This window comes from Delftia sp. S65 (assembly GCF_016516495.1).
In the GTDB taxonomy this organism is placed as follows: Bacteria; Pseudomonadota; Gammaproteobacteria; order Burkholderiales; family Burkholderiaceae_C; genus Comamonas; species Comamonas acidovorans.
On record NZ_JACVUR010000009.1, the window covers coordinates 56,256 to 113,015 of the forward strand.

The window sequence follows — 56,760 nt, forward strand, 5'->3', positions numbered from 1 at the left end:
TCGGCGGCTTCGCGCAGGGCTTCGTAGATGCCGGGGTAGCCACCGTCGTCCACGCCCTGGATGCAGTCGCCCACGGGCTGCACGAAGCAGTTGATCAGCGTGGCCTGCAGGTCGGTGCCGGCCGCGCTCATGATGCGCCCCGCGCCTATGGCGCCGGCCTGCAGGTTGGCCAGGAACAGGGCCTCGCATTCGGCGCGGCGCGCCTCGGGCTCGACCGAGGCCAGGGCGCGGGCCACGCGGGCGTAGAGCTCGCCCACGCCGGTCTCGCCGTTCTTGAGGTATTTTTCGCGCAGCACATCGAGGCTGATGGGCTGCAGATCCGCCGCGTCCTGCGCGCGGCCCAGGTTTTCGCGATGCATTGGCATGGCTCCCGTGTTGACTTGCCTGCCGCCGTCCCTGGCACTTGCTCGGGCCTCAGTCGACAAGCACTTGTCCATCATGCTCCACGTAGGGCGGGTACGGCCCGGTGCCGCTGTGCGGAGCTTGAGATGCCGCAACAAAGCGGCCGGTCTGGACATCGAAGACATGGACTTCGCCGTCTTCGATGACATAGTGCCATCCGTGCAGGCTGAGCTGCCCGGCCTCTACCCGCGATCGCACCATGGGATAGTCCATCAACCGTTCGAGCTGCAGCACGACGGCGCGCTGCTCGGTGCGGCGCAGCGCCTCGGGGCCGGCCTGCACGGGCAGCACGGCCTCGCGGCCCAGGTCCAGCCAGCGCTGCAGGTTGCGTGCCTCGGGCGAGACTTCTCCATACAGGGCCTTGATGGCTCCGCAGTGGCTGTGGCCGCAGACCACGATGCGGCTGACCTGCAGGTTGAGCACGGCGAATTCGATGGCCGCCGCCGTGCCGTGGTGGCCGTGCGATCCGTCGTACGGCGGCACGAAGGCGCCCACGTTGCGCACCAGGAACAGCTCGCCCGGCGGGGCCCCCGTGAGCAGGTAGGGCACGAGGCGCGAGTCCGAGCAGCCGATGAACAGCGTGGTCGGGTGCTGGCCCTCGTCGACCAGGGTGCGGAACTGCGCGCGGTACTGCGGGAAGGCGTGCTCGTGGAAGCGCCGCAGGCGCAGCAGCAGCTCGTCGTCGGGCATGGGCACTTCCCCGGCTATTGCACCAGCGGCGAGTCGGCCGCAGCGATGCGCACGCCCACCACTTCGGACTGGCCGGCCAACAGTTGCAGGTACTGGTGGAGCGCGCTCACCCAGGTCTGCTGGTGCAGGGCCTGGGCGACGGCCGGGCGCGCCTGCTGCCAGTCGGGCAGAACGCCCGCCTCGCGCGCGCAGACCTCGACCACGTGCAGGCCGAAGCGGCTGTGCACCAGGCGCGGCAGCACGCCGATTTCCTGGGAGGCAAAGACATCGCGCGCGAATTCGGGCGCGCAGTCGCTGCGGCCCAGCCAGCCCAGTTCGCCGCCGTGCTGGCCGCTGGGGCAGTTGGACCATTGGCGCGCGGCCTCGGCAAAGCGCAGGCCGGCGTCGTCGGCGCAGCGCAGCTCGATCAGCAGGGCCTCGGCCCGCTGGGTGAGGGCGCGCACGTCCACGCCGGGCGTGACGGCAAACAGCACGTGGCGCAGGCGCACGCGCTCGCCCTGGGCGAAGCGCGCGGGGTTGGCATCGAAGTGGCGGCGGCAGGCGTCCTCGCCGGGCTCGGGCAGGTGCAGCGATTGCTCCAGCAGCTGCTCTATGGCCTGGGAGGCGCGCTCGCTGATGACGCCGTCGTCGCCGGCCGCATCATCGGCGCCCAGCAGGCCTTCGCGCTGGGCCGCCTGGCGCAGCAGCTCGGTGCAGGCGCGCTGGCGCAGTTCGCGCTCGGGCGGGCGCTGTCCGGGTGCGTGCAGCGGCGTGTTGTTGATGCGGGCCACCTCGGCCCCGGCCGCGCCCACGGGCTGGAAGGCGGGCACTTCGGGAATCGCCGGGAGATCCCCCATCGGTGCAGAAGAAGTAGAAGAAGGGGTTGAAGACGCGCAGCCGCAGTGGCCGCCGCCCGATCCGTTGCATCCATGTTCCATGTCGATCTCCTCAATGGCCGGGCTTGGCATCACGGCGTGCCGACGATGCGGGCAGGCCCAGGCGGCGCGAGCGCACCAGCTGGTAGGGACGCAGCAGGTAGACCAGGGTGCCGAAGCCGCTCCAGACGTGGACCAGGCGCGTGAAGGGGAAGACCAGGAAGATGCTCATGCCCAGGAACATGTGGGCCTTGAACACCCAGCCGGCCTCGGCCAGCAGTTCGGCCGCGCCGCCACGGAAGGTGACGATGCGCTGCGCCCATTCGGCCAGGGCCATCATCATGGAGCCGTCCATGTGCTTTGCCGACAGCGGAATGGTGGCCAGGCCCAGCAGCAGCTGCAGCCACAGCAGCCAGAGGATGGCGATGTCGCTGAACCTGGAGTTGGCGCGGATGCGCACGTCCGACAGCCGGCGGTGCAGCAAGATGGTGAGGCCGATGAAGCCCAGCGTGCCCGCGATGCCGCCGCTGACCATGGCCAGCAGCTGCTTGGCGCCTGCGGCCATGAAGGGCTCGTAGACGAAGTGCGGCGTGAGCATGCCCACGGTGTGGCCGAAGAACAGAAACAGCACACCGATGTGGAACAGGTTGCTGCCCCAGCGCAGGCTGCCGCTGCGCAGCAGCTGCGATGAGTCGCTCTTCCAGGTGTACTGGTCGCGGTCGAAGCGCAGCCAGCTGCCGATGAAGAACACGGCCAGGCAGATGTAGGGGTAGAGGCCGAAGAGCAGGTGGTCTATCCAGGAGGGGGTCATGTCAGGCTCCTTTGGCGGGGTCCTTGGGCTTGGGGCGCCGCCGTGCGGCGCACGAAATACACGGGCTGCTCGGCGCCGGGGCGGGATTGGCCCTGGCTGCTGCAGCCGTCGAAGGCGGCGGGTTCGGCCCAGGCCTCGTCCATGGCGGGCTCGGGGCGGATTTCCACGCGCTCGGCCCTGTGGCCGGTGATCTCCAGCACGGCCGCGATCACGCTGGCGTAGGGGCTGTCGCGCCGCACCAGCGCCGTGAACAGGGCGTTGAGGATGTGGGCCATCTCGCCCAGGAATTCACGGGCGATGGTCGGCGGCTGGGTGGAGGCGAACTCCAGCACCACGGCCAGGTGGTCGGGCAGTTCGTCGGCCTCGAAGGCCAGGCCCGCGCGCTCGTAGGTCTGCTGCAGGTCGATCAGCGCCGGGCCCCGGTCGGCCGAGTCGCCGTGCACATGCTCGAACAGGTGCAGCGAGGTCTGGTGGCCCCGGTCGAAGGTGTCCACGTAGCGGGCCTCGGCCTCGAAGGGGTCCATGGCCTGCAGCTGCTCGGCCAGCTGCTGCAACTCGCGCAGCCGCGCGGGCGCCACGGATTGCTCCAGGCGCAGGGCGTCGATCAGGCCCGGCAGCAGGGCGCGCAGCTCGGCGCCGGGGTAGCCGATGAGGCAGGCCAGCGCGCGCAGCGTCAGGCGCACGGGGGAGGAGGTGTTGTGATTGAACATGGCGGCAGTCCTCACATTTGCGCGTGGATGGGGATGGTGCGCGGCTTCTTGCCGCCGAACAGGCTGGCGTCGGTGCTGCCGTCGGAGCAGCCGTTGCCGAACGAGAAGCCGCAGCCGCCGCGCAAATCGAACGCGCTTTCGGCGTATTCGCGGTGGGCCGAGGGGATGACGAAGCGGTCCTCGTAGTTGGCGATCGCCATGGTCTGGTACATGTCCTCGACCTCGTCCACCGTCAGTCCCGCGTACTGGAGCACGGCCAGGTTCTGTTCCTGGTCCACGTGCTTGCTGCGCTGGTACGCGCGCATGGCCAGCATGCGCTCCAGCGCGCGCACCACGGGCGTGGTGTCGCCGGCGGTGAGCAGGTTGGCCAGGTACTGCACGGGGATGCGCAGCTGCGAGACATCGGGCAGGTCGCCATTGATGGGGCTGCGGCCGACACTGTCGAGATGCCCGGCGTTCGCCGCCGAGGTGATGGGCGACAGCGGCGGCACATACCAGACCATGGGCAGGGTGCGGTACTCGGGGTGCAGCGGCAGGGCCACCTTCCAGTCCACGGCCATCTTGTAGACGGGGCTGGACTGGGCGGCCTCGATCCAGGCGTCGGGGATGCCGTCGATGCGGGCCTGGCGGATGACCTCGGGGTCATTGGGGTCCAGGAAGATGTCCAGCTGCGCCTGGTAGAGGTCGCGGTCGCGCTCCACGCTGGCCGCTTCCTCGATGCGGTCGGCGTCGTACAGCAGCACGCCCAGGTAGCGGATGCGGCCCACGCAGGTTTCGGAGCAGACGGTGGGCTGGCCGGCCTCGATGCGCGGGTAGCAGAAGATGCATTTTTCGGCCTTGCCGCTTTGCCAGTTGTAGTAGATCTTCTTGTAGGGGCAGCCGGAGACGCACATGCGCCAGCCGCGGCACTTGTCCTGGTCGATGAGGACGATGCCGTCCTCCTCGCGCTTGTAGATCGAGCCCGAGGGGCAGGACGCCACGCAGGCCGGGTTCAGGCAGTGCTCGCACAGGCGCGGCAGGTACATCATGAAGGTGTTCTCGAACTGGCCGTAGATGTCCTTCTGGATCTGCTCGAAGTTCACGTCATGGCTGCGCTTGCTGAATTCGCCGCCCAGGATTTCCTCCCAGTTCGGACCCCATTCGATCTTCTCCATGCGCTGGCCCGAGATCAGGCTGCGCGCGCGCGCCGTGGGCGCGGCCTTGCTTTCCCTGGCCGACTGCAGGTGCTCGTAGTCGTAGGTGAAGGGTTCGTAGTAGTCGTCGATCTGGGGCAGGTTGGGGTTGGCGAAGATGCGCATCAACAGGCTCCACTTGCCGCCCTGGCGGGGCGCGATGGAGCCGTCCGTGCGGCGCATCCAGCCGCCGTTCCACTTGGCCTGGTTTTCCCACTCGCGCGGGTAGCCGATGCCGGGCTTGGTCTCGACGTTGTTGAACCAGGCGTATTCGACGCCGGGGCGGCTGGTCCAGACGTTCTTGCAGGTGACGGAGCAGGTGTGGCAGCCGATGCACTTGTCCAGGTTCAGCACCATGCCGATCTGTGCGCGGATTTTCATCGTGTTTCTCCTTGTTGTTCAGGCATGGGCGGCTGCGCCGGCCGGAGCTTCGTCATCCAGCCAGTCGATGCGGCGCATCTTGCGCACCAGGACGAACTCGTCGCGGTTGGTGCCGATGGTTCCGTAGTAGTTGAAGCCGTAGCTGTACTGCGCGTAGCCGCCGATCATGTGGGTGGGCTTGAGCACGATGCGCGTGACCGAGTTGTGGATACCGCCGCGCGTGCCGGTGATCTCCGAGCCCGGCGTGTTGATGGTCTTCTCCTGCGCGTGGTACATCATCACCATGCCCGGCTTGACGCGCTGGCTGACCACGGCCCGCGCCGCGATGGCGCCGTTGGCGTTGTACAGCTCCACCCAGTCGTTGTCGGCGATGCCGGCGCTCTTGGCGTCGTCCTCGCTGAGCCAGACGATGGGGCCGCCACGCGCCAGCGTGAGCATCATCAGGTTGTCGCCATAGGTGGAGTGGATGCCCCACTTCTGGTGCGGCGTGATGAAGTTCAGCGCGATCTCGGGGTGGCCGTTGGGCTTTTGGCCCTGCACTTCCTGCAGCGCCTTCATGTGCACGGGCGGGCGGTAGCTGACGAAGCCTTCGCCGAAGTCGCGCATCCACGGGTGGTCCTGGTAGAACTGCTGGCGGCCGGTGAGGGTGCGCCATGGGATCAGCTCATGCACGTTGGTGTAGCAGGCGTTGTAGCTGACCTTCTCGCTTTCCAGGCCCGACCAGGTGGGCGAGCTGATGATCTTGCGCGGCTGGGCCTGGATGTCGCGAAAGCGGATCTTCTCGTCCTCGCGGTGCAGGGCCAGGTGGGCGTGCTCGCGCCCCGTCTGCTTCGACAGCGCCTCCCAGGCCTTGACGGCCACGTGGCCGTTGGTCTCGGGCGCCAGCATCATCACCACCTCGGTGGCGTCGATGTCGGTGACGATGCGCGGGCGGCCCTGGCTCACGCCTTCCTCGCGCACCAGGCCGTTGAGCTCGCCCAGTTGCTCCACCTCGGTCTCGGTGTTCCAGCCGATGCCCTTGCCGCCGTTGCCCAGCCTGTCCATCAGCGGGCCCAGGGCCGTGAAGCGCTTGTAGAGGTTGGGATAGTCGCGCTCGACCACCGCAATCTGCGGCGCGGTCTTGCCGGGGATCAGGGCGCACTCGCCCTTCTTCCAGTCGCGCACGCCATCGGGCTGGGCCAGCTCGGCGGGGGTGTCGTGCATCAGCGGCGTCAGCACCACGTCCTTTTCCACGCCCAGGTGGCCCACGCAGACCTCGCTGAAGGACTTGGCGAAGCCCTTGTAGATCTCCCAGTCGCTCCTGGCCTGCCAGGCCGGGTCCACGGCCGCCGACAGCGGATGGATGAAGGGGTGCATGTCGCTGGTGTTGAGGTCGTTCTTCTCATACCAGGTGGCCGTGGGCAGGACGATGTCCGAGTACAGGCAGGTGGTGCTCATGCGGAAGTCCAGCGTGACCAGCAGGTCCAGCTTGCCTTCGGGCGCCTTGTCGTGCCAGCGCACTTCCTGCGGCTTGGCTTCATCGTGGCCCAGGTCTTTTCCTTGCACGCCGTGCGTGGTGCCCAGCAGGTGCTTGAGGAAGTACTCATGGCCCTTGCCCGAGCTGCCCAGGATGTTGGAGCGCCACACGAACATGTTGCGCGGCCAGTTGGCCGGGTGGTCGGGGTCCTCGCAGCTCATGGACAGCGAGCCGTCCTGCAGGGACTGCACCACGTGGTCCTTCACGTCCAGGCCCTGGGCCTGGGCGTCGCGCACCAGCTGCAGCGGGTTGGCCTGCAGCTGCGGTGCGCTGGGCAGCCAGCCCATGCGCTCGGCGCGCACGTTGTAGTCGATCATGGCGCCGCCGTACTGGCTGCGGTCGGCCAGCGGGGACAGCACCTCTTCCACACCCAGCTTCTCGTAGCGCCACTGGTCGGTGTGGGCGTAGAAGAAGCTGGTGGAGTTCATCTGGCGCGGCGGGCGCAGCCAGTCCAGCGCAAAGGCCAGCGCGGTCCAGCCGGTCTGCGGGCGCAGCTTTTCCTGGCCCACGTAGTGCGCCCAGCCGCCGCCGCTCTGGCCTATGCAGCCGCACAGCATCAGCATGTTGATGATGCCGCGGTAGTTCATGTCGCAGTGGTACCAGTGGTTCATGGCCGCGCCGATGATGACCATGGACTTGCCGCGCGTCTTCTCGGCGTTGTCGGCGAACTGGCGCGCAATGGCGATCACCTGGTCACGCGGCACGCCGGTGATCTTTTCCTGCCAGGCCGGGGTGTAGGGCGCATCGGCGTCATAGCCACCATCAGCGCCCTCGCCTTCCAGACCGCGGTGGATGCCGTAGTTGCCCGCCAGCAGGTCGAACACGGTGGCCACGACGGCCTCCTCGCCGTCCAGCACCATGCGCGAGACGGGCACGCGGCGCAGCAGCACGTCCGTGCCCTGCTCGTTGGCGTCGAAGCCCGGCGACTGCAGGCCGCCGAAGTAGGGGAAGGCCACGTCGGCCACTTCACTGTCCACGCCCTGGCCGTCCAGCACCGAGAGCTTAAGCTGCACGTCATTGCCCGTGCGCGCCTCCTTGGATTCGAGGTTCCACAGGCCCTCGTCGGCGCGGCCGGCCTCGCCCCAGCGAAAGCCGATGGAGCCGTTGGGCAGGGCCACGCCGCCGTCCTCGCCGTAGGCCACGGTCTTCCACTCGGGATTGCTGTCCTGGCCCAGGTGGCCGTCGAAGTCGCTGGCGCGCACATAGCGCTCGGGCACCAGGGCCGTGCGGCCATCGGGCAGTTGCTGGCGCTTGAGGCGGATCAGCAGCGGCAGGTCGGTGTAGCGGCGCGCATAGTCCTCGAAATAGGCTGGGCGGCCGCGCTCGCCGAAGTAGAACTCCTTGAGGATGACGTGGCCCATGGCCATGGCCACAGCCGCGTCCGTACCCTGCTTGGGGTGCATCCACAGGTCGGCCAGCTTGGCGACCTCGGAGTAGTCGGGCGTGACGGCCACGACCTTGGCGCCCTTGTAGCGGACCTCGGTGAAGAAGTGGGCGTCGGGGGTGCGCGTCTGGGGCACGTTGGAGCCCCAGGCGATGATGAAGTTGGAGTTGTACCAGTCGGCGCTCTCTGGCACGTCGGTCTGCTCGCCCCAGGTCTGGGGGCTGGCCGGCGGCAGGTCGCAGTACCAGTCGTAGAAGCTCATGCACACGCCGCCGATCAGGCTCAGGTAGCGGCTGCCTGCGGCATACGAGATCATGGACATGGCCGGAATCGGCGAGAAGCCGATGATGCGGTCCGGCCCGTGCTTCTTGATGGTGTAGACGTTGGCCGCCGCGATCATGCGGTTGACCTCGTCCCAGCTGCTGCGCACGAAGCCGCCCAGGCCGCGCTGCTTTTGCCACTCGCTGCGCGCATCCGCGTTCTCGACGATGGCGGCCCAGGCATCGACCGGGCTCCTGGCCACGGCCAGGGCGGCACGCCAGTGCTTGAGCAGCCGGCCGCGCACCATGGGGTATTTGACGCGGTTGGCGCTGTACAGGTACCAGCTGTAGCTGGCGCCGCGCGCGCAGCCGCGCGGCTCGTGGTTGGGCAGGTCGGCGCGCGTGCGCGGGTAGTCTGTCTGCTGGGTCTCCCAGGTCACGATGCCGCCCTTGACGTAGATCTTCCACGAGCACGAGCCCGTGCAGTTCACGCCGTGCGTGGAGCGCACCACCTTGTCATGCGCCCAGCGGTCGCGGTAGGCGTCTTCCCAGGTGCGGTCCTCGCCCGTCACCTGGCCATGGCCGTTGGAGAATTCCTGCCGGGGCAGGGAGAAGTAGGAAAGCTTGTCCAGAAAATGGCTCATCGCGGGACTCCTTGTTGTTCGTTGCGGTGCGGTCTGCGGCCCGGGGCTCAGCAGGGCATCTCGGCGTTCCTGCGCGCGTAGTACCACCAGGTCACGCCCACGCACAGCACATAGAAGGCGGCAAACACCCACAGCGCCAGCTCGGGCCCGCCCGTGGCGGCGATGGAGCTGCCGTAGCTCTTGGGGATGAAGAAGCCGCCGTAGGCTCCCAGCGCGCCCGCAAAGCCCAGGGCGGCCGCGCCTTCGGTATTGCCCTCCTTGAGGGCATGGGCCTGCGCTTGCTCGCTGGGATGGGCGCCCAGTTCGCGCTGCTTGAGGGCCAGGAAAATCGCCGGGATCATGCTGAAGGTCGATCCGTTGCCGATGCCCGTGGTCAAGAACAGCACCAGGAACATCAGGAAGAAGCCCATGAAGCTGCCCTCGGCGGGGCCGAAGCCCAGCGCGTAGCCGCCACTGCCCTTGGGCAGGAAATACAGCACGCCCACCACGGCCACGGCCATGACGAGGAAGTTCCAGAACGTCACGCGCGCGCCGCCCGCCTTGTCGGCCAGCCAGCCGCCAAAGGGCCGCGACAGCGCGCCCAGCAGCGGGCCCAGCCAGGCATAGGCCAGCGGATTGACCGCCGGGAACTGGCTCTTGATCAGCAGCGGAAAGCCGGCGGCAAAGCCGATGAACGAGCCGAAGGTGCCCAGGTACAGCAGGCACATCACCCAGTTGTGCTTGCGCCGGAAGATGGCGGCCTGGGCCGCGAAGCTGGCCTTGGCGTCGGCGATGTCGTTCATGCCGAACCAGGCGGCCAGCGAGGCGATGGCGATCCACGGCACCCAGATGAAGGCCGCGTTCTGCGCCCAGACCCGGGTGGTCTCGCCGGCCTTGGTGATGGTCTGCGCATCGCCGCCGAAGACGCCGAAGATGCCGGCCGTGATCACCAGCGGGCTCAGGAACTGCACCACCGACACGCCCAGGTTGCCCAGGCCCGCGTTCACGCCCAGGGCCGAGCCCTTGCGCTCCTTGGGAAAGAAGAAGCTGATGTTGGCCATGCTGGAGCTGAAGTTGCCCCCGCCCAGGCCGCACAGCAGGGCCAGGATCAGCATGGTCGGATAGCCGGTGCTGGCGTCCTGCACCGCGTAGCCGATGCCGATGGCCGGGATCAGCAGCGAAGCCGTGGACAGCGCCGTCCAGCGGCGCCCGCCCATCAGCGGCACCATGAAGGAATAGAAGATGCGCAGCGTGGCGCCCGACAGCGCGGGCGCCGCCGCCAGCCAGAACAGCTGGTTGGTGGAGTAGGTGAAGCCCAGCGCGGGCAGGTTCACGGCCACCACGCTCCAGACCTGCCAGATGGCAAAGGCCAGGAACAGGGCGGGCACCGAGATCCAGAGATTGATCCTGGCGATGGCCTCGCCCTCGCGCTCCCAGAACTGTTTGTCCTCGGGGCGCCAGAGGGTCAGCACGCTGCCGGGGCGGCTGCGCGCGGATGCCTTTGCGGCGGTCTTGGTGTTCGCATGCATGTGCAACTCCTGCGGTTCAGCGCGCGGCCGGCTGCACATCGCTGTGGCCGCCGTGGCTGTTGAGCACGTCGGTGCGGCGCACCTCGGTGAAATACATCCAGATCAGCGACACCCAGACCACGCCGTACAGCAGCATGAAGGCGCTGGAGCGGATGCCCGTCCAGTCCAGCAGCACGCCGAACAGGATGGGCAGGATGAAGCCGCCCATGCCGCCGGCCAGGCCCACGATGCCGCTGATGGCGCCGATGTTTCCGGGGTAGTCGTCGCTGATGTACTTGAAGACGCTGGCCTTGCCGAAGGCCATGGCAATGCCCAGCACGAACATCAGCGCGGTGAAGGCATAGACGTTCAGGCCCAGGTGAAAGCGGGTGCTGCCCTCGGTGGTGAGCACCGTGAAATCGGTCTGCGGATAGGACAGCAGGAACAGGCAGACCCAGCACACCCACATCACCCACCAGGTCACGCTGTGTGCGCCGTACTTGTCCGACAGCCAGCCGCCGATGGCGCGCAGCACGCCGCCCGGCAGCGAAAAGCAGGCCGCCAGCAGGGCCGCCACGCGGATGTCCAGGCCGTACTCGCCCACGTAGTACTGCACCATCCACAGGCTCAGCGCCACATAGCCGCCGAAGACGATGCTGTAGTACTGGCAGTACTTGAGCACGCGCGGGTCCTTGAGCGCCTTCAACTGGTCGCTGAAGCGCACGTTGCTGGGCACCAGGTGGGCCGGGTCGCTGTGGCTGAACAGCCAGAACAGCACCAGCGCGCCCAGCATGATGGCCGCATAGGCATGCGGCACGGCGGCCCAGCCGAAGGCCACCAGGATCACCGGCGCCACGAACTTGTTGACCGCCGCGCCCGAGTTGCCCGCGCCATAGATGCCCATGGCCATGCCCTGACGCTCCTTGGGAAACCAGCGCGCCACATAGGGCGTGCCCACCGAGAACGAGCCGCCTGCCAGGCCCACGAACAGGCCGATGGTCAGGAAGTGCCAGTACTCGGTGGCATAGCCCATCACCCAGATCGCGGGCACGGTGACGGCCATCAGCACCGCCATCACGATGCGCCCGCCGAAGCGGTCGGTCCAGATGCCCAGCGGCACGCGCACCAGCGAGCCCGTGAGCACGGGCATGGCCGTGAGCAGGCCGAACTGCGTGGCGTTGAGGTCCAGCATCTTCTTGATGGGGATGCCGATGATGCCGAACATCATCCAGACCATGAAGCAGACCGTGAAGGCCAGGGTGCTGACGGCCAGGACCGACCAGGCCTGGCGGTCGTGGCGTGTGCCTGTGCTGGTGCTCTTGCGGGGGTCGCCCTGTGCGGTGGGCGCTGTGTTTGCCATTTTGTTTTCCTCGTGGGGGCTATGGCATCCATGGTCCCGCGCGAGGGCCGCGCCGCACATCCGCCAGCCGTACGCTCGGACAAGGCGGAAGAACTAGGAGCGCGCAGGCGGGCCTAGTTCCAAAGAACTATCGGGGACAAAAAGGCTTGACGCAGATCAGGAACGGCGGCCGAAGACCGATTTCGGGCTGCGCCCATAGAACCGCGTGAACGCGGCACTGAAGTTCGACGGATGGGCATAGCCCACCTGCCAGCCGGCCTGGGCGACCTGGCAGCCGGTCTCCAGCAGCGCCCAGGCGCGGCGCATGCGCAGCTCCAGCAGCAGGGCCTGGGGCGTGGTGCCGAAGACCGCGCGAAAGCCCTGCTTGAGCCGGTGCTCGCCCAGGCCCACGGCGGCGCTCAGGTAGGCCAGGGTCAGCGCGCGGTCCATCTGGGTGGACAGCAGTTCGCGCGCCTGCTCCAGCCGGGCCAGTTCGTCGGCCGACCAGCGCGGTGCCGCCTTGGCCGGCTGCGGCGCAGGAGCGAGATGCCGCAGCTCCAGCGCGGCCAGGCTCAGCATGGCGATGTGGCGGTCCAGCGCATCGGTGGGCTGATGCCCGGGTGGCTGGGCCAGGCGCCGCGCCAGCGCCAGGCTGGCCGGCAGGCTGGCACGGTGGTCCAAGGGCCGCACGCCGGCCGCGCCGTCCACCTGCGTCAGCCGCCGCGAAAGCTCGGCCCCCAGATAGCGGTCCAGCGCCGCGCCCGACAGCAGCAGGCGCAGCTGGCGCACGGTCTGCCCGGCCGCATAGCGGCGCTCGCCCTGGCTGCCGCGAAAGGCTGCCAGCGTGGTCTGCCCCGCGCCGAAGCGCAGTGCCGCACCCGTACGCGCCACAAAGCCCGATTCCCCGGCCAGCCCCAGCGTGATGACCAGGGTGCGGCCCTGGTCCGAGGCATCGGCCTGCACGCTGTCCTCCACCAGATCGCGCAGCGGGCAGTAGTGCGAGCGCGCCAGCACGATGCCGTCGCCCAGCGTGAAGCGCTCCGCATGGCAGTCGCCCAGCTCGGCGGGCAGGGCATGCCGCGTCCAGCCCGGCGCACAGGGCTGGGGCAAGGCAAGCGAGGAAGGGATGCGGGAGGTCATGTGAGAGGGATGGATGCGCGCTTCGCATAGGAAATGCTCCGGCGCGCATACGTTTTCAAATGATAGCGATTCTCATCTTCCCTAGCATCGGTCTCCAACGAGATTCCCTTTTGGAGAGGACGAGAAAACCATGGCATTCCCCCTTCGCTGGCCGGCCGCGCTGGCCCTGGCCCCCTTCACGGTGGCGGCCCAGGGCCAGGCGCCCGAAGCCACCCTGCCCGAGATCACGGTCACGGTGAACAAGCAGGCCGAGAGCCTGGACGCCGTGCCCGCCAGCGTCTCCGTCTTCGACGGCGCGGCGCTGGAGGCGGCCGGCGTGCGCGGGCTGGACGCGCTGTCCGCCCAGGTGCCGGGCTTTGTGTTCCAGGCCTTCGGCCAGTCGGGCGTGCAGCCGCCCGTGATGCGCGGGCTGACGGCCAACTTCGTGTCGTTCTCCTCGTCCACGCTGCTGCTGGTCGATGGCGTGCCCACGCTGATGGCCCAGGGCTTCGAGCACAACCTGCAGGGCGTGGACCGCGTGGAAGTGCTGCGCGGCCCGCAATCGACCTTGTACGGCCGCAATGCCGAAGCGGGCGTGGTCAGCATCGTCACGCGCCAGCCGGGCGACGCGCCCTATGCATCGATCAGCGCCGAGGCCGGCAACCACGGCCAGCGCGCAGGCAGCTTCGAGCTGGGCCGCGCCCTGGTGCCGGGCCAGCTCTACATCGGCCTGTCGGGCGAGTGGCGCGCGCAGGACGGCTTCATTCGCCAGCAGGCGACGGGAGCACGCGTGGACGACCGCGAGCGCGCCAGCGGCCGCCTGGCCCTGCGCTGGACGCCCACGGCCGAGACCGAGGCCACGCTGCGCTACGCCCAGCAGCGCTGGGACGACGGCGCCGCGCAATGGGGCAGCATTGCCGCGCCGCGCGCCACGGTGAACTCGGGCACGGACAGCTGGAACCGCTCGCGCGGGCAGACGCTGTCGCTCGATGTCTCGCACCGCTTTGCCTCGGGCCTGCGGCTGCGCTCCATCACCGCGCGCAATGTCTTCGACGACCGCGTGCTGCAGGACACGGACTTCCAGCGCGCCGACCTGCTCCACGTGCGGCGCGACTACCGCCTGGCCACGACCTCGCAGGAACTGCGCCTGGAGGGCGAGGCCGCAGGCCTGTGGAACGCGCGCTGGCTGGCCGGCCTGTACCTGGACCGCGACGACCATGACCTGCGCTACGAGCAAAAGCTGCCCGCCGCGCTGATGCGGCCCACGGCCGGACTCAAGGGCAGCACGGCGGCGCTGTTCACGCACTGGACCGTCCCGCTGTCCGAGCGCTGGACGCTGGCGGCCGGCGCGCGCGTGGAGCGCAACCGCGTAGAACTGGCCCCCGTGGGCGCGGCGGCGCGCAGCGACGACTGGTCGCGCTTGAGCCCCAAGCTCTCGCTGCAATACCAGTGGTCGCCCCAGGGCCAGATCTACACCAGCCTCAGCGAGGGCTACCGCGCGGGCGGCTTCAACGTGTTCTCTCCGGCCATGGGCTATGCGGCCTACGAGCCAGAGACCGTGCGCGCCTGGGAGATCGGCGCCAAGGGCCGGCTGCTGGGGCAGCGCCTGCGCTATGCGGCCTCGGTCTACACCCAGCAGGTGCGCGACATGCAGGTGCAGCAGATGGGCCTGCCGGGCGTGGTCTACATCACCAATGCGGCGCGGGCGCGCTCCACGGGTGCGGACTTCGAGCTCGACTATGTGTTCGGCGGCGGCTGGCAGCTGCAGACCGCCCTGGGCCTGAACCGCACGCGCTTCGGCAGCTTCCGCGACGGCGCCGCCGTCTACGACGGCCACCGCAACCCGTTTGCGCCCGACATGACGGCCCATGTGGCCCTGCGCTACGACGCGCCCGGCCGCTGGTGGGCGCAGGCCGCCGTGCAGGGCTCGGGCAAGGTCTACCTGGACGCCGCCAACGCCTACCGCCGCCCCGGCTACGGGCTGCTCAACCTGTCGGCCGGCTATGCCCAGGCGTCCTGGGAAATCGCCGCCTACCTGCGCAATGCCGCCAACCGCCGCTACGACGCCGTGGGCTACCTCAACGGCCAGGTCGTGGTCTACAGCCCGCCGCGCGAGTTCGGCGTGCGGCTGACCTGGCGCATGTGACTCCCTTTCGTGAAAAGGACCTTCCGATGAATACACCCCGCTGTGAATCCCCTACCCACGCCCCCTCTCACGCCCTGCAACCGCTGTGGGATCTGGCCGCCGCCCAGGTGCAGGCCGAGGCCCTGGTGCTGGCCCTCGAATCGGGGGCGCTGGACCGGCTGGCCACGCCCCAGACGCCGGCCGAGCTGGCCCAGGCCCAGGGCTGGAACGAGGCCAATACCTCCCATTGGCTGGAATTGCTGTGGAGCATGGGCCTGCTGCGGCGCGGCCAGCACGAGCCCGTGAGCTACCTGCTGGCCACCGATGCGCTGCGCTACCTGCACAGCGCATCGCCCGAGTCCTGCGGCGCGGCCTGGCTGTTCCGCCTGCGCTCGCTGCGCCACTCCGCCACGCTGCTGCGCGGCCTGGTCGAGCACGGCCCTGCCGGGGACGGCTCGGCCTGCAGCGCCCCCTTGGCCACGGGCAATGCCGAAGGCTGGGCCGCCGCCGCGCGCGCCCAGATCGGCCAGGAGCAGCGCGCCGTCAGCGTGCCTGCCGCGCTGCAGGTGCTGGGCCAGGTGCCCGAGGTCGCTGCCGGTGCGAGTGCCGCGCGCCGCATGCTGGACCTGGGCGGCGGCCCCGGCTGGATTGCGCTGGCCCTGCTGCGCCAGCAGCCCGCGCTGCAGGCCAGCGTTTTCGACTGGCCCGAGGCCGTGGCCGTGGCGGCGGACAACGCCCGCCAGTCCCGCCTGTCCGACCGCTTCACCGCGCTGGGCGGCAACCTGGCCATGGACGGCATAGGCAGCGGCTACGACCTGGTCTGGTGCTCGTCCGTGCTGCACTTCGTGCCCGATGCGGCAGCCGTGGTCGCCAAGGTGTTCGACGCGCTGGCGCCCGGCGGCGTCTTCGTCTGCGCCCATGCCGAGGTGGGTGAGACGCCCGAAGCCGCCCTGCGCACCCTGCCCTACTACCTGCCCATGCGCCTGCTGGGCCGCAGCGTGACGCGGCGCGGCGAGCTGCAGGCGCTGCTGGCGCAGGCGGGTTTCGAGCGCATCGAACGCATCGAGTCGCGCGAGTTTCCGATGGCGCCGCTGGCCGTGCTCGTGGCCCGCAAGGCCGCGCCATGACGGCCGCAGCTCCCCGCCCTGTCTGGCTGCTCCAGGCACTTTTTGGCTGGCTGCACCTGGCGCTCACCGCCCCCAGCGTCTACCTCTGGCTGGGCCTGCCCCTGGTCATGCGCCAGCATGGCTGGTCGGGCACGGCCATCGGCCTGTTCCAGCTGGCGGGGCTGCCCGCGCTGATCAAGTTCGCGCTGGCCGCGCCCGTGGAAGCGCGCAGCGCGAACGGCCAGCCGCGCTACCGCGCCTGGGCGCTGGCCCTGTGCCTGGCCTATGCGGCCGTGCTGCTGGCCCTGGGCTGGCAGCAGTTGCTGGCCGAGCGCCTGTGGCTGTTCGGCCTGGCCTTCGCGGCCGCGCTGGCCGCCACCTGGGCCGACATTCCCGTCAGCGCCCTGGCCATCCGCCTGCTGCCCGCGTCCGAGCGCATGCGCGCCGGGGGCGTGCGCGCAGCGGCGCTGTCGCTGGGCGCCATCGTGGGCGGCGGGATGATGCTGCTCATGCAGGCGAAATGGGGCTGGCGCGCGCCCTTCTTGTGCCTGGCCGGCGCGCTGGCGCTGGGCGCCCTGCTGCTGGCCTGGGTGGTGCGCCATGAGCCCGGGGATGCGCCCTCGCCCCTGCTGCTGCCTGTGCCCAAAGCTGGACTGGCCGCCATGGTCCGCGGCTATGGCGCCCAGCCCGGCGCCTGGCGCTGGACCCTGGTGCTGGTCAGCTACTTCCCCTTCATCGGCGCGGCCTGGTTCTACCTCAAGCCGCTGATGCTGGACCACGGCTTCGCGCCCGCCCAGGCCGCCCTGCTGGCCGGCATGGGCGGCGGCGTGGTGGCTGCGCTGGCGGGCGCGGCCTCGCCCCTGCTCACGCGCCGCCTGGGCACCCGGCGCGCCCTGCCCCTGTATGCGGGCTGCAACGTGGCGGCGCTGGCACTGCTGGCCGCCGTCATCGCAGCCGGCGCCCCGGCCCCGGGCCTGGTCGCGGCCGTGGCCTGCGTGGCAGCAGCCATGGGCGCCTCCTCGGCCTGCGTCTTCGGACTGATGATGCAATTCGCCCGCCCGCGCTGGCAGGCCTTCGACTACGGCCTGCAGGCCAGTCTGTTTGCCGCCAGCCGCATGCTGGTGCCGCTGGCGGCCGGCGTGGCACTGGACGCCGTGGGAGCAGCGGCCATGCTCACCGGGCTGACCGTGGCGGCCGCGCTGGCCTGGGTCTGGGCGCTGCGGTGTGCGGGGGATGGGTGGGTGCAAGGAGATGCGGGGACGGCTGGAACGCAATGATCCGTTGGCCTCTGCCAGCATGCGTGGCGGGGGATGAGAAGCCGGCGGCATTCACGTGCACAATTTCCACTGTTCACGAACCAGCCGGCATCCCACGGCTGCCCCGTGTTTGAAACGAAGGCATGCGCCATGCGATTGAAATCCGTCACGCTCAACAACTTCCGTTGCTTTGAATCCCTCACGCTGGATCTGGATCCGCGCCTTACGGTCATCGTGGGGGAAAACGGTGCGGGCAAGACGGCACTTCTGGATGGCATTGCCAGCGGACTGACCCCTGTGCTGACCCACTTGTCCTCGGCAGACCAGCGACTGACAGGCCGTGGCATCAAGGACTCGGACTTTCGCCTTCAGGCCTTGTCAGGACCACGCGGAAAAGCGCAATGGAGCACGGCCGACTACGCACAGATCATGACCACCACCGTAGGTGATCTGCGCTGGGATTACTGGCGCCCTTCCGCCAGCGGCAAGGGACGGAAACCCGCACAGACATGGGGCGAGACGGCTCTCAAGGAGCACCTGAATTCGATCACCGACAGCTACAAAACAGAGAGTCCGGCTCCGACGCCCGTATTCACCTACTACGGGGCAAGCAGAGGCCACATCGAGGTGCCTGAGCGTCTGCGCTCCGCAAAGAACAACTACGAACACCCGACATCCGCGCTTGTGGATTGCTTCAACCCCCGCAGCGACTTCCGGGAAATGCTGGCCTGGTTCGATCAGGAGGAGTCTTCCGAACTGCGCTCAAACAAGGGCGTGACGGGCGAGAACTACAAGCCGTTTTCCTCGCTGGAAGCGGTGCGCGCCACCGTGGTTTTATTGCTGGGCGGAGCCTTTCGCAACCCCCAATTCAATGCACGGCACAAGTTCGTTCTGGAGCGCGCCAGCGATGGGGCCGAGCTGCTGGTCAGCCAGTTGAGCCAGGGCTATCAAAGCATGTTGGCGCTGGCCATCGACTTTGCGCGGCGGCTTGCCATTGCCAACCGGTATGCCGAGTACGGCAACATCCACGCGCACCAGCAGTTTCTGATACACGCAACATCTGTTCTGGATGAGCATGATCCAGGCAGCTATGCGCCGTTTCAGCACGCGCTGACCATGAGCGCTCCGGCCATCATGCTGGTCGATGAAATCGACCTGCACCTGCACCCCACCTGGCAGCAGCGCGTGCTGGATGACCTGATGCGCACCTTTCCGGCGACGCAATTCATTGTCACCACGCACAGTCCGCAGGTCTTGACTTCGGTACGGCGCGAGAAGATCCGTATCCTGGAGCAGCACGACGGCCGCCTGCGCGTGCGCACGCCTGACTTCAGCCCGCTGGCCCATGAATCGGGCGATGCGCTGGCCAAGATCATGGGAACCCACCGGGAGCCGCCGTTGCCACTGCAAGACGACATCCGCCAATACGAACAGTTGGTGCGTGAAGGCCAGGAGCAGACCGAAGCCGCGCAGGCCCTGCGCGTCACCTTGCAGCAAGCGGGCTATCAATTCCATGAAAGCGATCTGGCCACCTGGCGCTTCCTCGCCGCACGCAATACCGGCAGGGCGCATTGACCATGGTGGAACTGGAACATCGCGCCATTCCTACGGCGTCTCTCACGGCCTTCGTCGCGGCAACCCCGCTTGCCACAGTCGCTGACTTCGACAGTCTGGCATTCCGCGCCGTCAAAGCGGCCGTCAAAGCCGACCTCAATCAGGACCAGGGAGGTCTGTGCGTCTATTGCGAAAGCGCTTTGGATGCAGAGGACGGGCAGGTGGAGCACATCAAACCCAAGGCGGGCCGCAACGCGCATCCGCACCTGTGTTTTACCTACACCAACTACGGCCATAGCTGCATCAACCACAAGACCTGTGGGCAGAAAAAGAAGAATGGTCTGCTGCCCATAGAACCCGGCCCTGGCTGCAATGCACAGTGGGCGCTGTCCACCGACGGAACCATCGAGCCTCGTCCAGGCTTGAATCGCAAACAGCGGCATCGCGTGACCCAGACCCGCGACATGCTGGGCCTGAACGCCGACTCCAATCTGGTGGATGAGCGCAGACGCTGGCTGGCGAACAGCATTGCCATCCTGCAGCAAGCGCCGGATGGCATTCAAGCCTTTTTGCAGTTGGCACCGTATCGCCACATGCTGGCAACGGCGCTGTAGCCGCCTGCGTTCTTTCTCTTGCAGCGCCTAATCCCGCTGCCGCTCCGACGCATACACCGCCGCCTGCACGCGCGAGCTCAGGCCCAGCTTGCGCAGGATGTGTTGCACATGGATCTTGACCGTGGTCTCGGCAATGTCCAGCGTGCGGGCGATTTCCTTGTTGCTGGCGCCCCGGGCGATCTGGACCAGCACCTCTTCCTCGCGCGGGGACAGCGGCGAGGCCGGGGCCTCGTCCGGCTCGGGCGCCTGGGGCTCGGGCGCGCCCTGGGACTGGAAGGCCGCCACCAGCTTGCCCATCATCTCGGGGCTGACCACGGGCTCGCCGCGCGCGGCGCGGCGCAGGGCCTCGGACAGCAGGTCGCCGTCGATGGTCTTGAGCAGATAGCCCTGGGCGCCGTTGCGCAGCGCGGCCGCCAGGTCCTGGCCGTCCTCGCTCACGGTGAGCATGACGACGCGGCTGCCGGGCGATGCGGCCCGCAGGCCCGCGATGGCATCGACGCCCAGCACGCCGGGCAGGTGGTTGTCCAGCAGGATGACCTGGGGCGCCAGCGCGGGCACCAGGCGCAGTGCCTCGCCCGCGTCGCCGGCCTCGCCGACCACGCGCAGGCCTGCGTCCTGGGCGATGAGGGCGATCAGGCCGCGGCGGAACAGCGTGTGGTCGTCGATGACGAAGACGGAGATGGGGCTGGAGAAGGACATGGGGCGGTCTTTTTCTTGCGGGAGCGTGTCACGCGTTCGAGGGGAGGGCCTGCGCTGGCGCGCCGGCCGAGGCCGACGGCGGCAGCTCGATCAGCACGCGCGTGCCCTCGCCGGGGCGCGAATGGACATGGACCAGCGCCTGGGCCAGCAGGGCGCGCTCGCGCATGATGCCCAGGCCCACATGCAGCGAGTCCGGCGCAACGGCGGCGGGGACGAAGCCGCAGCCGTCGTCGCAGACTTCGAAGCGCCAGGGGTGGCGCCCCACGCGCAGCTCCACATGCCTGGCACCCGCGTGCTTGCGCACGTTGGACAGCGCCTCCTGCACCATGTGCAGCACCTGGATCTGCACGTCGGGCGCCAGCGGCAGGCCCTGGCCCGTCATGCTCAGCGAGGTGGCAATGCCCGTCTGGTGCTCGAACTTGGACAGTGTGGCGCGCAGCGCGGCCTCGATGTCCTCGGCGCTGGTGCGCGTGCGGAAATGCACCAGCAGCTCGCGCACGTCGGCATAGCATTCGCGCACGCCCACTTCCAGCTCGCCCAGGCTGCGGTCGCGCGCCTCGTCGCGGCCCTTGGCCACGGCGTCGCGCAGCAGCTGGGTCTGTATCTTGAGAAAGGCCAGCGACTGGGCAATGGAGTCATGCAGCTCGCGTGCGATCAGGCCGCGCTCCTCGGCCACGGCGGCCTCGCGCTCCAGCGCCGTGGCGCGCAGGCTTTCCATGGCGCTGGCCAGGTGGCGCGCCATGGCGGACAGCAGGTCGCGCATGTCGTCCGTGAGCACCACGGTGGAGCGAAAGAACAGGTTGACCTCGCCCAGCAGGCGCTGCTGCAGTTGCACGGGGATGCTGACCACGGTCTCGAAGCCGGCCTCGCGGCAGTGCGGCAGCTGCAGGTCGCTGGCCGGCGTGATGGGGATCACGCGCAGCCGCGCCTGCTCGCGCGGCTGGCCGCACAGGCAGGCTCCCGTGTGCAGGCAGTGCTCCTGCACCGACATGGACTGGGGCAGGCCGTCGCCGGCCAGCAGCACGTAGCGCTCGTTGGCCTCGTCGGACCAGCGCACCGTGGCCGCATCGGCCTGGGCCGCCAGGCGGACCTGGCGCACAAAGCCTTCGGCCAGGGACTGCAGGCTGGCGGCCTCCGACGCCTGCACGCTGACCGCGTACAGCGCCTGCAGCTGCTGGTGCTGCACATTGAGGCTGGCGGTCTTCTCGCGCACCTTGTCCTCCAGCTCGGCGTGCGAGCTTTGCAGCGACTGGGCCATGAGGTTGAAGCCTGCGGCCAGCTGGCCGAACTCGTCATCCACCTCCACGCTCATGCGCGTGTCCAGGTGTCCGCGGCGCATGCGCTCCAGCGCCGAGCGCAGCTGGCCCACGGGATGCAGCACCAGCCAGTAGCTGGTGGCCATGAAACTCACGGCCGCGATGATGGCCAGCGCCATCAGACACATCTGAAACAGGTGCAGGATGGCCGTCCAGCGCGAGAGCCGGTCCTCGATGGCCTCGACGAATCCGTCCACCTCGCGCACGAAGGCATCGGCGCTGCTCATGATGGCCTGCGCATCGACATGGTCCTCGGCCTGCCACTGCGTGCGCAGCGCACTCCAGTCGCCGCGTATGCGCTCGTAGCGCGCGCTGACCGCATCGCTCCAGGGCACGAACAGCGGCCGCGACATGTCGCCGCTGCGCAGCAGGTCCAGGCTGGCGTCGAACTGCCGTGCGCGCTCCTGCCACTGCGCAGGCGCCTCGTTCTGGCGCGCCATGGCCATGCGCACCATGCTCATGCGCAGCCGCCCGGCCTCGTTCACCGCCGCCGCGCCGCCTTCCAGCTGCCAGGCCACCCACAGCGTGAAACCAATGGAGGCCACGGCCGCGAGCAGGCAGGCTGCGCCCATGAGCAGCAGCTTGGTCGAAAGCGAGGGCTTGCCATGCATGGTTGCACTGTAGCCACGGCACATTTGCGCGTCTTGACCTGAATCAAGCGCCGCCCGTTTGCGCCGTGCACCGCCCCGATTCCTAGGATCCTTTCAACTGCCCCCAATGCCCACAGGGCCTATGGCGTCCCCGGGCGAGGCCAGTGTTTAGCATGGGGCCATGCAAGTCCGCTCCATCCCCCGCCCCTTCATCCGCACCCCGCGCCTTGCCGGCCTGGCTGCGGCCGCATTGCTGGCGGCAGCCCTTGCCGGCTGCGCAAGCTCCTCCGCCCCGGCGCGGGACTGGACGCAGCAGTTGCAGCGCTGGTCCGACGCGCCCATCGTGCTGCTGGGCGAGCAGCACGATGCGGTCGCCCACCAGGCCTGGCAGCAGGCCACGGTGGAGCAGTTGGCAAAACAGGAGCGCCTGGCCGCGCTGGTGATCGAGATGGCGCCGCGCACCGGCTCCACGGCCAGCCTGGCGCGCGATGCATCCGAGGACGCGGTGCAGCAGGCCCTGCAATGGCAGGACGCGGCCTGGCCCTGGCCGCGCTACCGCGGCGTGGTCATGGCCGCCGTGCGCGCTGGCGTGCCCGTGCTGGGCGGCAACCTGCCGCGCGCCGACATGAAGCAGGCCATGCGCAACGAGAACCTGGACACCCACCTGCCGCCCGAGGGCTGGCAGCGCCAGCTCGACGCCATCCGCGAAGGCCACTGCGGCCTGCTGCCCGACACCCAGCTGGTGCCCATGGCCCGCATCCAGCTGGCCCGCGATGCCAGCATGGCCGAGGTGGCCAGGGCCGCTGTCAAGCCCGGCAAGACCGTGCTGCTGGTGGCCGGGCGCGGCCACGTGCTGCGCGGCGTGGGCATTCCCAGCTGGCTGCCCGAGGCCGCAGGCGCCAAGGTGGCCGTGGCGCAGGCGGGGGAGACATCGGTGGCGCAGGCCTCGGATGTGGATTGGCTGCAGAAGACGGATGCCCTGCCCGCCAAGGACCACTGCGCCGAGCTGCGGGAGAAGTTCAGGAATCCGCCGGCGCCGCGGGCCGATGCGGGCTGAAGCCCGCTGATTCCTGAAGAGGTTGCGGCCGGCCTTGCGACCGGCCGTTCAAGCCTGTGGCGGCACAGGCGCAGGAAATCAGCGGTAGAAAGCTTCCACGGCGCCCTTGAGCTTGATCAGCAGGGGCTTTCCCTTGCGGTCCACCGTCTTGCCGGCAGGCACCTTGATCCATCCCTCGCTCACGCAGTATTCCTCCACATCGAAGCGCTCGTTGCCGTTGAAGCGGATGCCGATGTCGTGCTCGAACACGGCGGCCACATGGTGCGGGCTGCGCGGGTCGATGGACAGGTGGTCGGGCAGTGCGGGGCGATCGGCGGGTGCGTTGGCGTCGGTCATGGTCTTGTTCTCGCAAGAGGGTTCTGAAGAAAGCCGGTATTGTCCGCGCAATTCGCAGGCAGGCGCTGGCTGACAGGCTTTGGCGGCAGGCATCGTCATGCGGATGGCGGACGGGCGTCGTATGCTGCGCTCCATGCTGTCGCCAGAGCAACGTCAAACACTGAAGTCGGCTAAGCGCCTGCCGCTGGCGCTGCTGCTGTTCGTGGCGCTGGGCTTCGTGGCCTCGTCCGTGGCGGCGGGGCACTGGCAGCAGGTGCCGCTGTGGCTGGCCTGCATCAAGGCCGTGACCGAGGCCTCGCTGGTCGGCGCGCTGGCCGACTGGTTTGCGGTGTCGGCGCTGTTCCGGCGCATTCCGCTGCCCCTGGTCGGGCGCCATACGGCCATCATCCCGCGCAACAAGGACCGCATCGGCGAGAACCTGGCGAATTTCGTGCGCGACAAGTTCCTGGACGGCCCTTCGCTGGTGGCGCTGATCGAGCGCCATGATCCCGCGCGCGTGCTGGCCGGCTGGCTGACCACGCCGGCCAACAGCACCCTGCTGGGGCGGCAGGTGGCGCGGCTGGCGCTGGCGGCGCTGGAGATGGTGCAGGACCGGCAGGTGGAGCGCTTTCTGACACAGGCATTCAAGGCCTTGCTGGCCCAGGTGGACCTGCCCCGCGCGGCGGCGGATCTGTTGTCGGGGCTGACCAAGGACGGCCGCCACCAGGCCGTGCTGGACGACGTGCTGGCCCGCGTCAGCGGCGTGCTGCGCGAGGCCGAGACCCATGTGCTGATCGCCCAGACCATCGTGCTGTGGCTCAAGCGCGAGCATCCGCTCAAGGAAAAGATGCTGCCCACGGACTGGCTCAGCGACAAGGGCGCCAGCGCCATTGCGGGCGCGCTCGACAGCCTGTTGCAGGACATCGCCAGCAATCCCGAGCACCACATGCGCAAGGCCTTCGACGCCTCCGTGGACCGGCTGGTCACGCGGCTGCAGTCCGACCCCGCCATGTCAGAGCGCGCCGAGCGGCTGCGCCACTACCTGCTGCACGACGAAAAGCTGGCCGGCTACCTGCGGGCGCTGTGGCTGGGCCTGCGCGCCAAGTTGCAGGCGGACCTGGCCAACGAGCATTCGCAGGTGGCGCGCAAGACCGCCGCCATGGGCCGCTGGCTGGGCCAGTCGCTGGCGCACGACGAGGCGCTGCGCAGCTCCATGAACGAGCGCCTCAAGCGCTGGGCTCAGGCGCTGGCGCCCGATGTCTCGCAGTTCCTGGCCCAGCACATCGCCGATACCGTGCGGCGCTGGGATGCGCGCGAGCTGTCCGAGCTGATCGAGCTGCACATCGGCAAGGACCTGCAGTACATCCGCATCAACGGCACCGTGGTCGGCGGTGCCGTGGGGCTGGTGCTGTTCCTGGTCTCCAATGCGGGGCGGCTGTGGTCCTGATCTTCGTATCAGGATGTTGCCTGCGGGCCACATCGGGCCAACTTTACAAAGCTGCCGTGCTCGCCGGAACGCCGTGAATCGGGCCGGGCGCTGAACGCGCCCGGGCACTGGCGGCCCTGCATGTCATTGATGAACAAGGCAACATTCAGCATCCTGAATGAATTGCTCACAGATCGGCCCGCTTGTAAAGAAAAACAGCAGCTGCGCTGCCGTCGGCCAGGCCGTTGTCGGCGGGAAAATAAAATAAGAACGATTCGCACTCATCAAAAACAACAGAGCGGATGCGCACCCCGGTCGTTCGACCGTCCGTGATTCTTCTTGCGAGCTTTCCCATGCACAACTGCACAGCCCCCGCGGCGGGCCGTGGCTTTGCCCTGTCCGCCCTTTGCACCTCCCTGCGTGCTTCGTTTCCTTCCACCGCCGTTCCCCTGCGCCGCACCGCGCTGGGCGCCTGCCTGGGCCTGCTGGCCTCGGGCAGCGCGCTGGCCCAGGCAGCAGGCGGGGCGACGCTGGAAACCCTGGTCGTGACGGCCAGCGGCTTCGAGCAGGAGATCAGCCAGGCGCCGGCCTCGATCTCGGTGATCACGCGCCAGGAACTGGAGCAGGGCGCCTACCGCAACCTGCACGATGCCCTGCGCGATGTGCCCGGCGTGATCCTCACGCCCTCGGACAACAACTCCAACGACATCTCGTTGCGCGGCATGGGCGCCAACTACACCCTGATCCTGGTGGACGGCAAGCGCATGAGCACGCGCGAGACCCAGACCAACGGCAGCACCGGCACGGACCAGAGCTGGATTCCGCCGCTGGAGGCCATCGAGCGCATCGAGGTGGTGCGCGGCCCCATGTCCTCGCTGTACGGCTCGGACGCCATGGGCGGCGTGATCAACGTCATCACGCGCAAGGTGGCGAAGAACTGGCATGGCTCGGTGCGCGCCGACGCCACGCTGCAGGAGCGCTCCACCTCGGGCGATGCCTACCAGACCAACTTCTACCTGTCAGGCCCGATCAAGACCGACCTGCTGGGCCTGAGCCTGTACGGCAACTACGGCAAGCGCGACCAGGACCGCATCTACCAGGGCTACAACAAGAGCGACAACCGTTCGCTGAACCTGCGCCTGGCGCTGACCCCCAGCAAGGACCACGACCTGATCGCCGAGATCGGCACTTCGCGCCAGCACTTCGTTTCGTCGCCTGGCATGACCCTGCTGCCCACCGACGCGCCCAGCGACCGCAAGTTCGAGCGCGAGAACTACTCGCTGCAGCACAAGGGCCGCTGGGGCTGGGCTTCCTCCGACACCTATCTGCAGCGCGAGGAAACGCGCAACCTGTCGCGCGACATGACCATCAGGAACACGGTGTTCAACAGCAGCTGGGTAGCGCCGCTGGGCCGCCAGCACCTGCTGACCACGGGCGTGTACTACAACCAGCAGGACCTGCGCGACACGACGACCAATACGCTGCCGGGCTCGGCGCGCACCACGGCCGATCGCACGCAGTACGCCTGGTTCGCCGAGGACGAGTGGCGCCTGCGCGAGAACTTCGCCCTGACCGGCGGCCTGCGCTACGACCACGACAGCAAGGGCGGGTCGCAATGGAGCCCGCGCCTGTATGGCGTGTGGAACCTCGACGCGCAATGGACCGTCAAGGGCGGCGTGTCCACCGGCTTTCGCGCGCCCTCGTTGCGCCAGACCCTGGGCGACTGGGGCCAGTCCAGCCGCGGCGGCAACATCTACGGCAACCCCGACCTGAAGCCCGAAACCTCGCTGAGCAAGGAACTGGGCGTGCTCTACAACAACGGCGCCGGCCTGTCGGCAGGCCTGACGGTGTTCGACAACGAGTTCAACGACAAGATCACGCGCATCGCCTGCCCCGAGTGCGGGCCTGCCAATTCCTCGGGCAACACGCCCACCACCAACGTCAATATCGACAAGGCCATCACGCGCGGCATCGAAGCCACGTTCAAGGCCCCGCTGGCGCGCACGCTGGACCTGAGCAGCAGCTACACCTTCACCAAGTCCGAGCAAAAGAGCGGCGAGTTCGCGGGGCAGCCGCTGAGCCAGCTGCCGCGCCACATGCTCAACCTGGCGCTGAACTGGAAGCCTTCGCAGCAATGGGCGGGCTGGGCCAAGCTGTCCTACCGGGGCAAGGAAAGCCAGCCCACGGGCGGCCGTTCGGCGCGCACCTGGGTGGCTGGCAGCTATGCCATGTTCGACATGGGCGGCTCCTACAACTACAGCAAGGACGTGACCTTCTACGCAGGCATCTACAACCTGTTCGACAAGGACGTGTACTACGAGGACTACGCCACGGTGCAGGACGGCCGGCGCTACTGGATCGGCATGAACGTGAAGTTCTAGGCATCCCGGCCGCAAGGGCGGCCGCTGCCCGTGGCCTGCGGATCAGGCCGCGCCGCTTCCCGGCGCGGCACCCGCCTCCGGAGGCCGGAACTCCATTCATTTTTTCCTGGGATTCTTTGCCATGACCTTCGATATCACGCGCCGCGCGGCGGCGCTGGCCTTGCCGGCCTTGTTCCTGGGGACTGCGATGGCGGCCCCGCTGTCCGTGCGGCATGCCGGGGGAGCGGCCAGCCTGCCCGGCGCACCCCGGCGCGCGGTGGTTTATGACCTGGGGGCGCTGGATGCACTGCATGCGCTGGGCGTGCCCGCGTCGGCGGTCGCAGGCGTGCCCCGGGCGCAGCTGCCCCGGTATCTGGACAGCTTCGCGCAGCGGCCTGCGGCGGGCGGGCTGTTCGAGCCCGACTACGAGGCGCTGAGCCGGCTGGCGCCCGACCTGATCATCGTGGGCGGGCGCTCGGCCGGCAAGGCCGAGGTGCTGGGACGCATCGCGCCCACGCTGGACCTGAGCGTCAGCGGCAAGCACATGCTGGCCGATATCGAACGCAACATCGCCACGCTGGCGCTGCTGTTCGGCCGCCAGGCGCAGGGCCGTGCGCTGGTGCAGCGCATCCAGGCCGAGCTGCAGGGCCTGCGTGCCCAGGCCTCGCAGGCCGCGCCGGGCCTGCTGCTCATGGCCGTGAACGACAAGCTCCTGCCGCAGGCGCCGGGATCGCGCTTCGGCTTTCTGTTCGATGTGTTCGGCGCGCGCTCGGCGCTATCGGCTGCGCAACTGCCAGCCCGCGGCACCGCCTACGGCTTCGATGATGTGGCGCGGCTGGACCCCGAGTGGATCTACGTCATCGACCGCAACACGGCCACGGGCCAGGCGGCAGGCGGCGGCGAGATCATGGCTTCGCGCAAGGTGTTCGACAACGCGCGGATCCACGCCACGGCGGCCGGCCGCAAGGGGCAGGTCGTCTTCCTCGATCCCAAGGGCTGGTACCTGATGGGCAGCGCCGGGCCGACAGCGCTGCTGGACAACATGGCGCAGCTGCGCCAGGCCTATGGCGCGGCGTCATCGCGTTGACCGCGGGCCAGGGCCGGCTCCCGGTCCCGGCCCCACAGCGCAATCACGCGCACATAGGCCAGCTCGGCCAGCAGCTCCACCAGCGTCTGCGTGACGATGACGGCCGGCAGCACGGGAATGGCGCCAGGCACGGCCAGGGCCAGCGGCAGCACGACCAGCGAATTGCGCGTGCCCGCGCTGAAGGCGACCGCTCGGCCTGCGGGCGCTGGAAGCCGGAAGACACGCGCCACCAGCCAGCCCAGCGCGGGCGCTGCCACCGCAAAGGCCGTGTAGACGGGCACCATGCTCCAGGCCGCGTGCGTGGCCGGGCCCAGTTGGGGCAGCACGGAGGCGATCACCACGAACAGCACCAGCGCGGTGGCCGGCACGGGCAGCAGGCCCAGCCATGCCGAGGCGCTGGCGCCGCGCCGGCTGCGGGCCGCCCACAACTGGGTGGCAGCGGCCAGGGCCAGCGGCACGGCGATCAGCCACACGAACGCATGCAGGAAAGGCCCCGCCTGCACCAGCCGCGCCGCATCGTCTCCCAGGAACAGGCCCAGGTAGCCGGGCAGGGCCAGCATCTGCGCGATCAGCAGGGCCGGCGTGGCCGCCAGCAGCAGGCGCGCATCGGCGCGCCCCAGGTGGGAGAAGGTGACCACGTAGTCGATGCAGGGCGCCAGCAGCACCAGCAGCGCGCCCAGGCGCAGCAGGGGGTCGGCGGGCAGGAACTGCAGCAGCGCCCAGACCAGCAGCGGCACCACGATGAAGTTGGCCACCATCAGCGCCGCCAGGAAGCGCACCTGGCCAAAGGCACGCCGCAGCTCGGCCACGGGTACCTGCAAGAAGGTCACATAGAGCATCAGCGCCAGCGCGGGGTTGATGGCACGCTCCAGCACGCCCGTGCCGGGCAGCGCCCAGGCGGCGGCTGCGGCCAGGGCCACGGCGGCGAAGTAGATGGGGATCTGGCGCTGTTCGAGCGCGTCTCGGGTGTCTTGCATTCGGGGCGCCGGGTGCGGCAGGGGCGGCAGGGACGGCAGGGGGTACGGGGTGCCTAGTATGGCAACGGCGCGGCCAGCCGCTGTCTCGAATTCCCTGCCTTCGGCACGACAGGCTCAGCCGGGCGATGCCGCGCCCAGCACCTTGTAGAGGTAGGAGCGCGAGATGCCCAGCTCCTGCGCGGCCAGCTTCTTGTTGCCGCCGCAGCGTGCGATGGCGTCGAGGATGGCATTGCGCTCCTGGTCCTTGAGCGGGGCCACGGCGCCGGTGGAGGGCATGTCTGCCTCTGCAACGGGCAAAGGCCGTGCACCGGCCAGCGGGTCCTCGTGGCGCGCGAAGTTGTCCACGCCCAGCAGGTGGCCGTCGCAGAACACCAGGGCCTCTTCCACGCGCTGGCGCAGCTGGCGCACATTGCCGGGCCAGGCCTGGCGAGCCAGGTAGGGCATGACACCGGGCGCGATGCGCGGCAGCGCAATGCCGTTGCGCTCGCAGAACGACTGGGCAAAGCGCTGCACCAGGGCCGGGATGTCCTCCAGGCGCTGGCGCAGTGCCGGCACATGCAGCACCACGCCGCTGAGGCGGTAGAACAGGTCCAGCCGGAAGCGGCCGCTGTCGATGAGGCCGCGCAGGTCGCGGTGCGTGGCGGCCACGATGCGGAAGTTCACCTGCCGGCCGCTGTGCGCGCCCAGGCGCTGCACCTGGCGGTCCTCCAGCACGCGCAGCAGCTTGACCTGGATTTCCATGGGAATGTCGGCCACTTCGTCGAGGAAGAGCGTGCCGCCCTCGGCCTGCTCCAGCTTGCCGGGCTGGCCCTGCCTGCGCCCGCCCGTGAAGGCGCCGGCCTCGTAGCCGAACAGCTCGGACTCGATCAGCGTGGCCGGCAGCGCCGCGAGGTTGAGGCTGACCAGGGGCGCGTCGGCATCGCGCCCGCGCGCATGCAGGGCCTGGGCCACCAGTTCCTTGCCGCTGCCGCTCTCGCCCAGGATGAGCACGGGCACGTCCAGCCGCGCCACGGCGTCGATCTCGCGGGCCAGCCTTTGCATGGGGGCGCTGGCGCCCACCATCTGCGCCGTGGGCGTGCCGCCGCGCAGCTGGCTCAGTTCGCGCTTGTAGTGCTGCACCTCGTCATGCAGCTGGTTCAGCCGCTGCTGCATGCGGTTGAGCGCCTCCACGCCGCTGAAGCTGACCTGGCCCACGGCGCCCACCACGGCGCCGCCCTCGTAGACCGGCATGCGGTTGACGATGCGGCTCACGCCCGGCCCCAGCTGCTGCAGGTCGCCGATCTCGGCCCGGCCGCTGCGCACCACGTGGGGCAGACGCGAGTTGGGGATCACGTCCTCGGCGCGCCGGCCTGCGGCCGTGCCGGGCGCCAGGCCGAAGAACTTCTCGTGCACGGGGCTGATGTAGCGCATCAGCCCTTCATGGTCGGCCACCGTGATCGCCTGGTACGGGTTGGTCAGGAACATGTTGAGGATGGCGAAGGCGAAGGGCACGCTGGCCACCATGTCGAACAGCGCCGCCGCCTCGTCGGCCGGGCGCAGCAGGGCGACCTCGCCCTCGGCATCGGCCAGCACCACGGCCACATGGCGGGCCACCGTGCCGCGCGGGCCCGGTGTTTCCACGTGCAGCAGCTGGCCATGACCGATGGGGTTGTTCCCGTCGCCGTGCGCGCGGGCCAGGGCCTCGGTAACGGCCGCATGCAGCAGCAGCTCCTGCGCCAGGCCCAGCCGCGCCACGGGCTCGGGCGAGTCGCGTCGCCAGACGAGAACGCCGAATCGGTGGTCGGGGGAGCTGGGCATGGGCATGGCGGGCAGTGGCTGGGGTGAACGCACTCTAGCGGCGCGCAGGCCACGGGTCTGTCCCCGTGGTGTCTCCATGAAAGACAGTGCCCAACCCGTGTCTTCGAGGTTGTCCTTGATGTGGACACGTGAAGGTCGACTGTGGAAAAAATCCTTTGAATTCAACGCACTGCGTTCTGGCACGCCTTGTGCATCTCCAAAGGCACAAGGAGACACGACGACATGAGCTGGCAACCCGAAGTGGACGAGATCGCATACCGCCGCGCACTGGCGGCCAAACTGGGCGGAGAGGACAAGGTGGCGCGGCACAAGGCCGCCGGCAAGCTCACGGTGCGCGAGCGCATCGATGCCTGCACGGACGCGCAGTCCTTCGTGGAGGTGGGCTCGCTCACCGGCTCGGGCCAGTACGACGGCCTGGGCCGGCTGACGGACTTCACGCCCTCCAACCTCATCATGGGCCGGGCGCGCGTGGGCGGGCGGCCCGTGGTCGTGGTGGGCGACGATTTCACGGTGCGCGGCGGAGCCAACGACGGCGCCGTGGGCGACAAGCTGATCTTTGCCGAGAAGATGGCGCACGACCTGCGCCTGCCCATGGTGCGCCTGGTGGACGGCACGGGCGGCGGCGGCTCGGTACGCAACATCGAGACCAAGGGCTACACCAGCGTGCCCACCATGAAGGTCTGGAGCCAGGTGGTGCAGAACCTGTCCACCGTGCCCGTGGTCTCGCTGGCCCTGGGCTCGGTGGCCGGCATGGGCGCGGCGCGCGTGGCCTCCAGCCATTACTCGGTGATGGTCAAGGAGACCGCCCAGCTGTTCAATGCCGGCCCGCCCGTGGTGGCGCGCATCGGCCAGAACGTGACCAAGAACGAGCTGGGCGGCAGCCAGGTGCACACGCGCAACGGCGTGGTCGATGACGAGGTGGCCACCGAGCAGGAGGCCTTCGAGCGCGTGCGCCGCTTCCTGTCCTACCTGCCATCGTCGGTGTACGAGCTGCCTGCGCGCACCGCGCCGCAGGACGATCCGCGGCGGCGCGACGAATGGCTGCTGTCGGCCATTCCGCGTGATGGCCGCAAGGTCTACAAGATCCGGCCCATCGTCGAATGCCTGGTCGATGAGGGTTCCTTCCTGGAGACGGGCCGCCACTGGGGCCGGGCCATCGTCACGGGGCTGGCACGCGTCGACGGCTGGCCCGTGGCCGTGGTGGCCAGCGACCCGTACTTCTACGGCGGCGGCTGGGACGGCCCCTCGGCCGAGAAGTTCACGCGCTTCGTGGACATGGCCCAGACCTTCCACCTGCCCGTGGTCAACCTGGTGGACATCGCGGGCTTCCAGATCGGCGTGGAGGCCGAGAAGGCCGGCGTCATGCGCTACGGCGTGCGCGCCCTGGCCGCCGTCTACCAGGCCACCGTGCCCTGGTGCAGCATCCTCATCCGCCGCGCCTACGGCGTGGCGGCGGCCGGCCACCAGCACATGGGCCGCTTCAACTTCCGCTATGCCTGGCCCTCGGCCAACTGGGGCTCGCTGCCCATCGAGGGCGGGCTGGAGGTGGCCTACAAGGCCGAGATCGAAGGCGCCGACGACCCCGTGCAAAAGCGCGCCGAGATCGAGCAGCGCGTGCGCAGCCTGACCTCGCCCTTCCGCACGGCCGAGGCCTTCGGCATCGACGAGGTGATCGATCCGCGCGACACGCGCGCCCTGCTCAGCGAATTCGTGGAACTGGCCGCGCCGCTGCGCGAGGCCGGAGCGCCGCAGTTCGGCCTGCGGCCCTGAACGCATAAAAACCCAAGGAGACAAAGCAATGGCAACCAGACAACCGCGCGCGCCCTCGCGCCGCACCGCCCTGGCCCTGTGCCTGGCGCCGTGCCTGACCATCTGCGCCGCGACGGCGGCCCAGGCCCAGGCCCCCCAGGAGGACAAGTGGCCCACGCGCCCCGTGCGCATCGTGGTCGGCTTTCCTGCAGGCTCGTTCACCGACACCATTGCACGTGCGCTGTCCGAGCCGCTGAGCAAGTCGCTGGGCCAGCCCGTGGTGGTGGAGAACAAGCCCGGCGCCAACGGCGCCATCGGCGTGGGCGAGGTGGCGCGCGCCGCGCCCGACGGCTACACCCTGCTGGTCACCAACTCCAGCAGCATCACCATCAACCCCCAGATCTACAAGAAGATCACCTACCGCGCCAAGGACTTCGCGCCCATCACCATGGTGCTGGATGCGCCCTTCATCCTCACCGTCAACCCCGAGTGGGCGCAGAAGCACCAGATCCGCTCGGCCAAGGATGTGATCGCCTTCGCCAAGGGCCATCCCGACAAGCTCAGCTACGGCTCTGCCGGCCCCGGCAACATCGCCCACCTGGCCTATGCGGCCTGGAGCAACCGCACGGGCGTGAAGACCACGCATGTGCCCTACAAGAGCGCATCGCAGGCCCAGATGGCCGTGCTCAGCGGCGAGCTGGACACGCAGTTCGACACCTGGAGCGCGCTGCCCCACATCGCCAGCGGCAAGCTCGTGGCGCTGGCCGTCACCGCGCCCCGGCGCATGCAGCAGCTGCCCGAGGTGCCCACCATGGCCGAGGCCGGCTATGCCGATTTCGACGTCACCTTCTGGGCCGGCCTGCTGGCGCCTGCGGGCACGCCGCCGGCCATCGTCAACCGGCTCTACGAGGCCTCCAGGGGCGTGCTGCAGGACGCACGCATCCGCGCCGTGCTGAGCAGTCAGGGCGAGCCCGTGATGATGCCGCCCGCGCCGTTCGGCCAGCGCATCGCCAAGGAAGTGGCCGACTGGGGGCAAGTGATCCAGCGCGAAGCACTTTCCCTGGATTGATGAGGTACGCATGTCTCTGTTGCAAGCACTGAACCCCCGCTCCGTCGCCATCCTTGGCGCCTCCGACAATCCCATCAAGGCCGGTGGCCGGCCCATCGACTACCTGCGGCGCCATGGTTTCACAGGCCGCATCCTGCCCGTCAATCCCAAGCGCGCCGAGGTCCAGGGCATGGCTGCCTACCCCTCGCTGCGCGCGCTGCCCGAGGCGCCCGATGCCGTGGTCATCAGCCTGCCCGGCGAGGACGTGGCCGCCGCCATCGACGACTGCGTGGCCGTGGGCGCGCGCCTGGCCGTGATCTATTCGTCCGGCTTTGCGGAGCTGGGCGAGGAGGGCCGCCGGCAGCAGGCCGACCTGGTGGCACGGGCGCGCAGGGCGCCAGGCGGCGGGCTGCGCCTGTTCGGCCCCAATTGCCAGGGCGTGGCCAACTTCGCCACGGGCGCCATCCTCAACTTCTCGACCATGATCAACGAGAACGCGCCGGCCGACGGCCCCGTGGCCATCGTCAGCCAGAGCGGTGCGGGCGCGGCCATTCTCTACGGCGGCCTGCGCCGCGCGGGCATCGGCGTGCGCTACATGCTGTCCACGGGCAACGAGGCCGATGTCTGTGCGGCCGAAGCCGTGCGCGCCGTGGTCGAGGACGAAGGCATCCGCCTGGTCGTGCTCTACATCGAGACGCTGCGGCAAAGCGCCTGGCTGGCCGAGGCCGCGCGGCTTGCCCATGCGCGCGGCGTCACCATCCTGGCCGTGAAGGCCGGCCGCACGCGCGCAGGCCAGGCCACGGCCAGCTCGCACACGGGCGCGCTGGCGGCCGAGGACGCGCTGGCCGATGCCTTCCTGCGCCAGCACGGCATACCGCGCCTGGCCGACTTCCGCGAGCTGATCGACTACGCGCCGCTGTTCCTGTCCCAGCCTGCGCCGCGCGGTCGCCGCGTGGTCAGCATCAGCAATTCGGGCGCCACCTGCGTGCTGTCGGCCGACGCGGCCGAGGAATACGGTCTGGCCCTGGAGCCGTTCGATGCCGCCACGCTGGACAGCCTGTCCCAGGCCCTGCCGTCCTATGTCACGGCGCGCAATCCCATCGACATGACCACGGCCCTGCTGGGCAGGCCGCAGACCTTTGGCGACACGCTGCGGGCCTTGTCGGGCAGCGGTGCGGCGGACCTCGTTCACGTGGGCTTCCCTATCGGCGGCGAGGGCTATGACTTCGCCGACTTCGCGGGCCAGGCCAGCCGCTTTGCGCGCGATACCGGCGTGCCCATTGCGGTCAGCGTCAACCAGGACTGGGTGGCCCAGGCCTTCCAGGACCAGGGCGTGCCCACCTTCTGGAGCGAACGCGCCGCCATGCGCGGCCTGGCGCTGCTGGCCGAGCAGGCCGGCGGCAGGCAGGCACAGGCGCCGTCTGCCGAGGCATCGGTGCCGGTGGCGGCCTCCCGCTCCATCACGCTGGACGAGCCCTCCAGCCTGTCCGAACTCGCCCGCGCCGGCCTGCCGGTGATGCGCCATCTGGTCTGCAGGAGCGAGGACGAGGTGCGCGCCGCCATCGAGTCCCTGCCCCGGCCCCTGGTGGCCAAGGGCGTGTCCGCCGATATCTCGCACAAGTCCGAGCATGGCCTGGTGCGGCTCAACATCCGCGAGGCGGAGCAGGCGCTGCAGGCCTTTGGCGACTTCGCCGCCACGCTGGCCCGCCTGGGCGCGGCCGATGGCGGCCTGCTGCTGGGAGCCCAGCACAGGGCCGACTTCGAGCTGGCGCTGGGTGCCCATGTCGATGCCGAGTTCGGCGTGGTGGTCATGGTCGGCCAGGGCGGCGTGCTGGTGGAGGCGCTCAGGGACGTGCAGTTCCTCGTGGCTCCCTTCAGTGCGCGGCAGGCGCTGGATGCCCTTGCGCGCCTGTCCATCGCCCCGGCCTTTGCGGCCGTGCGCGGCATGCCGGCCGTGGAGCTGGAGGCCGTGGCCGCCATGATGGTGCGGCTGGGCGACTGGATGCTGGCCCAGGGCGGGCGCGTGCAGTCGGTCGATGCCAATCCCGTGCTCGTGGCGCGCGGCGCGCAGGCGCCGGTCATCGTCGATGCGGTGGTGGCCGTGGCCGCCGCGCCAGCTGTCTCCACGGAGGCGGCATGAGCGGCGCCCCGCACCCCATCGGCCGCGTGCTGGTCGCCAACCGGGGCGCCGTGGCCGCGCGCGTGATCCGCACGCTGCGGCGCATGGGCCTTGAATCCGTGGCCGTGTACTCCGAAGCCGATGCCGGCCTGCCCTATGTGCGCGCTGCCGACCAGGCCGTGTGCATAGGCCCTGCGCCCGCCGCGCAAAGCTATCTGGACCAGGCGCGGCTGCTGCAGGTGGCGCGCGAGACGGGGGCCGATGCCGTGCACCCGGGCTACGGCTTTCTCTCCGAGAACGCGGAGTTCGCCGAGGCCGTGCAGCGCCAGGGCCTGTGCTTCATCGGCCCCTCGCCGCACTGGATACGCACGCTGGGCCACAAGACCCAGGCGCGGGCCTTCATGGCCGCCCAGGGCATGCCGCAGGCGGCCAGCTCGGCCGTGCTGCACAGCGTGCAGGAGGCGCAGGAGGAGGCGGCGCGCATCGGCTTTCCCGTGCTGGTCAAGCCCGCAGGCGGGGGCGGCGGCATCGGCATGCTGCCCGCGCACGATGCACCGCAGCTGGAGGCCGCCTGGTCCAAGGCCAGCGGCATTGCCGCCAAGTACTTCGGCACGGCCGAGCTGTACCTGGAAAAGCTGATCGAGGCGCCGCGCCACATCGAGTTCCAGGTGCTGGCCGACCGCCATGGCGAGGTGCGCGTGCTGTTCGAGCGCGACTGCTCGGTGCAGCGCCGCCACCAGAAGGTGGTGGAAGAGGCCCGCCCCGCAGGCATTCCCGCGCAGGCCCTGGCCGACATGCGGCAACTGCTGGCCGGCCTGCTGGCGCGCACGGGCTATGACGTGATCGGCACCGTGGAGATGCTCTACACGCCGCAGCACGGCTTTGTCTTCCTGGAGATGAACACGCGGCTGCAGGTCGAGCATGCGGTGACCGAGGAGATCACGGGCATCGACATCGTCGAGGCCCAGATCCGCCTGGCCGCCGGCGAGCGCATGCGGGATGTGCTGCCCGCCGAACCCGTGGCCCGCGGCCATGCCATCGAGGCGCGCATCTATGCCGAAGACCCCGTGCGCTTCCTGCCCTCGCCGGGGCGCCTGGACCGCTTCGAGATGCCCCAGGGCGAAGGCCTGCGCGTGGAGACCGGCTATGCCCAGGGCTGCAGCGTCACGCCCTTCTACGACCCCATGGTCGCCAAGCTCGTGGCCCATGGCAGCGACCGCGCCCAGGCCATCGCACGGCTGCGCCAGGCACTGGCGCAGACCCGCATCGAGGGCGTGAAGACCAATATCCCCTTCATCGAACGCATCCTGGGCCACGCCGATTTCCTGGACCTGCGCATCGACACCGGCATCGCCCAGCGCGTGCTGGCCCACCTTTGAAAGCCCTACCCATGACCACCACCCCGAACATGATCACAAGCCCCATCGCCGGCCTCGTGGCCGCTGTGGAAGCCGCCGAAGGCGGCACCGTCGCCCTGGGCGACACCCTCATCATCGTGGAGTCCATGAAGATGGAGATTCCCGTGGAAAGCGAGGTGGCAGGCGTCGTGCGCCGCATGCTCGTGGCCGTGGGCGAGCCGGTGGCCGAAGGCCAGGCGATTGCGGAGATCGGATGAACGCCGTTGGAATCTCCACCGCCCCGGACCTGGAGGCCGCCGCGCTGGCGCGCGGCTACTTCGGCATCGACGTGCCCTTCATGTCCCATATCGGCCTGGAGCCCGTGAGCCTGGCGCCCGGCCTGGCGCGCACGCGGCTGCCCATGCGCCCGCACCTGGCCAACAGCCGGGGGCATGGCCATGGCGGCGCGCTGATGAGCGCGCTGGACTTCACGCTGAGCGCGGCCGCGCGCTCGTCCAACCCGCTGGGATTGGGCGTGGTGACCATCGAGATGAGCACGCATTTCCTCGCCTCGGCCACCACCGACCTGCTGATCGAGGCCCGCGTGCTGCGCGCAGGCGCGCGCACCGTGTTCTGCGAGGGCAATGTGCTGGACAGCGCGGGCCAGGCCGTGTGCACGGCGCGGGCCGTGTTCAAGCTGATCGCGCTGTAGCCTGGCTTCAGGCGCCGTCGCCTTCGGGCGCCGGCGGCAGCAGGTGCTGGCCGATCTGCTGCCACGCCTTGGCCGCGTCATGCTGGCCGCCGAACATGTGGCAGCTGGCGGCCGTCATGGCCAGGCGGGCGTTTTCGGGTTCCAGGTCGAACGCCAGCTCGCATTGCGCGGCGGCGTTGCGCCACATCACCACGGCGTCTGGCGATTCTTCCTTTTGCAGCGCATGGGCTTCGGCCATCCAGGCCTGGGCCAGGCGAAACGCGCCCTCGGCCTGGTCGGGGTCGGCCTTGTGGGCCAGGTAGAACTGCTTGCCGGCCTGCTGCCACAGCGCCCGGGCCTGGGCGAAATCCTGGGTGGCGGCCCGCTGTGCCTGGGCCACCAGGGCATTGCCTTCGGCCAGCAGCGTTGCGTAGGAGGAGGGGGCGTCTTGCGTCATGGGGCGCCATTGTGCCGCCGCTCCGGTGCCTGTGTTCAGGCCGGGGAATCGCGCGGCGGGCTCGGGCTGTCGGGCAGTTCCAGGCCGATGCGCGTGAAGCCGCCTTCGGACTCGGCAAAGCAGCGCCCGCCGTGCATGCGCGCGATGGCGGCCACGATGGCCAGGCCCAGGCCATGGTTGCGGTCGGCCTGGCTGCGCGCGGCGTCGGCCCGGTAGAAGCGGTCGAACAGGCGCGGCAGGTCGGCGGGAGCTATGGTCGGGCCCCGGTTGAGCACCGCCAGCGCCACGTCACCGGCGCCGCCGTGGTGGGCACAGGGCCGAGCGCCTATCTGCACGGTGATGGTGGAGCCGCGCTGTGCATAGCGTGTGGCATTGCCCAGCAGGTTGGACAGCGCCCGGCGCAGCAGCCGCGCATCGACCTCGGCGGCCGCGTCGCCCTGGACGACGACCTGCAGGTCGGCCTCCTGCAGCGCGGCCTCGTGGAAGTCGATGACCTCATGGGCCAGCGCGGCCAGGCTGGCCCAGGGCGCCAGGCGCGCGCCCTGGCCCCGGTCGGCCTGCGAGAGAAACAGCATGTCGGCCACGATGCCGGCCATGCGCCGCAGGTCCTCCAGGTTGGAAGCCAGCACCTCGCGCAGTTCGGCCTCGCTGCGCGGCTTGCGCAGGGCCAGCTCGCAGCTGCTGATCAGCGTGGTCAGCGGCGTGTTCAGCTCATGGGCCACGTCGGCGTTGAAGGCCTCCATCTGCCGGTAGGCCACGGCCAGCCGCTCCAGCAAGGCGTTGAATTGCGCGATCAGCGGGCGCAACTCCTGCGGCTGTCCGCTGTCGTCCAGGCGCCGCTGCAGGTCCTGGGCGGACAGCTTGCGCGTCTGCTCGGTCAGTTCGCGCAGCGGCGCCAGGCCCAGGCGCACCAGCCAGATGCCGGTCAACGACACCAGCAGCGTGCCGCCCACGGCGGCCAGGGCCAGCGTCCAGGCCAGCAGGGACAGCTGCCGGTCATCGTCGGCGCGGTCCAGGGTGAGCTGGGCCTGTGCATGCTGGCCACTGTCGGCCAGCACCACCTCGAAGCTGCGCTGCAGCGTGCGGCCCGGCGTCTTGGGAATGCGCAGGCGCTCGTAGATCACGCGGCCCTGCAGGTCGGTGATGCGCAGCGACATCTCGTCCAGGCCCGTGAGAAAGTCGTCCAGCATGTGGGCCAGACCGGCCTCGTTGTGGGCGCTGCGGCTTTCCGTCATCAGGTGCAGCACGGCCTGCTGCTTGAGGTCCAGCGTCTCGTGCTGGTGCTGCTCCAGCGTCATTGATGCCACCCCGTAGACGGCCGCGCACACCAGGCCCAGGCCCAGCATGGTCTGCAGCGCCAGCCAGCGCGACAGGCGCCGGCCCAGGTGGGGAATGTCGGCGGGGACCTTGGCGTTCACGGTGCGCGCGACTCCAGCACATAGCCCATGCCGCGCACCGTGTGCAGCAGCGGCTGCTCGAAGGGCTGGTCCAGCTTCAGGCGCAGGCGGCGCACGGCGACCTCGACCACATTGGTCTCGCTGTCGAAGTTCATGTCCCAGACCTGGGAGGCCAGCTCGGTGCGCGACAGCACCTCGCCCTGGCGGCGCAGCAGCAGGCTCAGCAGGTTGAATTCCTTGGCCGTGAGGTCCAGGCGCTGGCCGGCGCGCGTGGCGCGTCGGCGGATCAGGTCCAGCTCCAGGTCGGCCATGCGCAGCATGGTGGCCTCGGCCGCCGGATGCGCCGTGCCGACACTGCGGCGCAGCAGCACATGCATGCGCGCCACCAGCTCGGAGAAGGCAAAGGGCTTGACCAGGTAGTCGTCGGCGCCGCCCTGCAGGCCGCGCACGCGGTCCTCCACCTGGCCGCGCGCCGTCAGCATCAGCACCGGCGTCTGGCGCGACTGGCGCAGCGCCGCCAGCACGGCCAGGCCGTCAATGCCGGGCAGCATGCCGTCGAGCACGATGAGGTCGTAGGCCAGCTCCGTGGCCAGGTGCAGGCCGTCGATGCCGTCGTGCGCGACATCGACCACGAACCCCTCCTCGGTCAGGCCCTTGCGGAGGTAGTCGGCCAGCTTGATTTCGTCTTCGATGACCAGGACTTTCATGCCGAGCATTGTCGGGGAAGGGCATGGTTTGCCAAGATGACAAATTTGTCATGTGCCCGACAGCCACAGGTCGCCGCACGGCCCTAGACTCGCCGGCTTGGGGGAGTCGTGGTTGTGGGCAAACGCCATGCACGACAATCCCCACCTGCCCCATGCCCTCCTCCATGACCCGGCCCCGTCTCGCCGCCCTCGCCGTTCTCGTGATCGCGCTGCTGTTCCAGTGGAGCTGGATGGCGGCCGCTGCACTGTGCCGGCACGACGGGCATGAGACCCGGCACTTCGGCCACCATGTCCACGGCGTGAGCCTGCATGGCATGGGCGCCGAGCGCCATGCCAGCGCAGATCCGGGCGCTGGCGCCGAACCGGGGCAACCGGCAAAGAAGGCGGACCAGGGCCAGCCGTCGTCGCTCAGCGTCGATTGCTCCATGTGCCATGCCTGGGTGGCCGTCGCCACCCACTACGCCAAGGCCGCGCCGGTGGCGCCTCCCCCCATGCCATTCGCCGAGCCGCTGCGCCGCCATGCCTCGGCCGTGCTGCTGCGCCCCGATCGGCCCCGCTGGCAGGGCTGACGCCCCCTGCAGCCGCCGGCCGGGCATGGCCCTGTTTCTGCCCCGGACCGGCATTCCCCTGAAATCCCCTCGCGCTCAGCGGCAATGGGCCGTGCGCGCCCGCCGCAGCGGCCTGACCGGCTGATGAACGGTCAGGCCTGACCTGCGCGCGGGCAAGGAGTCCGTGTATGTCTTTCCCTTCGTCCTTTCCGTCGAGGACGGCTTCCCACGCACCATGGAGCGCCTGGCCCGGGCCGCGTGCCCTGCTGGTGATGGCCGTGCTGACCGCTTGCGGCGCCGTGCAGGCGGGCGAGCCTGCCGATGCGGCTGCGCCATCTGCAGCCGCTGTTACCGAGTCCACACCGGCCGGCCCGCCGCTGGACCTGCAGCAGGCCCTGGCCCTGGCGCTGGACGGCAACCCCGGCCTGCGTGCGGCCCGCCGTGCGCTGGAGGCCAGCGATGGCGCCGTGCTGCAAAGCCGTGCCCGGCCCAACCCCGAGCTGGCCTGGTCGCAGGAGGACACGCGCCGCAGCACCCGCACGCTGACCGTGCAACTGAACCAGACCCTGGAAGTGGGCGGCAAGCGCGAGGCCCGCATGCGCGTGGCCGAGCGCGGACGCGACCTGGCGCAGGCCGAGCTGGCGGGGGCCGAGGCTGCGCTGCGCGCCGACGTGGGCACGGCCTTCTTCGGCGTGCTGGCTGCGCAGCAGCGCGTGGTCCTGGCCGGGCAGACGCTGGAGATCGCCAGCAGCGCGCGCGAGGCCGCAGCCCGCCGCGTGGCCGCCGGCAAGGTGGCGCCGCTGGAGGAAACCCGGGCCCGCGTGGCCGAATCCGGCGCCCGCCTGGAGCAGGCCCAGGCCCGCTCGGGCCTGCGCGTGGCGCGCGGCCAGCTGCAGGCGCTGTGGGGCGAGCGAGTGCGCCCCTTCGGCCAGGCCGAGGGCGCGGTGGACGCCCTGCCCCAGCTGCCTGAGCTGGCAGCCCTGCAGCAGCGCATCGAACAGGCTCCCGCCGTGCTGCGTGCGCGCCAGGCGCTGGAGCAAAGCCGCGCCACGGCCGACCTGGAGCGTGCGCGGCGCCTGCCCGATCCCACCGTCAGCCTGGGCGTCAAGCGCGCCACCGAGGTCGGGCGCAACCAGCTCGTGGTCGGCGTCTCCGTGCCCCTGCCCGTGCTCGACAGCAACCGGGGCAACCAGCTGCAGGCCCTGCGCCTGGCCGACCAGGCCGAGGAGCAGTTGCTGGCCACGCGCGTCCAGCTGCAGGCCCAGCTGTTCGAGGCGCGCGAGCTGCTGCAGGCCAGCCGCGAGCAGGCGCGCCAGCTGGCCGAGGAGGTTCTGCCCACGGCGCGCACGGCCTACGAGCTGGCCTCGCGCGGGTTTGCGCTGGGCAAGTTCGGCTACCTCGACGTGCTGGACGCACAACGCACCTGGTCCGAGGCGCGCAGCCAGTACCTGGACCAGCTGCTGGCCACCCACCGCGCCGCCGCCGACATCGACCGCCTGCTGGGCACCGAATCCGGCCTCTGATTCCGATAGCAACCTGATTGCATCCAGACCATGAACACCAAGCCCTCCTCCTCCCCCCTCGGACCGCGCCGCACCCTTGTGGCCATTGCCGTCATCCTGGCCCTGGGCGCGCTGGCCGCCACGCTGATCCTGCGCAGCGGCACGCCGGGCGCTGCCAAGGCCGACAGCCATGGCCACGGGCACAGCGAGGCCGCAGGCCATGCCGATGGCGAGCACCACGGCGCAGCCGCAGCCGCAGCCGATGGCCACAAGCACGATGAAGGCCATGCCGACGATGAACACCATGAAGACTCCAAGGCGGAAAAAGCCGAGGCCAAGCCTGCCGCCCAACCTGCCGCCAAACCGGCTGCAGAAGCCGGCCATGGCGACGACGAAGGCCTGATCGCCATGGACGCCCAGCGCATGCAGGTGGCCGGCGTGCGCCTGGCCGAGGCCGGTCCGGCCACCGTACGCTCCGTGCTGCAGCTGCCCGGGGAGATCCGCTTCAACGAAGACCGCACGGCCCACGTCGTGCCGCGCGTGGCCGGCATTGCCGAGAGCGTTCCCGCCAACCTGGGCCAGAACGTGAAGAAGGGCCAGTTGCTGGCCGTGCTCAGCAGCGCCGCCGTGTCCGAGCAGCGCAGCGAACTGCTGGCCGCCAGCAAGCGCCTGGAGTTGGCCCGCACCACCTACGCACGTGAAAAGCAGCTGTGGGAGGAAAAGGTCTCGGCCGAGCAGGACTACCTGCAGGCGCGCCAGGCGCTGCGCGAGGCCGAGATCGCCGTCTCCAACGCCCAGCAGAAGCTGGCCGCCACGGGCGCCGGTGCCGGCGGTGGTGCGGGCGGGCTCAACCGCTTCGAGCTGCGCGCGCCGTTTGACGGCGTGATCGTGGAAAAGCACCTGTCCGTGGGCGAGGCCGTGCAGGACACCACCCAGGTCTTCACCATCTCCGACCTGCGCAGCGTCTGGGCCGAGATGCGCGTGGCCGCGCCCGACCTGCCCGCCGTGCGCGTGGGCGAGAAGGCCACGGTGCGCGCCACGGCCTTCGACTCCTCGGCCACGGGCGAGGTGGCCTATGTGGGCGCACTGATCGGCCAGGACACGCGCACGGCCCCCGCACGCATCACCCTGCCCAACCCTGACGGCGTGTGGCGCCCGGGCCTGTTCGTGAACGTGGAGCTGACGGCATCGTCCCGGCAGGCGCCGCTGGCCGTGGCCACGCAGGCACTGCAGAAGATGGAGCAGCAGACCGTGGTCTTCGTGCCCGTGCAGGGGGGCTTTCGCGCCCAGCCGGTGCGCGTGGGCCGCGCCGACGGCAAGACCACCGAGGTGCTGGAAGGCCTGAAACCCGGCCAATCCTACGTGGCCGAGGGCAGCTTCATGCTCAAGGCCGAGCTGGGCAAGGCCACGGCCGAGCACTCCCATTGATGCGGGCATGAACGGAGAACTCCATGTTTGAACGCATCATCCGATTCGCCATAGAGCAGCGCTGGCTGGTCCTGCTGGCCGTGCTGGCCATGGCGGGCCTGGGCATCTATAACTACCAGCGCCTGCCGATCGACGCCGTGCCCGACATCACCAATGTCCAGGTGCAGATCAACACCCAGGCCAGCGGCTACTCGCCGCTGGAGACCGAGCAGCGCGTCACCTATCCCATAGAGACGGTGATGGCCGGCCTGCCCCACCTGGAGCAGACGCGCTCGCTGTCGCGCTACGGCCTGTCCCAGGTCACCGTGGTGTTCAAGGACGGCACGGACATCTACTTTGCGCGGCAGCTGGTGGGCGAGCGCATACAGCAGGCGCGCGACAGCCTGCCTGCCGGCATCACGCCCACGCTGGGCCCCATCTCCACGGGCCTGGGCGAGATCTACCTGTGGACCGTGGAGGCCGAGGACGATGCGAAAAAGCCCGACGGCACGCCCTACACGCCCATGGACCTGCGCGAGATCCAGGACTGGGTCATCAAGCCGCAGCTGCGCAACGTGCCCGGCGTCACCGAGATCAACTCCATCGGCGGCTACGCCAAGGAGTACCTGGTGGCGCCCGCACCCGAGAAGCTGGCGGCCTACGGCTTCACGCTGGCCGACATCGTCACTGCCCTGCAGCGCAACAACAGCAACGTGGGTGCGGGCTATATCGAGCGCCAGGGCGAGCAGTACCTGATCCGCGCGCCGGGCCAGGTCGGCGGCATCGCCGACATCCGCGAGGTCATCGTGGGCTCGGCCCAGGGCCAGCCCATCCGCATCCGCGACCTGGCCGAGGTGGGGCTGGGCCAGGAGCTGCGCACGGGCGCGGCCACCGACAACGGCCGCGAGGTGGTGCTGGGCACGGTGTTCATGCTGATCGGCGAGAACAGCCGCACCGTCTCGCGCGCCGTGGACCAGCGCATGGCCGAGATCAACCGGGGCCTGCCCCCGGGCGTCAAGGCCATCACCGTCTACGACCGCACCAACCTGGTGGACAAGGCCATCGCCACGGTCAAGAAGAACCTGGTGGAGGGCGCGGCCCTGGTGGTGGTCATCCTCTTCCTGTTCCTGGGCAACCTGCGCGCGGCGCTGATCACGGCGTTGATCATCCCGCTGTCCATGCTGTTCACCTTCACGGGCATGGTGCACTACAAGGTCAGCGCCAACCTCATGAGCCTGGGGGCGCTGGACTTCGGCATCATCATCGACGGCGCCGTGGTCATCGTGGAGAACTGCGTGCGCCGCCTGGCGCATGCGCAGGAGGCGCGAGGACGGTCGCTGACGCGCAGCGAACGCTTCCATGAAGTCTTCGCCGCCGCGAAGGAAGCGCGCCGCCCGCTGCTGTTCGGCCAGCTCATCATCATGGTGGTCTACCTGCCCATCTTCGCGCTCACGGGCGTGGAGGGGAAGATGTTCCATCCCATGGCGCTGACGGTGGTCATCGCGCTGGCCGGCGCCATGCTGCTGTCCATCACCTTCATCCCGGCGGCGATTGCGCTGTTCATGGGCGACAAGGTGGCCGAGAAGGAAAACCGCCTCATGGGCTGGGCGCGCCGCGGCTATGCGCCCGTGCTGGCGCGCGTCATGGCCGCGCCCGCCGTGGTGCTCACGGCCGCCGCCGTGGCCGTGGCGCTGAGCCTGCTGCTGGCCACGCGCCTGGGCAGCGAGTTCGCGCCCAACCTCAACGAGGGGGACTTCGCCATCCAGGCGCTGCGCATCCCCGGCACCAGCCTTACGCAGTCGCTGGAAATGCAGATGCAGATCGAGAAGGCGCTCAAGAAGGAGTTCCCCGAGATCGACCGCGTGTTCGCGCGCACCGGCACGGCCGAGATCGCCTCCGACCCCATGCCGCCCAACATCTCGGACGGCTACATCATGCTCAAACCGCGCAGCGAGTGGCCCGACCCGGCGCGCCCGCGCGATGAGCTGCTGGCCGCCGTGCAGGCGTCGGTGGACCGCATCCCGGGCAACAACTACGAGTTCTCCCAGCCGATCCAGCTGCGCTTCAACGAGCTGATCTCGGGCGTGCGCAGCGACGTGGCCGTGAAGATCTTCGGCGACGACATGGCCGTGCTGGAGAAAAGCGCCCAGACCGTGGCCGGCATGCTGCAGCAGATTTCGGGCGCCTCCGAGGTCAAGGTCGAGCAGACCACGGGCCTGCCCATGCTCACCGTGCAGATCGACCGCGAAAAGGCCTCGCGCTACGGCCTGAACATGGGCGATGTGCAGGACGCCATCAGCACCGCCATGGGCGGCACCGAGGCCGGCACGGTATTCCAGGGCGATCGGCGCTTCGACATCCAGGTGCGCCTGCCGGACGCCGTGCGCAACGACCTGCAGGCCCTGAGCCGCCTGCCCATCGCCCTGCCGCGCGGGGCGGACGGGCGCATCGGCTTCGTGCCGCTGTCGGCCGTGGCCACGTTCGAGACCGCGCCCGGCCCCAACCAGGTCAGCCGCGAAGACGGCAAGCGACGCATCGTGGTCAGCGCCAATGTGCGCGGGCGCGACATGGGCTCCTTCGTGGGCGAGGCACAGCAAAAGCTGCAAGGCCTGTCGCTGCCGCCCGGCTACTGGACGCGCTGGGGCGGCACCTTCGAGAACCTGGAGTCGGCCACGCGCCGCCTGCAGATCGTCGTGCCCGTGGCCTTGCTGATGGTCTTCGTGCTGCTGTTCGCCATGTTCGGCAATGTGCGCGACGGGCTGGTGGTCTTCACGGGCATTCCGTTCGCGCTCACGGGCGGCATCCTGGCGCTGTGGCTGCGCGACATACCGCTGTCCATCTCGGCGGCGGTGGGCTTCATCGCGCTGTCGGGCGTGGCCGTGCTCAACGGCCTGGTCATGATCTCCTGGATCAGAACGTTGCGCGAACAGGGCGCCAGCGTGCCCGACGCCGTGACCGAGGGCGCGCTCACCCGGCTGCGCCCCGTGCTGATGACGGCCCTTGTCGCCTCGCTGGGCTTCGTTCCCATGGCCATTGCCACGGGCACGGGCGCCGAGGTGCAGCGGCCGCTGGCCACGGTGGTGATCGGCGGCATCCTGTCGTCCACGCTGCTGACCTTGCTGGTGCTGCCGCTGCTGTACCGTCTGGTGCACCGCAACGACCCGTCGGAAGCGGACGCCGCAGGCGCAGTGCCCACGGCATCGGCACCAGCCGCGTAGCACGCCACCCACGCCCCCATGCCGCCTGGCAGGCCCTGTGGCCGCCAGGCGGCGCGGGGCTTTTTTCCATGCCCGACCGCCTCGGCACCAGGGGCTGGCACGCTGGCCAAACATCTTTTCCAGTCAATGTGAACGTCGCGCATCAGGCATGGAGCGGCGGCAGGCTCCTGCCTAGAATTTGTCCCACAACAGCAAGGACAACGGGAGGGAGACAAGGCCATGAACAGCCCCGCCAGCGGACAGCACGGCCGTGCCCGCATCGCCGTGGAGAGCCGGTCCATCGACTGCATTCCCGACGGCGAGCGCCACGCGCGGCTCGCCGACCAGGGGCCGTTCTGGTTCCTGGGCAACTTCCACTTCTTCACGCTTTCCATCGGCTTCGTCGGCCCGTCGCTGGGGCTTTCGGCGCCCTGGAGCGCCCTGGCCGGGACGCTGGGCATCATGTTCGGCACGCTGTTCATGGCGCTGCACGGCGCGCAGGGGCCGCAGCTGGGGCTGCCGCAGATGATCCAGTCGCGCGCGCAGTTCGGCTTTCGCGGAGTCACCCTGCCGCTGTGCGCCACGCTGCTGGTGTTCACGGGGTTCAACGTCGTCAACGTCTCGCTCATCATGCAGGGCATGCAGGCCGTGTTCGGCCTGTCGCCAGCGCCCACGGCCTGCGTGGCCGTGGCGGTAGGCGCCTTGCTGGCGGTCTGCGGCCACGATGTGATGCACAAGGCATTCCGCTGCGCGCTGATGCTGGCACTGCCGCTGTATGCGCTGGCCACGCTGGCGTTGCTGGCAGGCGTGGGCGAGCCCGCCTTGCACGTTCGGCCGGAGCCATTGCCAGAATTCGCATGGAGCGCCTTTGCCGCGCAGTTCACCATCGCGGCCAGCTACAACATCTCCTATGCGCCCTATGTGTCCGACTATTCGCGCTACCTGCCGCGCCATACCGAGCCCCGGCGCCTGATCGCGGCCATCTTCCTGGGCGCCTCGCTGTCCGGCGCCTGGATGATCGGGCTGGGCGCGTGGATGGCGCAGCGGCTGCAGGCCGGCGACGCGCTGGCGGCGCTGGGACGGATCGGCACCGGCCTGTTCCCGGGCGCGGACCGGCTGCTGCCTGCCCTGGCCGTCGTGGCCTTCGTGCCCATCATCGCCCTCAACACCTACAGCGCGGCGCTGACCGTGCTCACGGCGGCGGATTCGCTGGGCGGCCTGCGCCCCACACGCAGCGCACGCAGCGCACGCAGCGCACGCGGTGCACGCGAAGCACTCGGCACACTCGGTGCACGCATCGGCGCCATCGCCGCCATCAGCGCCACCATCCTCGCGTGCGTGCTGTCCATCCAGGGCAGCGGCGTGGCATTGCTGCACTCCTTCCTGGCGCTGCTGCTGTACTTCCTGGTGCCGTGGACGGCGGTCAACCTCGTGGACTACTTCCTGGTGCGCAAGGGCCGCTACGCCATCGCCGATTTCTTCACGCCACAGGGCATCTACGGCGCCTGGGGCTGGCGCGGCATCTGCGCCTATCTGGGCGGCTTTGCGGCCATGGTGCCGTTCATGCACATCCACGACGCCACCGATGGCCACGCGGTCTTCATCGGCTGGGCTGCGCAGCGGCTGGGCGGCATGGACTTCGCCTGGCTGCCGGGCATTCTCGTAGCCGGCGGCCTTTACTGGGTGCTGGCCCGCAACCTGGATCTGCAGGCCGAGGAGGCCGCCAGTTGCCAGCCGCGGCAGGACAGCCACCCTTTGCATCTCAAGGAGCGCACACCATGACGGAGCACCGCATCCGCATCATCCAGCCCCGTCTGCGCGACGGCGACATTGCCGGCAACCTGGCGATGACGCTGAAGACGATCAGGGCCAGCGCGGGGCAGGCCGACCTGCTGGTCTTTCCCGAAACCTGCATCAGCGGATTTCCCCGGCCGGACAACGTGGCGCAGCTCGCCGAGCCGCTGGACGGCCCCTCGGCCACCGCGCTGCGCGAGGCCGCGCGGCAAGCCGGCGTGGCCGTCGCCATCGGCCTGGCCGAAGCAGACCGGGGCCGCCACTTCAACGCAGGCCTGCTGATCGATGCCGACGGGCAGGTGCTGCTGCACTACCGCAAGACCATGCTCTACGACTCGGACCACGGGGTCTTCGAGGCCGGGGATCGCCAGCCCGTCTGCACATGGCGCGGCCTGCGAGTGGGACTGCTGATCTGCTTCGACATCGAGTTTCCGGTACCGGCCCGCGCCCTGGGCGTGCAGGGCGTGGACCTGATCGTGCTGATGGACGGGATGATGCACCCCCACGGCCACATCCATCGCCACGCCGTGCCCGTGCGCGCCATGGACAACCAGTGCTACATCGCCATGGCCAACCGCGCCGGTCCCGGCGACAGCTACGCCTTCTGCGGCGAAAGCCAGTTCGCCGATCCCTTCGGCCAGACGCTGGCGCGCATCGCGGGCGATGCCGAGGGCCTGCTGGACGTGCGCCTGGACCCTCTGGCGCCCGGCCGAGCGCGTGCGCAGTACCGGGGCTGACGAGCGCCGAGGCGCTGCAGTGTCTCGGTCATCGCGGTCATCTGTGTCGGTTGTATGACAGCAATGTCACCATCCTGTGGGGCTGGTGTGGGCACGTGATTTCTACATTGGAGTCCTCTCCTCGGCGTTCCGCATCGCGGGGCGTGGGGAGAACGAATTACCAACGTGCCTGAAAGGAATCACATCATGTCGCAACGCCGCTTCACCCCCGCCACCCTCATCGCCGGCCTGGCTGCATCGGCAGCGCTGCTGCTGCCCGGCATGGCATCGGCGGCCGGATACATCCACCCGGCCAACAACGAGGCGGGCGCCGTCGTCCACCCCGAGCATTTCAAGAGCAGCAAGACACGCGCCCAGGTGACGGCCGACGCCGAGGCAGCCGTGCGCCAGGGCGGCACTTCGCGCTTCAATGCCAGCGTCTATCCGGCTCCCGCACCGCAGACCGGCGCGGGCAAGACACGCCAGGAAGTGATCAATGAACTGATCAACGAAACGCCCGCCCAGCGCGATGCACGCCAGCGCGCCATGGGTGGCTGATGCGCGGGCGGGGCCCGTGCCCCGCAGGTGCCGGATCAATGCAAACCCGACGCGCCGCCTGGCTACGAGCCTGCGGCGCGTTCTGCTTCCTCGGCATCATGGGCGCGCGCAATGGCCAGGATCACGTCGCGTGCCAGCCGGCGCTTGGGCACGGGAAGGCGCAGGTAGATCTTGAACAGCTCGTTGTCCTCGTAGCCCAGGCCTGCGGACCAGGCGCTCTTGGGCTCGCGCACCTCGCGAACCTGCTGCGGCGAGCGCAGGAACTCCTCCAGCGGCACCTGCAGCCAGTCAGCCAGCGCAGCGAGTTTCTTGGCGTTGGGCATGGTCTTGCCGACCAGCCAAAGGCGCACGCCGTGCTGGGACATGGGCTTGCCCCAGAAACGGGAATTGAACTCGTGCTCCAGCACGGCAGGCCTGGCTTCATAGCCCTGGGCCTGCATTGAATCACGTAATTTTTGAGCAAACCGCTGCTTTGCATCCTGCATGCGCGAACGCTATGGGATTGGTCTGATTGAGATGTGAGTATTGATAAAAATCACATCTCTTTTTGATTGATAGTTAATATCAACCATCGATCTGGAAATCACATGCACGGGGGAGCAAATGCGTTGGCAACGAGTGTGGCTGCTGCCCTCGAGCCTTGTACTGGTGCTGGGCGGTTGCGGCGGTGACGACGGTGATGTCCTGGCGGTCCGGGCCGCATCCTGGGGCGGTGCATCGGGGGTTTCGATAGGCCAGGTGCTCCAGGAGAGGAACGCATGCGCGCGCAGTGCATGGCGCAGCGTGGGCGATGGAAGCGGCGGGCGCATCGTCGAGTACACCTGCGAGAGATCAGGCACGCATGGATACCTGCAGCTGCGTCTGCGCCAGGATGCCGAGCAGCTGCAGCAAGCGGCCGATGGCGAGCAGGCGCGGTTCGAGGCCCGGCTGCGCGGCGGCTGGCGCGAATTGCTGATGCTGGAGCGCCAGCGCCAGGAGATGCTGGGCCGCCATCGGCTTGAGGCGCAGAAGGACGCGGAACGCATGCGCCTGCACCGGGAAGACCTGCGCATGCTGGAGGAAATGACAGACTGCCGCAGCTTCCGTCCGCAAGGGCTGGGCGCCGAAGCAGCTCCGCAGCGGCTGGTGCTGGCCGCCGACGCGTGCGTGCGTTCCGGGCGCCCCGCCGAGCCGGTCTACGCACGCGAACGCAAGCAGACGCTGGAGCGCATGCGCGCAGCCCTGCCGCGCTACGACGAGGCACGGCTGGGGCGCGAGGCGGCTCTGCGGGCACTGGAGCGCACGCTAGAGCAGCAGGAGGCGGCGCTGCGCAGACTGGAGGAGGACCGGCCCGAGACAGGGGAGCGCATCCGCAGATCCCTGGCCGAGCGGCTGGAGGCAATGCGCCTGCGGCTGAACCAGGTCGGCCGTGTGCGCGAACTCACGCGCTGGGGCGTGGCCGGTGCGCGCGTGGCCTACCTGGACACCGCCTTGGCGATGGAATGCGGCATGCGCACCCTGTCCCATGCCGTACTACTGGAGGCCATGATCGAAGACCTCGCGGAGGACCTGGCCGTGCCCCGGCAGGAAGCTGCGCTGGCCCGCGCGCTCGATGGGCTGTGGCTGCGCTGCCTGCAGCAGCCGTGACCAGCGGGTTGCATGCCTCTCGTTGCACAGTGCTCGTTGCACGGAGCCGGTTGCACCGCGCCCGTTGCACGTCGCCTCAGAATCTCGGCAGGTCCGGGTGTGAGATCTGGCCGCCGCGCACCAGCATCTTTCCGTACTCGGCGCAGCGGTTGAGCGTGGGAATCACCTTGCCGGGGTTGAGCAGGGCCTGCGGGTCGAAGGCGGCCTTGAGCGCGAACATCTGGTCGTTCTCGGCCGTGGTGAACTGGGTGCACATGGAGTTGAGCTTTTCCACACCCACGCCATGCTCGCCCGTGACCGTGCCGCCCATGGCCACGCTGGTCTCCAGGATGTCGGCGCCGAACAGCTCGCAGCGGTGCAGCTCGTCGGGGTCGTTGGCATCGAACAGGATCAGCGGGTGCAGGTTGCCGTCGCCCGCGTGGAAGACGTTGGCGCAGCGCAGGCCGTATTTCTTTTCCATCTCCTGGATGGCCAGCAGGATGTCGGCCAGACGCTTGCGCGGGATGGTGGAGTCCATGCACATGTAGTCGGGGCTGATGCGCCCGCTGGCGGGAAAGGCGTTCTTGCGCCCGCTCCAGAAGCGCAGGCGCTCGGCCTCGCTCTCGCTGACGGTGATGGCCGTGGCCCCGGCGCCGCGCAGCACTTCGCTCATGTGGGCGATCTCTTCCTCGACTTCCTCGGGCGTGCCGTCGCTCTCGCACAGCAGGATGGCCTCGGCCGTGAGGTCGTAGCCGGCCTTGACGAAGTCCTCGACGGCGGCCGTCATGGGCTTGTCCATCATCTCCAGCCCGGCCGGGATGATACCGGCCGCGATCACGGCGGCCACGGCGTCGCCGGCCTTGCGCACGTCGTCGAAGCTGGCCATGATGCAGCGCGCCAGCTGGGGCTTGGGGATCAGGCGCACGGTGACTTCGGTGGTCACGGCCAGCATGCCCTCGCTGCCGACCAGGATGGCCAGCAGGTCGAAGCCCGGCGTGTCCAGTGCCGTGGAGCCGAACTCCACCGGCTCGCCCTCCACGGTGAAGCCGCGCACCTTGAGCACGTTGTGCACGGTCAGCCCGTACTTGAGGCAGTGCACGCCGCCCGAGTTCTCGGCCACGTTGCCGCCGATGGTGCAGGCGATCTGGCTGCTGGGATCGGGCGCGTAGTACAGGCCGAAGGGCGCGGCGGCCTCGCTGATGGCCAGGTTGCGCACGCCGCACTGCACCACGGCCGTGCGGCTGGCCGCATCGACCTGCAGGATCTTGTTGAACTTGGCCAGCGACAGCGTCACGCCCATGGGATGGGGCAAGGCACCGCCCGACAGCCCGGTGCCCGCGCCGCGTGCGATCACGGGCACCTGGATGGCGTGGCAGGCTCGCAGCACGGCCTGGACCTGGGCCTCGGTCTCGGGCAGGCAGACCACCAGCGGGCGCTGGCGGTAGGCCGTGAGGCCGTCGCATTCATAGGGCGTGGTGTCCTCGGCGTTCCACAGCAGGGCGTGGGCGGGCACATGGCGGGCCAGCGCGGCCACGACCTCGGCCTGGCGCCGTGCGCGTTCGGAGACTGTGGGCTGCTGGTGGGCCGCATCGGCGGCGGCCGACGCCATGGCGCCGGGAGCGAGGCTGGCTGGGGAGCTGGCGGAAGTCATGGAGCCTGACTTTAGGCGATGCCACCGTCTTTGTGCAGCGGGACTGCGCTGATGTTTATTGCAACGGTGCGTGAAATCCGTGAAATCCGTGAAATCAGTTATGGGCGCCTCAGCAGGCCATCGCCCTCTTCAACCATTCAGCAAAGGCCGCGCATTCCCAGCGGTCCATGGTGCCGGTGCGCCAGCACAGGTAGTGGGCATGAGGGCTGGCCGTGTCCACGTCGAACAGGCGCACCAGGGTGCCGTTGTCCAGCCAGGGCGCGCCCAGCTTGTGGCGCACCAGGGCGATGCCCATGCCGGCCGATGCCGCGTCGCACATCAGGCCGATGTCGTTGAACTGCGAGCCCTCGTGCGGCTCGGGCCAGTCCAGGCCGGTGGCGCCGAACCAGGTGCGCCAGGGCTCCAGCGGGCTGCGCAGCAGGGGCATGCCTTCCAGGTCCTGGGGCTGCTCGAAGGGGCCGTGCTCGCGGATAAAGGCTGGCGAGGCCAGCGGCGTGACCACGTCGCGCGCCAGCTCGATGTGCTCCACATCGGCATAGTGGCCGGGGCCGAAGCGCACCATCAGGTCGGCATCCTCGGCCACCACGTCCAGCAGCGGGATGGAGACCTGCAGGGCGATGTCGATCTCGGGATAGGTTTCCGTGAACTGGCGCAGGCGCGGGATCAGGATCACGCGCGCAAAGGTGGGCGTGACGGCGAGCTTGAGCCTGCGGCGGCCCGGTGCCGTCACCTCGCCCGGAAAGCGCTGCAGCGCGCCCAGGCCCTCGCGCACGTGGGACAGGTAGGCGCTGCCTTCGGTGGTGAGCGAAAAGTCCGAGCGGCCGAACAGCCGCGTGCCCAGGATCTGCTCCAGCTGGCGCACGCGGTGGCTGACGGCGCTGGGCGTGACGCACAGCTCCTCGGCCGTCTGCGTCACGCTGCGCAGCCGCGCCAGCGCCTCGAAAGTGAGCAGGCACTGTATGGGCGGAATGCGGCGGGCGCCGCTGCCGGGCGGGGCAAAGCCGCTGCCGGCGGCAAGGGTCACGTTCGCCATGGGCGGCCGGGAGCCGGCTTCAGCGGAAGACCACGGTCTTGTGGCCGTTGAGGATGACGCGGTGCTCGCTGTGCCACTTGACGGCGCGGGCCAGCACCTGGCTCTCGGTGTCGCGGCCACGGGCCGTGAGGTCCTCCACGGTGTCGGTGTGGTCGGCGCGGGCCACGTCCTGCTCGATGATCGGGCCTTCGTCCAGGTCGGCCGTCACATAGTGGGCCGTGGCGCCGATCAGCTTCACGCCGCGGTCATGGGCCTGGTAGTAGGGCTTGGCGCCCTTGAAGCTGGGCAGGAAGCTGTGGTGGATATTGATCGCGCGGCCTGCCAGCTTGGTGCACAGGTCGTTGGACAGCACCTGCATGTAGCGTGCCAGCACCACGAGCTCGGCGCCTTCGGCCTCGATGATCTCGAACTGCTTTGCCTCGGCCTGGGCCTTGGTGGCAGCCGTGACGGGGATGTGGTGGAAGGGGATGTTGTAGCTGGCCGCCAGCTGGTAGAACTCGCGGTGGTTGCTGATGATGGCGCGGATGTCCACCGGCAGCAGGCCGCTCTTCCAGCGAAACAGCAGGTCGTTGAGGCAGTGGCCTTCCTTGCTGACCATGAGCACGGTCTTCATGGCTTCGGCCTTGGTGTGCAGGCGCCACTTCATCTGGTACTGGCCGCCCAGGTCGGCCAGGGCCGCCCTCAGAGCCGCGGGATCGCAGCCGTTGCAGGCAAATTGCACGCGCATGAAGAACAGTCCGGTGGCCGGGTCGTTATACTGCGCGGCCTCTTCGATGTTGCCGCCTTGCTCGAGCAGAAAGCCCGAGACGGCATGTACCAGACCGAGCCGGTCGGGGCACGAAAGGGTAAGAATATAGGCTTGGGTCATAGCGGCGCAATTGTCGCAGCATGGACACGACCCTGCGCAAGTCACACGTTCTGGGAACGTTCTGAGGAACCACATGCAAGATCAGGGAGAGCAGCCCCGAATACCGCTCTGGGGCGCAATGACCCTGTACGTGTGCGCAGGTCTGCTGTGGCTCTGGGGCGTGGAATGGCTGCTGGCGCACCTGCAGATTCCGCCCGAGGCGGCGGCGCAGCGGCGCATGCTGTCCTCGGTGACCCTGGTGCTGGTCACGGCCGTGGGCGGCGGCTGGCTGCTGTGGCGCATGCGCCGTGGAGAGCGCACTGCCCATGCCGCGATGGCCGCAGGGCGGGAGGCCGACGAACGCCAGCGCCTGGCCGCCGCCGTGGTGGACAACACCATGGAGGGCGTGGTCGTCACCGACGCGCGCAGCCGCATCCTCTCGGTCAACAGCGCCTTCACGCGGCTGCTGGGCTATACCGAGCAGGAGATGCTGGGCAAGACCCCGCGCATGTTCAAGTCCGGCCGCCACGACAAGGCCTTCTACGAGGCCATGTGGGACAGCATGCAGGCCACGGGCCACTGGCAGGGCGAGATCTGGAACCGCCGCAAGAACGGCGAGGTCTTCCCCGAGCGCATGTCGCTCAGCGCCGTCAAGGACGCACAGGGCAAGGTCACGCACTACGTATGCATGTTCACCGACATCTCGGCCGAGAAGGCGCGCGAGGCCCAGCTCGAATTCCTGGCCCACCGCGACATGCTCACCGGCCTGCCCAACAGCGTGCGCTTCACAGCGCTGCTGGAAGACGCCGTGGCCGAGGCGGCCGCCGAGCAGGGCACGCTGGCCGTGATGCTGCTGAACATCGATCGCTTCAAGGACGTCAACGACAGCTACGGCCACGCCATTGGCGATCAGGTGCTGCGCCACATCGCCGCCCGTGTGCACGACTCCCTGGGACCCCAGGACCTCATAGGTCGCATGGCCGGTGACGAGCTGGCCGTGCTGTGCAAGGGCATGAGCGAGCGCGGCGACGCCATCGCCCGTGCACGGCAACTGATCGCGGCGGCCGGCCAGCCCTGGAGCTCGCCCGACGGCCTGTCCGTCATGGCCGGCGTCAGCGTGGGCATCTGCATGTATCCCTCCCACGCCGGCAATGCCCAGGACCTGCTGCAGGGCGCGCACGCCGCCGTCTACGGCGCCAAGTCGCGCAGCGGCCGTGCCTGGTGCTTCTTCGAGGAAGACATGACCTCGGCCGCACGCGAGCGGCTGGCCATGGAGGCACGGCTGCGGCAGGCCATAGACCTGGGCCACCTGCGCCTGTACTTCCAGCCCCAGATCGACCTGGCCACGG

47 protein-coding genes (2 of these 47 running past the window's edge) are annotated in these 56,760 nt (G+C 69.3%); 24 read left to right on the forward strand and 23 right to left on the reverse strand.

The features are described from left to right. The 10 genes from IAE24_RS10505 to IAE24_RS10550 all read right to left on the reverse strand — a co-directional run. Positions 1-359, reverse strand: the beginning of a protein-coding gene (locus IAE24_RS10505) for an LAGLIDADG family homing endonuclease (protein ID WP_199960504.1). The gene continues 3,235 nt to the left of window position 1, outside the view; only the first 359 of its 3,594 coding nucleotides appear in the window; it begins with the start codon at positions 357-359; the stop codon falls past the left edge of the window. Positions 360-414: 55 nt separating this feature from the next. Further along, positions 415-1,092: a carbonic anhydrase gene (locus tag IAE24_RS10510; RefSeq protein ID WP_013804384.1), complete on the reverse strand. Its 678-nt coding sequence runs from the start codon at positions 1,090-1,092 to the stop codon at positions 415-417. Between the two features lie 14 nt (positions 1,093-1,106). Next, positions 1,107-1,928, reverse strand: coding sequence for a peptidylprolyl isomerase (locus tag IAE24_RS10515; protein WP_199960505.1), 822 nt, complete (start codon positions 1,926-1,928; stop codon positions 1,107-1,109). A 91-nt stretch (positions 1,929-2,019) separates the two neighbouring features. Next, complete coding sequence (narI, locus tag IAE24_RS10520; protein ID WP_071954236.1) at positions 2,020-2,757, reverse strand: respiratory nitrate reductase subunit gamma; 738 nt, start codon at positions 2,755-2,757, stop codon at positions 2,020-2,022. After that, positions 2,754-3,467: a nitrate reductase molybdenum cofactor assembly chaperone gene (gene narJ, locus IAE24_RS10525; RefSeq protein ID WP_199960506.1), complete on the reverse strand. Its 714-nt coding sequence runs from the start codon at positions 3,465-3,467 to the stop codon at positions 2,754-2,756. Before narJ ends, narI begins: the two co-directional genes overlap by 4 nt. A gap of 11 nt (positions 3,468-3,478) precedes the next feature. Beyond that, entirely contained in the window at positions 3,479-5,020 is a 1,542-nt protein-coding gene (gene narH, locus IAE24_RS10530; RefSeq protein WP_199960507.1) for a nitrate reductase subunit beta, read from the reverse strand. Positions 5,021-5,038: 18 nt separating this feature from the next. Further along, a complete protein-coding gene (locus IAE24_RS10535; RefSeq protein ID WP_199960508.1) occupies positions 5,039-8,824 on the reverse strand; it encodes a nitrate reductase subunit alpha in 3,786 nt (1,261 codons plus the stop codon). A gap of 47 nt (positions 8,825-8,871) precedes the next feature. Further along, entirely contained in the window at positions 8,872-10,332 is a 1,461-nt protein-coding gene (locus IAE24_RS10540; protein WP_013804389.1) for an MFS transporter, read from the reverse strand. Between the two features lie 16 nt (positions 10,333-10,348). Then, the gene (locus IAE24_RS10545; RefSeq protein WP_199960509.1) at positions 10,349-11,671 is read right to left on the reverse strand and encodes an MFS transporter; all 1,323 of its coding nucleotides are present in this window, start codon (positions 11,669-11,671) and stop codon (positions 10,349-10,351) included. Positions 11,672-11,827: 156 nt separating this feature from the next. Next, positions 11,828-12,790 (reverse strand): helix-turn-helix transcriptional regulator, encoded by a 963-nt coding sequence (locus tag IAE24_RS10550; protein ID WP_199960510.1) that lies wholly within the window; start codon positions 12,788-12,790, stop codon positions 11,828-11,830. A 130-nt stretch (positions 12,791-12,920) separates the two neighbouring features. On the opposite strand from IAE24_RS10550, the gene IAE24_RS10555 reads away from it, so the two are divergent. The 5 genes from IAE24_RS10555 to IAE24_RS10575 all read left to right on the forward strand — a co-directional run bounded on the left by IAE24_RS10555 (position 12,921) and on the right by IAE24_RS10575 (position 19,424). Continuing rightward, a complete protein-coding gene (locus tag IAE24_RS10555; protein ID WP_199960511.1) occupies positions 12,921-14,915 on the forward strand; it encodes a TonB-dependent receptor in 1,995 nt (664 codons plus the stop codon). A 26-nt stretch (positions 14,916-14,941) separates the two neighbouring features. Continuing rightward, entirely contained in the window at positions 14,942-16,021 is a 1,080-nt protein-coding gene (locus IAE24_RS10560; protein ID WP_199960512.1) for a class I SAM-dependent methyltransferase, read from the forward strand. Continuing rightward, positions 16,018-17,277 carry an MFS transporter gene (locus IAE24_RS10565; protein WP_199960513.1) on the forward strand — a complete coding sequence of 420 codons (1,260 nt, stop codon included), beginning with the start codon at positions 16,018-16,020 and terminating at the stop codon, positions 17,275-17,277. Before IAE24_RS10560 ends, IAE24_RS10565 begins: the two co-directional genes overlap by 4 nt. A 129-nt stretch (positions 17,278-17,406) precedes the next feature. Beyond that, a complete protein-coding gene (locus tag IAE24_RS10570; protein ID WP_199960514.1) occupies positions 17,407-18,831 on the forward strand; it encodes an AAA family ATPase in 1,425 nt (474 codons plus the stop codon). A 2-nt stretch (positions 18,832-18,833) separates the two neighbouring features. Then, positions 18,834-19,424: a retron system putative HNH endonuclease gene (locus tag IAE24_RS10575; protein ID WP_199960515.1), complete on the forward strand. Its 591-nt coding sequence runs from the start codon at positions 18,834-18,836 to the stop codon at positions 19,422-19,424. 27 nt (positions 19,425-19,451) lie between these two features. On the opposite strand, the gene IAE24_RS10580 is transcribed toward IAE24_RS10575, so the two are convergent. Continuing rightward, positions 19,452-20,123, reverse strand: coding sequence for a response regulator (locus IAE24_RS10580; protein ID WP_012203037.1), 672 nt, complete (start codon positions 20,121-20,123; stop codon positions 19,452-19,454). Between the two features lie 28 nt (positions 20,124-20,151). Beyond that, entirely contained in the window at positions 20,152-22,050 is a 1,899-nt protein-coding gene (locus IAE24_RS10585) for a type IV pili methyl-accepting chemotaxis transducer N-terminal domain-containing protein (RefSeq protein ID WP_199960516.1), read from the reverse strand. A 160-nt stretch (positions 22,051-22,210) separates the two neighbouring features. On the opposite strand from IAE24_RS10585, the gene IAE24_RS10590 reads away from it, so the two are divergent. Next, positions 22,211-23,086: a ChaN family lipoprotein gene (locus tag IAE24_RS10590; protein WP_199960517.1), complete on the forward strand. Its 876-nt coding sequence runs from the start codon at positions 22,211-22,213 to the stop codon at positions 23,084-23,086. A 78-nt stretch (positions 23,087-23,164) separates the two neighbouring features. Here IAE24_RS10590 and IAE24_RS10595 read toward each other — a convergent pair whose 3' ends face one another. Next, a complete protein-coding gene (locus tag IAE24_RS10595; RefSeq protein WP_013804396.1) occupies positions 23,165-23,422 on the reverse strand; it encodes a DUF3297 family protein in 258 nt (85 codons plus the stop codon). 121 nt (positions 23,423-23,543) lie between these two features. Between IAE24_RS10595 and IAE24_RS10600 the strand changes: the two genes are divergently transcribed. Then, the gene (locus IAE24_RS10600) at positions 23,544-24,848 is read left to right on the forward strand and encodes a DUF445 domain-containing protein (protein WP_081816128.1); all 1,305 of its coding nucleotides are present in this window, start codon (positions 23,544-23,546) and stop codon (positions 24,846-24,848) included. A 166-nt stretch (positions 24,849-25,014) separates the two neighbouring features. On the opposite strand, the gene IAE24_RS10605 is transcribed toward IAE24_RS10600, so the two are convergent. Beyond that, a complete protein-coding gene (locus tag IAE24_RS10605; protein WP_156815065.1) occupies positions 25,015-25,182 on the reverse strand; it encodes a hypothetical protein in 168 nt (55 codons plus the stop codon). On the opposite strand from IAE24_RS10605, the gene IAE24_RS10610 reads away from it, so the two are divergent. After that, the gene (locus IAE24_RS10610) at positions 25,181-27,208 is read left to right on the forward strand and encodes a ligand-gated channel protein (RefSeq protein WP_065347465.1); all 2,028 of its coding nucleotides are present in this window, start codon (positions 25,181-25,183) and stop codon (positions 27,206-27,208) included. The two genes, IAE24_RS10605 and IAE24_RS10610, sit on opposite strands and share 2 nt — an antisense overlap. Before the next feature lie 121 nt (positions 27,209-27,329). Further along, positions 27,330-28,274: a siderophore ABC transporter substrate-binding protein gene (locus IAE24_RS10615; RefSeq protein ID WP_199960518.1), complete on the forward strand. Its 945-nt coding sequence runs from the start codon at positions 27,330-27,332 to the stop codon at positions 28,272-28,274. Here the strand turns inward: IAE24_RS10615 and IAE24_RS10620 are convergent. Then, positions 28,250-29,251, reverse strand: a complete 1,002-nt coding sequence (locus IAE24_RS10620; protein WP_199960519.1) for an arsenic resistance protein — start codon at positions 29,249-29,251, stop codon at positions 28,250-28,252. The genes IAE24_RS10615 and IAE24_RS10620 overlap by 25 nt on opposite strands. A 114-nt stretch (positions 29,252-29,365) precedes the next feature. Further along, complete coding sequence (locus IAE24_RS10625) at positions 29,366-31,048, reverse strand: sigma-54 interaction domain-containing protein (RefSeq protein WP_199960520.1); 1,683 nt, start codon at positions 31,046-31,048, stop codon at positions 29,366-29,368. Between the two features lie 222 nt (positions 31,049-31,270). Here IAE24_RS10625 and IAE24_RS10630 point away from each other — a divergent pair, with 222 nt between their 5' ends. The 6 genes from IAE24_RS10630 to IAE24_RS10655 are packed head-to-tail and all read left to right on the forward strand — an operon-like array spanning position 31,271 to position 38,013. Continuing rightward, positions 31,271-32,818, forward strand: a complete 1,548-nt coding sequence (locus IAE24_RS10630) for an acyl-CoA carboxylase subunit beta (protein ID WP_199960521.1) — start codon at positions 31,271-31,273, stop codon at positions 32,816-32,818. 28 nt (positions 32,819-32,846) lie between these two features. After that, complete coding sequence (locus IAE24_RS10635) at positions 32,847-33,866, forward strand: tripartite tricarboxylate transporter substrate binding protein (protein WP_016451976.1); 1,020 nt, start codon at positions 32,847-32,849, stop codon at positions 33,864-33,866. A 10-nt stretch (positions 33,867-33,876) separates the two neighbouring features. Then, the gene (locus tag IAE24_RS10640; protein ID WP_199960522.1) at positions 33,877-35,985 is read left to right on the forward strand and encodes an acetate--CoA ligase family protein; all 2,109 of its coding nucleotides are present in this window, start codon (positions 33,877-33,879) and stop codon (positions 35,983-35,985) included. After that, positions 35,982-37,343 (forward strand): acetyl-CoA carboxylase biotin carboxylase subunit, encoded by a 1,362-nt coding sequence (locus IAE24_RS10645; protein WP_199960523.1) that lies wholly within the window; start codon positions 35,982-35,984, stop codon positions 37,341-37,343. The genes IAE24_RS10640 and IAE24_RS10645 overlap by 4 nt, the downstream gene beginning before the upstream one ends. An 11-nt stretch (positions 37,344-37,354) precedes the next feature. Beyond that, positions 37,355-37,579, forward strand: coding sequence for an acetyl-CoA carboxylase biotin carboxyl carrier protein subunit (locus IAE24_RS10650; protein WP_012203026.1), 225 nt, complete (start codon positions 37,355-37,357; stop codon positions 37,577-37,579). After that, positions 37,576-38,013: a PaaI family thioesterase gene (locus IAE24_RS10655; RefSeq protein ID WP_012203025.1), complete on the forward strand. Its 438-nt coding sequence runs from the start codon at positions 37,576-37,578 to the stop codon at positions 38,011-38,013. Before IAE24_RS10650 ends, IAE24_RS10655 begins: the two co-directional genes overlap by 4 nt. Before the next feature lie 7 nt (positions 38,014-38,020). Here IAE24_RS10655 and IAE24_RS10660 read toward each other — a convergent pair whose 3' ends face one another. Genes IAE24_RS10660 through IAE24_RS10670 form a run of 3 tightly spaced genes read right to left on the reverse strand, consistent with a single transcriptional unit; the run spans position 38,021 to position 40,553 of the window. Continuing rightward, positions 38,021-38,449 carry a hypothetical protein gene (locus IAE24_RS10660; protein WP_199960524.1) on the reverse strand — a complete coding sequence of 143 codons (429 nt, stop codon included), beginning with the start codon at positions 38,447-38,449 and terminating at the stop codon, positions 38,021-38,023. 35 nt (positions 38,450-38,484) lie between these two features. Continuing rightward, positions 38,485-39,867, reverse strand: a complete 1,383-nt coding sequence (locus tag IAE24_RS10665; protein ID WP_199960525.1) for a heavy metal sensor histidine kinase — start codon at positions 39,865-39,867, stop codon at positions 38,485-38,487. Further along, a complete protein-coding gene (locus tag IAE24_RS10670; protein ID WP_169807217.1) occupies positions 39,864-40,553 on the reverse strand; it encodes a heavy metal response regulator transcription factor in 690 nt (229 codons plus the stop codon). Before IAE24_RS10670 ends, IAE24_RS10665 begins: the two co-directional genes overlap by 4 nt. A 152-nt stretch (positions 40,554-40,705) precedes the next feature. On the opposite strand from IAE24_RS10670, the gene IAE24_RS10675 reads away from it, so the two are divergent. The 7 genes from IAE24_RS10675 to IAE24_RS10705 all read left to right on the forward strand — a co-directional run bounded on the left by IAE24_RS10675 (position 40,706) and on the right by IAE24_RS10705 (position 50,275). Beyond that, a complete protein-coding gene (locus IAE24_RS10675) occupies positions 40,706-41,122 on the forward strand; it encodes a hypothetical protein (RefSeq protein ID WP_233626183.1) in 417 nt (138 codons plus the stop codon). 167 nt (positions 41,123-41,289) lie between these two features. Next, complete coding sequence (locus IAE24_RS10680; protein ID WP_198820077.1) at positions 41,290-42,624, forward strand: TolC family protein; 1,335 nt, start codon at positions 41,290-41,292, stop codon at positions 42,622-42,624. A gap of 30 nt (positions 42,625-42,654) precedes the next feature. Then, positions 42,655-44,031: an efflux RND transporter periplasmic adaptor subunit gene (locus tag IAE24_RS10685; protein ID WP_199960526.1), complete on the forward strand. Its 1,377-nt coding sequence runs from the start codon at positions 42,655-42,657 to the stop codon at positions 44,029-44,031. Positions 44,032-44,054: 23 nt separating this feature from the next. Continuing rightward, positions 44,055-47,228, forward strand: a complete 3,174-nt coding sequence (locus IAE24_RS10690; protein WP_199960527.1) for an efflux RND transporter permease subunit — start codon at positions 44,055-44,057, stop codon at positions 47,226-47,228. Positions 47,229-47,447: 219 nt separating this feature from the next. Continuing rightward, positions 47,448-48,989: a purine-cytosine permease family protein gene (locus tag IAE24_RS10695; RefSeq protein ID WP_199960528.1), complete on the forward strand. Its 1,542-nt coding sequence runs from the start codon at positions 47,448-47,450 to the stop codon at positions 48,987-48,989. Continuing rightward, positions 48,986-49,738 (forward strand): carbon-nitrogen hydrolase family protein, encoded by a 753-nt coding sequence (locus IAE24_RS10700; protein WP_199960529.1) that lies wholly within the window; start codon positions 48,986-48,988, stop codon positions 49,736-49,738. The genes IAE24_RS10695 and IAE24_RS10700 overlap by 4 nt, the downstream gene beginning before the upstream one ends. 186 nt (positions 49,739-49,924) lie before the next feature. Next, positions 49,925-50,275: a DUF4148 domain-containing protein gene (locus IAE24_RS10705; RefSeq protein ID WP_043820380.1), complete on the forward strand. Its 351-nt coding sequence runs from the start codon at positions 49,925-49,927 to the stop codon at positions 50,273-50,275. 62 nt (positions 50,276-50,337) lie between these two features. Here the strand turns inward: IAE24_RS10705 and IAE24_RS10710 are convergent, their stop codons facing one another. Further along, positions 50,338-50,760: a hypothetical protein gene (locus tag IAE24_RS10710; RefSeq protein WP_013804415.1), complete on the reverse strand. Its 423-nt coding sequence runs from the start codon at positions 50,758-50,760 to the stop codon at positions 50,338-50,340. Between the two features lie 118 nt (positions 50,761-50,878). Between IAE24_RS10710 and IAE24_RS10715 the strand changes: the two genes are divergently transcribed. Continuing rightward, positions 50,879-51,901, forward strand: coding sequence for a hypothetical protein (locus IAE24_RS10715; protein WP_199960530.1), 1,023 nt, complete (start codon positions 50,879-50,881; stop codon positions 51,899-51,901). Positions 51,902-51,977: 76 nt separating this feature from the next. Here IAE24_RS10715 and IAE24_RS10720 read toward each other — a convergent pair whose 3' ends face one another. The 3 genes from IAE24_RS10720 to purU all read right to left on the reverse strand — a co-directional run bounded on the left by IAE24_RS10720 (position 51,978) and on the right by purU (position 55,432). Then, the gene (locus IAE24_RS10720; RefSeq protein WP_013804417.1) at positions 51,978-53,489 is read right to left on the reverse strand and encodes an FAD-linked oxidase C-terminal domain-containing protein; all 1,512 of its coding nucleotides are present in this window, start codon (positions 53,487-53,489) and stop codon (positions 51,978-51,980) included. 151 nt (positions 53,490-53,640) lie between these two features. Then, entirely contained in the window at positions 53,641-54,564 is a 924-nt protein-coding gene (locus tag IAE24_RS10725; protein WP_012203013.1) for a LysR substrate-binding domain-containing protein, read from the reverse strand. Between the two features lie 19 nt (positions 54,565-54,583). After that, positions 54,584-55,432: a formyltetrahydrofolate deformylase gene (gene purU / locus IAE24_RS10730; protein WP_013804418.1), complete on the reverse strand. Its 849-nt coding sequence runs from the start codon at positions 55,430-55,432 to the stop codon at positions 54,584-54,586. Between the two features lie 73 nt (positions 55,433-55,505). On the opposite strand from purU, the gene IAE24_RS10735 reads away from it, so the two are divergent. Beyond that, positions 55,506-56,760, forward strand: the 5' portion of a protein-coding gene (locus IAE24_RS10735; protein WP_013804419.1) for a putative bifunctional diguanylate cyclase/phosphodiesterase. The gene runs 701 nt beyond the window's last position; only the first 1,255 of its 1,956 coding nucleotides appear in the window; it begins with the start codon at positions 55,506-55,508; its stop codon lies beyond the right edge, outside the window.

What these genes read in the sequence shown, in the direction of transcription:
- IAE24_RS10560 (WP_199960512.1), top strand. Translation starts at nt 14,942, where the DNA reads ATGAATACACCCCGCTGTGAATCCCCTACCCACGCCCCCTCTCACGCC.
- IAE24_RS10600 (WP_081816128.1), top strand. Translation starts at nt 23,544, where the DNA reads ATGCTGCGCTCCATGCTGTCGCCAGAGCAACGTCAAACACTGAAGTCG.
- IAE24_RS10700 (WP_199960529.1), top strand. Translation starts at nt 48,986, where the DNA reads ATGACGGAGCACCGCATCCGCATCATCCAGCCCCGTCTGCGCGACGGC.
- IAE24_RS10720 (WP_013804417.1), bottom strand. Translation starts at nt 53,489, where the DNA reads ATGGCGTCGGCCGCCGCCGATGCGGCCCACCAGCAGCCCACAGTCTCC.
- IAE24_RS10595 (WP_013804396.1), bottom strand. Translation starts at nt 23,422, where the DNA reads ATGACCGACGCCAACGCACCCGCCGATCGCCCCGCACTGCCCGACCAC.
- IAE24_RS10725 (WP_012203013.1), bottom strand. Translation starts at nt 54,564, where the DNA reads ATGGCGAACGTGACCCTTGCCGCCGGCAGCGGCTTTGCCCCGCCCGGC.
- IAE24_RS10590 (WP_199960517.1), top strand. Translation starts at nt 22,211, where the DNA reads ATGCAAGTCCGCTCCATCCCCCGCCCCTTCATCCGCACCCCGCGCCTT.
- IAE24_RS10580 (WP_012203037.1), bottom strand. Translation starts at nt 20,123, where the DNA reads ATGTCCTTCTCCAGCCCCATCTCCGTCTTCGTCATCGACGACCACACG.
- IAE24_RS10510 (WP_013804384.1), bottom strand. Translation starts at nt 1,092, where the DNA reads ATGCCCGACGACGAGCTGCTGCTGCGCCTGCGGCGCTTCCACGAGCAC.
- IAE24_RS10645 (WP_199960523.1), top strand. Translation starts at nt 35,982, where the DNA reads ATGAGCGGCGCCCCGCACCCCATCGGCCGCGTGCTGGTCGCCAACCGG.
- IAE24_RS10605 (WP_156815065.1), bottom strand. Translation starts at nt 25,182, where the DNA reads ATGGGAAAGCTCGCAAGAAGAATCACGGACGGTCGAACGACCGGGGTG.
- purU (WP_013804418.1), bottom strand. Translation starts at nt 55,432, where the DNA reads ATGACCCAAGCCTATATTCTTACCCTTTCGTGCCCCGACCGGCTCGGT.
- IAE24_RS10715 (WP_199960530.1), top strand. Translation starts at nt 50,879, where the DNA reads ATGCGTTGGCAACGAGTGTGGCTGCTGCCCTCGAGCCTTGTACTGGTG.
- IAE24_RS10550 (WP_199960510.1), bottom strand. Translation starts at nt 12,790, where the DNA reads ATGACCTCCCGCATCCCTTCCTCGCTTGCCTTGCCCCAGCCCTGTGCG.
- IAE24_RS10680 (WP_198820077.1), top strand. Translation starts at nt 41,290, where the DNA reads ATGTCTTTCCCTTCGTCCTTTCCGTCGAGGACGGCTTCCCACGCACCA.
- IAE24_RS10575 (WP_199960515.1), top strand. Translation starts at nt 18,834, where the DNA reads ATGGTGGAACTGGAACATCGCGCCATTCCTACGGCGTCTCTCACGGCC.
- IAE24_RS10535 (WP_199960508.1), bottom strand. Translation starts at nt 8,824, where the DNA reads ATGAGCCATTTTCTGGACAAGCTTTCCTACTTCTCCCTGCCCCGGCAG.
- IAE24_RS10515 (WP_199960505.1), bottom strand. Translation starts at nt 1,928, where the DNA reads ATGGGGGATCTCCCGGCGATTCCCGAAGTGCCCGCCTTCCAGCCCGTG.
- IAE24_RS10625 (WP_199960520.1), bottom strand. Translation starts at nt 31,048, where the DNA reads ATGCCCAGCTCCCCCGACCACCGATTCGGCGTTCTCGTCTGGCGACGC.
- IAE24_RS10540 (WP_013804389.1), bottom strand. Translation starts at nt 10,332, where the DNA reads ATGCATGCGAACACCAAGACCGCCGCAAAGGCATCCGCGCGCAGCCGC.
- IAE24_RS10695 (WP_199960528.1), top strand. Translation starts at nt 47,448, where the DNA reads ATGAACAGCCCCGCCAGCGGACAGCACGGCCGTGCCCGCATCGCCGTG.
- narI (WP_071954236.1), bottom strand. Translation starts at nt 2,757, where the DNA reads ATGACCCCCTCCTGGATAGACCACCTGCTCTTCGGCCTCTACCCCTAC.
- IAE24_RS10570 (WP_199960514.1), top strand. Translation starts at nt 17,407, where the DNA reads ATGCGATTGAAATCCGTCACGCTCAACAACTTCCGTTGCTTTGAATCC.
- IAE24_RS10690 (WP_199960527.1), top strand. Translation starts at nt 44,055, where the DNA reads ATGTTTGAACGCATCATCCGATTCGCCATAGAGCAGCGCTGGCTGGTC.
- IAE24_RS10585 (WP_199960516.1), bottom strand. Translation starts at nt 22,050, where the DNA reads ATGCATGGCAAGCCCTCGCTTTCGACCAAGCTGCTGCTCATGGGCGCA.
- IAE24_RS10650 (WP_012203026.1), top strand. Translation starts at nt 37,355, where the DNA reads ATGACCACCACCCCGAACATGATCACAAGCCCCATCGCCGGCCTCGTG.
- IAE24_RS10685 (WP_199960526.1), top strand. Translation starts at nt 42,655, where the DNA reads ATGAACACCAAGCCCTCCTCCTCCCCCCTCGGACCGCGCCGCACCCTT.
- IAE24_RS10675 (WP_233626183.1), top strand. Translation starts at nt 40,706, where the DNA reads ATGCCCTCCTCCATGACCCGGCCCCGTCTCGCCGCCCTCGCCGTTCTC.
- IAE24_RS10620 (WP_199960519.1), bottom strand. Translation starts at nt 29,251, where the DNA reads ATGCAAGACACCCGAGACGCGCTCGAACAGCGCCAGATCCCCATCTAC.
- IAE24_RS10630 (WP_199960521.1), top strand. Translation starts at nt 31,271, where the DNA reads ATGAGCTGGCAACCCGAAGTGGACGAGATCGCATACCGCCGCGCACTG.
- IAE24_RS10640 (WP_199960522.1), top strand. Translation starts at nt 33,877, where the DNA reads ATGTCTCTGTTGCAAGCACTGAACCCCCGCTCCGTCGCCATCCTTGGC.
- IAE24_RS10615 (WP_199960518.1), top strand. Translation starts at nt 27,330, where the DNA reads ATGACCTTCGATATCACGCGCCGCGCGGCGGCGCTGGCCTTGCCGGCC.
- IAE24_RS10565 (WP_199960513.1), top strand. Translation starts at nt 16,018, where the DNA reads ATGACGGCCGCAGCTCCCCGCCCTGTCTGGCTGCTCCAGGCACTTTTT.
- IAE24_RS10660 (WP_199960524.1), bottom strand. Translation starts at nt 38,449, where the DNA reads ATGACGCAAGACGCCCCCTCCTCCTACGCAACGCTGCTGGCCGAAGGC.
- narJ (WP_199960506.1), bottom strand. Translation starts at nt 3,467, where the DNA reads ATGTTCAATCACAACACCTCCTCCCCCGTGCGCCTGACGCTGCGCGCG.
- IAE24_RS10555 (WP_199960511.1), top strand. Translation starts at nt 12,921, where the DNA reads ATGGCATTCCCCCTTCGCTGGCCGGCCGCGCTGGCCCTGGCCCCCTTC.
- IAE24_RS10655 (WP_012203025.1), top strand. Translation starts at nt 37,576, where the DNA reads ATGAACGCCGTTGGAATCTCCACCGCCCCGGACCTGGAGGCCGCCGCG.
- IAE24_RS10545 (WP_199960509.1), bottom strand. Translation starts at nt 11,671, where the DNA reads ATGGCAAACACAGCGCCCACCGCACAGGGCGACCCCCGCAAGAGCACC.
- IAE24_RS10670 (WP_169807217.1), bottom strand. Translation starts at nt 40,553, where the DNA reads ATGAAAGTCCTGGTCATCGAAGACGAAATCAAGCTGGCCGACTACCTC.
- IAE24_RS10705 (WP_043820380.1), top strand. Translation starts at nt 49,925, where the DNA reads ATGTCGCAACGCCGCTTCACCCCCGCCACCCTCATCGCCGGCCTGGCT.
- IAE24_RS10710 (WP_013804415.1), bottom strand. Translation starts at nt 50,760, where the DNA reads ATGCAGGATGCAAAGCAGCGGTTTGCTCAAAAATTACGTGATTCAATG.
- IAE24_RS10610 (WP_065347465.1), top strand. Translation starts at nt 25,181, where the DNA reads ATGCACAACTGCACAGCCCCCGCGGCGGGCCGTGGCTTTGCCCTGTCC.
- narH (WP_199960507.1), bottom strand. Translation starts at nt 5,020, where the DNA reads ATGAAAATCCGCGCACAGATCGGCATGGTGCTGAACCTGGACAAGTGC.
- IAE24_RS10635 (WP_016451976.1), top strand. Translation starts at nt 32,847, where the DNA reads ATGGCAACCAGACAACCGCGCGCGCCCTCGCGCCGCACCGCCCTGGCC.